Raw genomic sequence first — 44,962 nt, forward strand, 5'->3', positions numbered from 1 at the left:
ATCGGCGCAAATAGGAATGTTTCTCAATTAGACGCAATCAGCGTGTCTGAGCGTTCGATCTGAAGGCAAAATTCCCGGAAAATCGTCATCAAAGCAACGGCGAAATTATAAAAAATTGAGTTTTCTTTCAGACACTAAATACCGGGCCGCGATGGCGCGGCGTTCCCAGAACGGATCCTGGGTGTATTGCGGGGCAATACCGGGATGAGCCTTGAAAAAACGGTCGATCTGCCGGCCACTGTTGGCGGCCACGCAGCGGTCGCCGGGCTCGCAATGGCCGACTACCAACAAACTGTCGTGGAATTGGCAGTCGCTGCAGTCGGCCAGCGGGGTCAGGTCGGGTTCGTGATTGGCGGATAGCATGATCAAGCCGCCTGCGCCAAATTCGGCAACAGTTGCGGCTTGATTTGCTCCAGCCAGATGCTAAGCCGTTCATCGGTCAAATGCGGCTGACCGCGCTGATCCAAAACCAAGCCGACGAACTGGTTGTCGATGATGGAGGCCGAATGTTCGAATTGGTAGCCTTCGGTGCTCCAGCGGCCGACCATTTGGGCGCCATTGCCGTAAAACACCTGATACAGTTTGATCAATGAACTGGCGAAGCGCGAGGCGTAACGCTCCTGATGGCCCAAGCCGAACAGGGCCACCCGTTTACCGCTCAGATCGGTATCGTCGAGGTGGGGTACGAACTCGGCCCAATTGGCTTCCTGGCAATCCGCCGCCAGGCCCGGCAAGTCGCCGACGCCGTAACTGGGCGTGCCCAAGATCAGGGCGTCGTACCGCAGCAGTTCGGCGGGGCTGGTGCGATTGATGTTTTTGGGCTTGTCGGCTAACTCTTCGCCCAACAGGCCATAAATCTTTTTGGCCACCAGGCGAGTGCTGCCGGTATCCGTGCCGAAAAAAATGCCGATTTTGCTCATAAGTCACCTGTCATCGAGTTTGCTGGGTTTGGCCAAGCAGCCTTTTATTTCAAAGCAGCAAAATTCGATCCAGGTTTTAAAGAATCAGTGGGAATTTTTTTTATTAAATATCAGTTATTTGTAGCGGATGTTGGTCGGAAAAGCTGCGGGCAAATGAGGGTATGGCTACAATTGCAGCGCAAATGCAACAATTGGCATACCCAGTGTAGAAATAACCGGGTCAGTGTAAAGTTATTCTTTCAGGTTTCCCGATCGATGCGGTTCGTTCTTCACCGCATCCTACCGCGCTTAACATGTGTTTGAAATAATATGAAAATTCAAAATCGCATCGCTTGAGGTATTAATGTTTTATTGCCTAAATTATATTGGTCAGCTGCAATATCAGTGCTGATAGGCAATAGTCGATCAAATACAGTTTTAACCACTTTGTAGCACTCGCAGAGTTGATCTTCCAAGCCGGAACGGTTCGAGACGCTAAGATGGCATCGATGATAGGTTATCAAACCTTTTTTGTAATTACTCAGCGTAATTTTTTCAAAAAAATAAAAATAATGCTTGATAAGGTTTTTCGCGAAAAATTGAAATTTCAAGCACGCCTTATCAAGGCATCAAATTAGCCTTTTAAAAGGCTTACTAAAGTGGACCCAAAGGCCCAAGCGTTTATTAGAAATACAGCTGCTTGCTAGCGACTACTTTTCGTGTCATGTCGGTGATTCTCGAAGGCAAAAATCGGATTTTAAAGCAGACCTTATAATAACGCCATATTATCACGATGACGGAATTAACCGCTTGGCGACTATACGTTGATCGGTTACGAGCATCGTCAAGTGCTCGATATTGATATTCGACGCGTCGTAACCGAATATCAGGCGGAAATTCTACAAGATCAGCAGGGCCAGCGTTTTACGACGGCTTTCCCGGCGGAGGTCAGCAAAGCCGTCCAGTGTGGCAACGGCGTCAAAGTCCAGGCGGTGTATTTGTCCCAATATCAATTGATCCCTTCAATACCCAAGCTAATCTGGCTGAAATTCCGGGTGATTCAGGTGAAGAGCAGAAGGGTCGCGCTCAGCGAGCTGATGATAAGTGCAACCCGAATCCAGACGACGATTTTAGATGATTCGGCCAGCGCCAACCGCCGTTCCTGAACGTTGGCGTATGCACGTCGAGAAATAATTTTCGCCATGTGCATGAAATACCATGTTAAGCCAATGGCGATGGCTAGGCTGCTCCAGAAAATGATGATTTCCGACGTTCTTTTAGATAGGTGGAAGGCCCATTTAAAGAAATGTTCGGCTATTGTTTCAAAAAGCTCGAACAGTATATGTAAAGCATGTCCGAGCGCTATAAGACCATGTCCAAGCAACGAAAACAGGGTATCGCCAAACAGGAACAGGGTGGGGATACCTAGTACAAGGCCAACTGTGACACCACCCAAAAAGCGATACAGGGTTCTTGCGTAAGCAATCAACTCTGTTCTAAGCAGTTCAATTTTTGTCATTAAATTTTCCTCGCAATCACTCGGTAAGCGCAACACTTGCTTTTGACATTTACTTGGCTAACGATCCTGGTGTTTTGCCGGTGTGGGCTTTATTTGGGCAGGTTCCTTGCTTCGTGTGATTTGGGAAAATCCGGAACCTACGCTGAACATAAAGCTGGTGACTTCATCTGATGGCTTTCGGTGCACCCAGCTGGGACTCGGCATAAAATCAAAGCATTTTTATTAGAAATGACTTACAAACCACATCGTAGATGAGCTTAACCGATTTAAGCATGACAGGGATGCGCCGTCTGCTGACGGCGCATCCCCGGTCTATCAGATTTTTCCGTCCAAGCCCATTTGAAAGTATTTATGGGTGATTTTATCCTGATTTTCCAGCAGCCAGTCGATGTCCGGTGTGTTCGTCATGGCTTTGTGAATGGCTAGCGCCATGGCTTTGCGGTGAATGTCGAACAGTATCCGGTGATCCAGATTGTTATCGGTAATTACGCTGGGATTGAGCCATACCGAGCAGATGATGCCCAAATCATTGGCTTTTTCTTTTGGAATATCCCCGGCGCGGACAGCGTCCAGAACGCCGTTGGCAATAGCTGCTTGAACCGTACCCATCAAAATATTGGTATATCGGCTGTTTTTAACGGTGACTTTGCTGACCATCAGCGTGACCGGTCTGACTTGTATGTCGGTATTCAAAATTGCAAATACCCGGGTATGGCCTTGAACCTGATCGCCGGTCAGTGTAGCCAAGGCAGTACCTACAGGGCCGTCGAGTTCGCCGATGATTACTTCGGGTTCGGCTGCTGTGCCTGGAGGGCCGCCTGCTACCAGGGCTTCACCTGTTCGCATGATGATTCTTTCTGTCATAACATTTCTCCTCGATAAATTGCAGAATCTGGATTGAGCTATACGCTAGAATAACACTTCCTTGTTTTTTGTTTAACCCTGCGCCGATGAGTTCCAGTTTAACGACCACCGATCATGACCGGAATGCTGCCGGTCTGACCTATATCTATCCCGTCTTGTCCAGACGAGCAGGGGGTGTCTCGATTGGCATCAATTTTAATATTAATAACGCCTGTAACTGGCGATGTATCTATTGTCAGGTTCCGGACTTAACCCTGGGTGCTGCGCCGGATATGGATTTTGCGTTACTCGAAAAGGAGCTGCGGTTTTTTATCGAGGATGTTTTATCGGGTGATTTTTTTGACCGCTTTAATGTTGATTCGCCATTAAGACAGATCAAGGATATAGCGATTTCGGGGAATGGAGAACCGACGAGCTTGAGGCATTTTGATCAGGCGGTACGGTTGATAGGCAGCATTGCTAAAGAAATGGGGATTTTTCCGGGAGCCAAGTTTGTTCTGATTACCAATGGGAGTCTGATGCATCATTCATCGGTACAAAGAGGCTTAAGGATACTCAACGAATTTGGAGGCGAGGTCTGGTTCAAATTGGATAGTGCCACTGATGCCGGAAGGAAGTTGATCAATAATGCCGGATTGTCCATTGATAAAACCGCTGAGAATTTGCATATTTCAGCGCAATTGTGCTCAACAAAAATTCAGACGTGTTTGATAGATTATAGGGGCACTGGATTGAGCGAAGAGGAAAAGAACGCTTATATTGAATTTTTGTCACGGTATAAAAATATTACCGGCTTGAAGAGTATCATGCTTTACGGTTTGGCAAGGCCCTCTTTGCAGCAGGAAGCGGTTGATTTGAAGCCACTTCCGGCGCAAGTGATCAACGATTTTTCTGAATCACTCAAAGCTTTGGGATTTGATGTCAGTGTCAATGTTTAAAACGCCGTTCAGGCTTTGATATCCAGAAGACTGCCCAGCATCTTTTTGTCATGGGTGATTATTTTTGTCGCTGCTGCAGTTTCCAATTCGGTTTCTTTTAAGCTTATGATAGGTTTTATAAGGTCCGTTGACTGGTAATTTGTGCTGCCCACTTCATTCGCTTTCATCGGCATTGAAGCTATGGTTTGTGTTGCCTCTGATGCCTTGTGTTGAGCGGTATTGATTAAATTGAGGGCATGGGTGGTTGGACTAATATTCATGGTAATCCCCTTCGAGTTGGTTCCTGCTTAATAGTAGATTTAAAAGCGAAAGCCGTAAACAAATTGATTCCACTCAATGAAGATTGTGCGATTCAAGTCCGATTTCTCTTTCAGTTTAAAAATATTCCAGATAGCAAGTCAGGCTGGAATTATAAAAATACTTGTTTTTAAAATCAATTATCAAGTAGAATCTCTCGTTCATTCGGTGTGCGAATGTGGCGGAACTGGTAGACGCGCTGGATTTAGGTTCCAGTAGGTAATCCTGTGAGAGTTCGAGTCTCTCCATTCGCACCAACAAATTCTCAGTTCAATCATATAGCGTCTATCGCTGGTAGATTCACGTATCCATTGGCCGTTCTTTCGGCATCTTTGATAAATTCATCAATCCGTATTTTAAAGTTGAGGTAAAGAAATGCAAGTTTCTGTCGAAAAGACATCTGAATTAAGCAGAAAAATGACTGTTAGTGTGCCCGAGGAAGTTGTTCAGGAGAAAATGGAAGATCGGCTCAAAAAGCTGGCGCGCGAAGTTAAGCTAGATGGTTTTCGGCCCGGTAAGGTGCCTCAGCATGTCGTCAAAAAAATGTATGGAGACAGAGTTAGGGGTGAAGTGACTGGCGATCTGATTCAGTCCACTTACTACGAAGCAATCCAAGAAAATAACTTGAGACCTGCCGGTTATCCCAGTATTGATCCTTTGGATGAAGCAGCGGGTTTCAAATATACCGCCGTGTTTGAAGTGTATCCCGAGATCTCTTTAGAAGGTATCGATCAGCTTGAAATAACAAGAAAGCACGCCAAGATAGAAGCGTCTGATCTTGATGCGATGGTTGAAAAAATAAGAAAGCAAAAGAAAGGCTGGGCTCAAGTCGAAAGACCGTCACAAGTTGATGACAAAATTACCATCAGTTTTACGGGTGTCTGCGAAGGTGAAAACTTTACCGATGGTAAAGTAGAAAATTTTCAGGTGGAAATCGGTGCAAATCAAATGATTCCCGGCTTTGAAGATCATCTGAAAGGCCTTTCTACCGGTGATAACAAGACTTTTGAGATCAGCTTTCCTGAGCAATACGGAAATGCAAAATTAGCCGGCAAGCCTGCCACTTTTGAAATCGAAGTAACTAAGGTCGAAGAACCGAGCTATCCTGAACTTGATGAGGCGTTTATCAAGTCGTATGGAATAGAAAACGGTGATATGAACGCTTTTCGTGAAGACGTAAAAGCAAATATGGAGCGGGAATTAGCGATGGCTTTAAATGGTCAGCTGAAAAATGCTGTCATGGATGCGCTCTTCGATAAAATTAAAGTGACGTTACCGAGTTCATTGGTTGATGAAGAAATCAATAACTTGCAGAAGCCCTATAGGGAAAATGCAAAAAAACAAAAATTAAATGCTGAAGACCTTAATTTGCCTAGAGATATGTTTGAAGAACAAGCTAACCGCAGAGTTGCTTTAGGCTTGATTCTGGCGGAGATTATTCATAAGAACGGCATTAAAGTATCGCCTGATAAAGTACGTGAAACCATTGAAGACATGGCCAAAAGTTACGAAAGGCCTACTGATGTAGTCAACTGGTATTACTCGGATGAGCAAAGGTTGAATGAGGTCCGTCAAATGGTTCTTGAAGATCAAACCGTTGAGTGGATAGTCTCTCAGGCCAAGGTAGCCGATGAAAATGTAAGTTTTGATGCTATTATGACTACCCAACAGTCTTAACATTTTAAAGAGGCATTGATGAATTATCAGTTCGAAAAGACCAAAGAATTTTCTCCTCAAGCGGCGGGCGGGTTGGTGCCCATCGTCATAGAGCAGACCGCAAGAGGTGAGCGTTCGTTTGATATTTACTCGCGCCTGTTAAAAGAACGCGTTATTTTTTTAGTAGGACAGGTTGAGGATTACAGTGCGAATTTGATAGTTGCGCAACTGCTCTTTTTAGAGTCAGAAAATCCTGACAAAGATATTCATCTGTATATAAATTCTCCAGGCGGCTCAGTTACTGCCGGTATGGCCATTTACGATACGATGCAGTTTATTAAACCCGACGTGAGCACCATGTGCATAGGTCAGGCTGCCAGTATGGGCGCTTTGTTATTAACCGGTGGCGCCAAAGGAAAACGGTTTTGTTTGCCGCATTCCAGAATGATGATCCATCAGCCTTTGGGTGGTTATCAGGGCCAGGCTTCGGATATCGATATTCATGCGCGTGAAATTCTGTTAATCAGAGAAAAATTAAATAAAGTACTCGCAGCTCATACCGGGCAGGCCTTAGAAAAAATTCAGCAAGATACCGATCGCGATAATTTTTTGAGTGCCAGTGATGCGGTTGAGTATGGATTGATCGATAAGGTGCTGACAACGAGGGCAAATGTTACCGATAAATAATCATTGGTAATATGTGCGTTTCAATATATTCTTTTTACCTAAGGGTTAAATGTCTCAATTTAATGTGTGGGCAGCTTGGAGGTCTTCTTTATGAGTAATGACAAAAGCGGCAAGGATGACGATAAACTCCTGTATTGTTCTTTCTGCGGAAAAAGTCAGCATGAAGTAAGAAAGCTCATTGCCGGTCCTTCAGTCTATGTTTGTGATGAATGTGTAGAATTGTGCAACGACATCATTAAAGATGAGCTGCAAGAGGAAGAGGGTTATGGCTTTGGTGCTTTACCAAAACCCAAGGAAATAAAACAGGTTTTAGATGAATACGTCATCGGTCAGGAAAGCGCCAAAAAGATTTTGGCCGTGGCTGTTTATAATCACTATAAAAGATTGCGCAGTAAATCAAAAAAAGATTCTGTGGAGTTGGCAAAAAGCAATATTTTGCTGATTGGTCCTACCGGCTCAGGAAAAACATTGCTGGCTGAAACACTGGCCAGATTGTTGGATGTGCCTTTTACGATTGCCGATGCGACGACGTTGACAGAAGCGGGTTATGTTGGTGAAGACGTAGAAAATATCATCCAAAAGATTTTGCAGAAATGCGACTATGATGTCGAAAAAGCTGAATCAGGTATCGTATACATCGATGAAATCGACAAGATTTCCAGGAAATCTGATAATCCTTCTATAACCCGGGATGTCTCGGGAGAAGGGGTGCAACAGGCTTTACTCAAGCTTATTGAGGGAACAGTAGCTTCTGTTCCGCCGCAAGGAGGGCGCAAGCATCCTCAGCAAGAGTTTTTGCAGGTCAATACGGCCAATATTTTATTTATCGTTGGTGGCGCTTTTTCAGGGTTAGATCGTGTCATTAAAGAACGGTCAGAAAAAGGTGGTATAGGTTTCTCTGCTGAGGTTAAAACCAAAGACAACAAGAAAAATGTCGGTGAGATTTTTTCCCAGGTAGAATCTGAAGATCTGATCAAATACGGTCTGATTCCGGAATTTGTCGGACGTTTGCCCGTTGTAGCTACGCTGGATGAGCTTGATGAAGCGGCGCTGGTAAAAATTCTGACAGAACCTAAAAATGCATTGATTAAGCAATATCAGCATTTGTTTGAAATGGAGGGGGCCGAGCTGGAGTTTAGGGAAGATTCTTTGATGTCTATCGCCCGGAAATCGATGGAGAGAAAAACAGGCGCTCGCGGTTTGCGGACAATTGTTGAGAACGTATTGCTGGATACCATGTACGAGTTGCCCTCTGCAGAAAATATTACCAAAGTGGTCATAGATGAAAGCGTTATTCTCGGTGAATCAAAACCGATTCTGGTATACGAGAAAGAACAGAAACGGGCTTCGTCAGACACCTGAAGTTATTTCAGGTCGAGAGTGAAAAATCAAAAGGGGGCTTTGCGGCCCCTTTTTTGTGCGTGTTTCCTATCACTTTCGTTATTTATTATCATGCGAAGCTTGCTATTTGTGATCACGTCCCTATATTCTAGCTTCAAACAATGAATTGATAGGTTCCAACGATGGAAACTCAAGCTATGACAGATATTGAAAAAACGATATTGACCGTGCCGGTGCTGCCTTTAAGAGATGTTGTGGTTTACCCTCATATGGTGATTCCATTATTTGTTGGGCGGTCAAAGTCTATCGATGCACTTGATGCGGCTATGAAAGATAACAAGCAAATCTTGCTGGTCGCGCAAAAAGAAGCGGAAGTTGATGATCCGGATTTTACTGATTTGTATCAGATAGGAACACTGGCAAACATTCTTCAATTGCTCAAGTTGCCCGATGGAACCGTTAAGGTGCTAGTTGAGGGAAATCAACGTAGCACCGTTTTAAAATACCTCCTTACAGAGGATTTTATCGCCGCTGAAATTACTGAAATCAAAGATCAGATTAATTTATCCGAGCAAGCCCAAGAAGTCTTGCAAAGGACGGTTATGAGTTCCTTTGATCAATATGTGAAATTGAATAATAAAATTCCTCCGGAAGTGCTTAATTCTTTAGCCGGCATTGATGATCCCAGTCGTTTTGCAGATACCGTTGCTGCACACATGAGTCTAAAGGTTCAGGAAAAGCAGACCTTGCTTGAACTTGCCGACATTGAAAAGCGCATGGAAAATTTAATGACGCTCATGGAAGGCGAGGTGGATCTCCTGGAATTGGAGAAGAGTATTCGCGGTCGCGTTAAACAGCAAATGGAAAAAAATCAAAGGGAGTATTATCTCAATGAGCAGATGAAGGCTATTCAAAAAGAATTGGGAGAAATGGATGATGTCCCCAATGAAATTGAAGAATTGGAAAAGAAAATCAAGGCATCAGGTATGCCTAAAGAAGCCAGAGACAAGGCCAATACTGAATTAAACAAGTTAAAGCTAATGTCTCCCATGTCTGCAGAAGCGACAGTAGTCAGAAATTATATTGACTGGATGGTCAATGTTCCCTGGAAGAAAAAAACTAAAGTCTGCCATGATTTAAAGATCGCGGAAGAGGTTTTGGAAGAGGAACACTATGGCCTGGATAAGGTAAAAGAACGAATTCTGGAATATTTGGCCGTTCAACAGCGGGTTAGACAGCTAAAAGGGCCTATTCTTTGTTTGGTAGGGCCTCCGGGCGTAGGTAAAACGTCACTGGGAGAATCGATTGCCCGGGCAACGAATCGCAAATATGTCCGTATGGCACTGGGTGGGGTTAGAGATGAAGCCGAGATTCGCGGGCATCGGCGTACCTATATTGGTTCAATGCCGGGCAAGATTCTACAAAATCTGTCTAAAGCAAAAACACGAAACCCCATGTTCTTATTGGACGAGATAGACAAGATGGCGGCAGATTTTCGTGGCGATCCTGCGTCAGCGCTATTGGAGGTATTGGACCCTGAGCAGAATCACACCTTTGCAGATCATTATCTGGAAGTGGATTTTGATTTGTCGGATGTGATGTTTGTTGCAACAGCAAATACGATGAATATCCCGCCTGCATTGCTGGATAGAATGGAAGTCATCCGCTTGCCTGGGTATACCGAAGATGAGAAAACCAACATCGCCATGCGTTACCTGATTCCCAAGCAGGTTAAAAACAACGGATTAAAAGCAAATGAAATCAATATTACCGAACAGGTCATTGTCGATATCATCCGCTACTACACGAGGGAAGCCGGCGTTAGAAGTCTGGAGCGAGAAATATCCAAAATTTGCAGAAAAGTAGTTAAAAGTCTTTTGTTGAAGTCCAAAGCAACGAAAGTGACGGTAACGTCCAAGAATCTCGAGAAGTATCTGGGAGTTAGGCGCTTTAATTACGGTCTTGCCGAAGAGCAGGATCAAATTGGGCAAGTAACGGGATTGGCATGGACTGAAGTGGGCGGCGAACTCCTGACCATTGAAACAGCTGTCATTCCAGGCAAGGGAAAACAAATAGCAACCGGAAAGCTCGGTGATGTTATGAAGGAGTCCATTGAGGCCGCAATGACGGTTGTGCGTAGCCGCTCGGATATTCTGAATATTGATAACGATGTGTTTCAGAAAAATGATATTCACATTCATGTTCCTGAAGGGGCGACACCTAAGGATGGACCCAGCGCTGGTATTGGTATGTGTACTGCCATTATTTCGGCGTTGACCAAGATTCCCGTCAAGGCCAATGTTGCCATGACCGGGGAAATAACCTTGCGTGGCGAAGTGCTGCCGATTGGCGGGCTTAAAGAAAAGCTGTTGGCCGCCCATCGAGGAGGTATTACAACGGTTTTAATTCCTGCGGAAAATGAAAAGGATTTGGCGGAAATTCCAGCCAATATAAAACAAAATTTGGACATTAGGCCGGTCCATTGGATAGATGAAGTTTTAGAGGCCGCTTTGCAGTATTTGCCTGTTGCGGCTGAAAAAAAAGAAGCTGTTGAGGCGAAAAAAACAGAAAATGCTAGCCAAACCAAGAAGCAAAATCTTACGGCGCATTGATTCTTAAAAGCTTTTTAGGGTGAGAGTGCCTTAAAAAGCTTGTCTGAATTACCAACGCGCTAACGTATTTTGATAGGTCGAAACAGCTGGAGATAACCAAATAAAGTGTTAATAACTCTTCAAAAACTTAACCTAAACTTTAAAGTTTGTTAAGAAATTACTTCGTCGTTTCAGTTCAAGTCGTAGTGTTTTTTTGTTGAAATCCAGCTAAATTAAGGCCTGGCAGGTTGAATAGCTTGACACTTTGCAAGGGGTGTTGATATAAATGTCAACCTTACTATGCAGCTGACAATGTTGCTCATTAAGAATACAAACGCTTTGCGGACTAATAATTTACCTAAGTAATTTCCTAAGGGGGAATAATGAATAAATCTGAACTAATTGACGCTATTGCTGATAAATCCGGTCTGACTAAAGCAGATGCGGGTAGAGCATTAGATGGATTTTTGACCGCGGTTACAACTGCTTTAAGTGAAGGCGATTCCTTAGCATTGGTTGGTTTCGGAACTTTTTCCGTTAAAGAAAGAGCAGAGCGTAAAGGCCGTAATCCTCAAACAGGCGATGAAATCACAATCAAAGCAGCAAAAATCCCAACATTTAAAGCTGGCAAATCGTTAAAAGATGCTGTAAACTAGGCCTTCTTTAGTCGGGTGCTTAGCTCAGCTGGGAGAGCATCGCCCTTACAAGGCGAGGGTCGGGGGTTCGAACCCCTCAGCACCCACCAGACTTAGGAGCGGTAGTTCAGTTGGTTAGAATACCGGCCTGTCACGCCGGGGGTCGCGGGTTCGAGCCCCGTCCGCTCCGCCAATTTAAAAAACCCCGGACCATAAGGTTCGGGGTTTTTTTTTGCTTGATTTAAAGTGTTGTTACCATTTCATATACTGTTGACAAATGGTCAGGCGTAAAGTTTTAGACTTTATTGCCGTTGTGCTTGGGTTGAAAAATCAACACAAGTTAATTTTGTAAACCACTCGAAAACTCGTCTGATTAATAACGTGCTTTTTGTTTAAGGACCGCGCATATGCTGACAAAGATAAGAGAGAAAGCCCAGGGTGTATTTGCCTGGGTGATTCTAATTTTAATAACTGTGCCATTTGCATTATGGGGTATCCAAAACTATCTGGATGTAGGTAAAGAGGCTCCGGTTGCATCGGTTGGCAGTAAGGATTTTTTCCAGAAGGATCTCACCAGAGCTTATGAGCAATACAGCCAGAGCTTGAAAAATACCGATATCGATGAAGAGTCATTGAAAAGCCAGGCGTTACAAAAATTAATCAAGGATGAAGTGCTTTTGCAGCACGTTAATTCTTTGAATCTGGTGATTAGCGATGAGACGGCGAGAAGCTTTATTACCTCCTTAGACTATTTTCAAACTGATGGAAAGTTTGATAAAAGACAGTATCAAGCACTATTAAACTCTCAGGGTATGAGTTCTTCGGAATTTATTAGCCGCATTAAAAATGCATTGACCATGGAGCAGTTTCAGCGAGCGGTTGTAGAGAACAGTTTTGCAACTCAATATGATCTGGAAAGTTTTTTTAAAATACAAAATCAGCAAAGAGATGTTGAATACGTAACCGTTGCCCTGAAAAAAATTACCGAGCAACCCAGCGACGAAGTAATCGAGGCTTATTTTCAGCAACACATGGACGCCTATCAAAAACCCGAGCAAGTCTCCGTCGAATATTTGGAGTTGTCGCTTGACGCATTGGCAAATGAAGTTGTGGCGACGGATCAGCAGCTGAAGGCTTTTTATGAAGAACAAAAAGATTTCTACACTACAAAAGAACGTAGAAAGATCAGTCATATTTTGTTTGCAGTCAACGATAAAACCGATGATGCCGCAGCGCTGCAAAAAGCAAAAGATGCTCAACAGCAATTAGCCAATCAAGCCTTTGCTGAACTGGCTAAATCAATTTCTGACGATACTTTGACGGCTAAAAACGGTGGGGATCTGGGATTATTTGAAGCTGGCGTTATGGAAAAGGCTTTTGAAGATGCCGCTCTTTCTCTTAAATTGAACGAAGTTTCTGAACCGGTTAAATCATCATTTGGTTATCACTTGATTACGGTAACCGAGTTAGTCAAGGGCGAGAGTAAGCCTTTCGAGACCGTCAAAGATGAGCTCACGAAAACCTATCAAAAGAAAGAAGCGGAAACGCGTTTTTACGAGTTGGGTGAAAGGTTGACCGAGTTGAGTTATGAAAATGCTGATAATTTGAATGTAGCCTCCGATTCATTGGGAATAAAAACCAAAACGACTGATTTGTTTACCAAAGACAATGGGCAAGGCATTGCATCAGAGCTTAAAGTTCGTAATGCAGCTTTTTCTGAAGAAGTCCTCAAGGGTAATAACAGTGAGCCGGTCGAACTGGACGGTGAGCGTTTGGTCGTATTGCGCCTGCTAAAACATGAACCGGCAGCATCACGAAAAATTGATGAAGTCAGGCAAGACATCATTCAGGCGATATTGATTGATAAAGCCAAGCAACAAACCGTTGAACAGGCTGCTTTATTGTCGCGTCGTTTGCAAGACGGTGAGAGTGTTGACGCACTTGCTAAGGCTGAAAATTTACCGGTAAAAACTTACAAAGGACTTACCCGGCTGAACATGGAAATTCCTTTTCAGTTAAGTCAGGCGATATTCAAGGCGGCCAAGCCTGTTGCGGGAAAACCGGTGATTTTTACAGTACCATTGGAATCCGGCGATCAGGTCATCGTCAGCTTGCAACAAGTTAAGCCTGGCGAAATGTCTGATGAAGATAAAAAACAAGCGGCACTTGCCTCTAAAAACCTGGCGAATGTTTTTGGACAGGCTTACTTTAATGATTTGTTAAATAGCCTAGAGCAAAGCGCAGACATAGCTATCCTCAAAAAATAATCGAGTTGAATTTATTTTGAGGCCAATCTTCAGGCGTTATATCTGCTCACCACCTCCCGTTTTATTGGGTGTTGGCGGTTTATTGAAAAGGCTTCTGCAACAGGAATGTTGCAGAAAGCTACAGGGACGTATTTACGCGTCCTTTGAAATCAAGCGCCTACACCCTTAATTCAAAGCGGGCGAGTAGTTATACCTTTCGCACTTCATATTTCGGCAGTGCCTAAGGAGGCAACGGTGTGTTCGGCAAAGGCTTTGCCAGCATGGGATGCTGGCATAGAGCCTACATGGATGTATTTACGGCGTCCTTTGACGGGCACCCCGGTGCCGAATTTCGATCTACGATAGGTATACCAAGCGTTTTCTATATCGGCAAAAAAAGGGAGCAAATGCTCCCTTTTTTGTGAGGTGAAACCAGTAAAAGCCTAGTTTTGTCAGATCAGGATGCAGCCAGACCGGCAATGTTATAACCGGCATCTACATAGGTAATTTCACCGGTAATGCCTGATGCCAGATCAGAGCATAAAAACGCAGCTGCGTTACCCACTTCTTCTATTGTGACATTTTTCTTTAAAGGGGAAGTATCTGCGGCTTTACTGAGCATCGCTTTAAAATTATTGATACCCGAAGCCGCCAGCGTGCGAATAGGGCCGGCTGATATTGCGTTAACCCGGATGCCTTCAGCCCCAAGCGCCACGGCCATGTAACGCACATTGGCTTCAAGGCTTGCTTTGGCAACGCCCATGACATTGTAATTAGGAATAGCTCTTTCGGCGCCCAGATAGGTCAGCGTTAGCAATGCACCGTTACGACCGGCCATCATGCTTCTTCCTGCCTTGGCTAAAGCGGTAAAGCTGTATGAGCTGATATCGTGCGCAATTTGGAAGTTTTCCCGGGTTGTCGCATTGACATAATCCCCATCCAGCGCATCGCGAGGCGCATACGCGACTGAATGCACGATGCCGTCCAAGCCATCCCAGTGTTTGGCAAGTTCTGTAAAAACGCCATTAATGTGATCGTCATTGCTGACATCGCATTCTATCGTGATCTTTGAGCCACATTCTTCGGCCATTTTGACAACTCTTTCCTGAAGCTTGTCGTTTTGGAATGTGAACGCGAGTTCTGCGCCTTGTCTATGCATCGCTTGTGCGATACCCCATGCGATTGACCGGTTACTGGCTAATCCGACAATCAAAACGCGTTTGCCCTGCATAAAACCCATGTTATCTCCTGTTGGTTTGTTGTTACAATAGCGAAAGTATCTATGAGCCTCAATTTGATGTCCAGTAATTTGTCAATGAAAGCAGTTGAGCAGCGTGTTCTTTTTTTAGTGTTATTGACGCTGTTTTTAAATTTGGCTGGATGCGATTTATCTCAGCTCAACAATCCCTACAGCAAGGCTGAAGATAATCAGGCGGTCTTGTATTCGTCTTTTACTGAACGACCCAAGCACCTTGATCCTGCGGTTTCTTACAGTGCCAATGAATATGTTTTCATCGGTAATATTTATGAGCCTCCGTTTCAGTATCATTATCTGAAACGGCCTTATGAATTAGAGCCTCTAACCGCAGAGCAAATGCCTTCCGTTCGTTATCTGGATAGTAACGGACGTCAGTTGCCCTCCAATGCCGAGGAGCGTTTAATCCAGTACACCGACTATGTGATACAGATCAAGCCGGGTATCTTGTATCAGCCGCATCCTGCTTTAGCCAGATCCGATTCCGGTGCCTATCTGTATCATCAACTGACTGATTTGCAGTTACACGGAATCAACACGCTTAACGATTTTGAACAAACTGGCACGCGCGAGTTGACGGCGGAAGATTATGTTTACCAGATCAAACGGATGGCTACTGCAAAAATTCAATCGCCTATCAGCGAATTGATGAAAAATTATATCAGCGGATTTGCCGGGTTTTATGAGCAATCCGCCGGAAAAACGTTAAAGGAGATACGCACATTGCCTCTTGAAGGCGTGGTTGCCGAATCTCGCTATACCTATCGAATTAGAATCAAAGGCAAGTATCCGCAGTTTATTTATTGGCTGGCCATGCCTTTCTTTGCGCCAATGCCATGGGAAGCGGATATTTTTTACGACAATCCCCTCCTGACCCAAAGAAATATTACATTGGATTGGTATCCCATCGGCACAGGGCCTTTTCAACTGCAAGAAAATAATCCGAATCGTCGAATGGTGATGGTCAAAAATCCTAATTTCCACGATGATCGCTATCCTGATCAGGGTGAGGAAGAAGATGGTCCAAACGGATTGTTGGCGGATGCCGGCAAGAAACTGCCTTTTATCGAAAAAGTGGTGTTTACGCTGGAAAAGGAAACGATTCCGACGTGGAGTAAGTTTTTACAAGGTTATTATGATGTATCCGGTATATCTTCGGACAGTTTTGATCAGGTTGTGCAGTTTTCCGGTACGGGAGACCCGAATCTGACGGCAGACATGCAAAATAAAGGCATTCAGCTTCAAAAAGCGGTATCCAGTTCCATCTTTTATATCGGTTTCAATATGCTGGATGCTACCCTGGGAAGGAATGGAGAAAAATCCCGTAAACTGCGTCAAGCAATCTCTATCGCAATTGATTACGAGGAGTTCATATCCATTTTTATGAATGGCAGAGGGATCCCTGCGCATGGTGCTTTGCCGCCAGGCATCTTCGGGTATGCAGAAGGGAAGGAGGGCGTGAATCCTTATGTCTACGATTGGGTGAATGGTCAAGCCAAGCGAAAAGATATTCAATATGCCCAAAAACTGATGAAAGAAGCCGGTTGTCCAGGCGGTGTCGATAGTAAAACCGGTCAGTCGTTGATTTTGTATCTTGATACACCGGCGACCAGTATTGAAGAAAGGCCCAGGATGAATTGGTTTCGCAAACAATTAAAAAAACTGGGCATTAAACTTGTTATTCGCGGAACAGACTACAACCGTTTCCAGCAAAAAATGCGGGCCGGCAATGCCCAGATTTTTATGTGGGGATGGAACGCGGATTATCCTGATCCCGAAAACTTCTTTTTCCTGTTATATGGTCCTAACGCTAAAGTTGCATTCGGTGGCGAAAATGCCGGTAACTACCAAAATCCGAAATTTGATCGTCTGTTCAGGCAAATGCGTAACCTCGGCAATAATGAGCAACGCTATCAGTTGATTCAACAGTTGCAGAATTTAATACGACACGATGCGCCCTGGCTTTTCGGACTTTATCCTGAAGATTATGTTTTGCATCACGGCTGGTACACGAATGTTAAGCCGAATCTGATGGCCAACAATCGCCTTAAATATCATAAGATCGATCCAGTAATGCGCAAGGAAAGCCGGCAACAATGGAACGCGCCGGTCTTTTGGCCGCTTGGTTTATTTTTGTTGTTGCTGGTCGGTTTAATCATTCCTGCTGTTATCGCTTATCGCAGAAAAATAAGACTGGCTTTAAATGACTAGAGTATTCAGACTTTATGCCCCGGATCGCCGGATTTGCGTGGCCGACATCAATAGCGGGCATTCAGTTACTGCCACTGAGGTGCAACTTTGATTCATTATATTATCAGGCGATTGTTATACGCTTTGCCTTTGCTGATTGGCGTTAATATCCTGACCTTTGTGTTGTTTTTTGTTGTCAACAGTCCTGATGACATGGCGAGAATGCAATTAGGTCAAAAACATGTGACACAGCAAGCGGTCGATAACTGGAAAAAACAAAGAGGTTACGATTTGCCATTGTTATGGAACGAGGCCGGGCAGGGGCTTGAAACAGTGACCCAAACTGTTTTTTATCAGAAATCGGTAGGACTTTTCTGGTTCGATTTCGGTATTTCTGATAGTGATAAGCGCAATATCGGCGCGGATATCAAACAGCGCATGTGGCCCAGTCTGGCTGTTGCTTTACCTTCTTTGGTTTTAGGATTGATAGTCAATATCACGGTTGCGCTGATGATGGTGCTGTTCAGAAACTCATATCTGGAATTCAGTGGTGTCGTATTGTGTGTGATATTGATGTCGATTTCTTCGCTTTTTTATATTATCGGCGGGCAATTCTTATTCGGTAAACTACTCAGGTTGGTGCCTATTTCCGGCTATGACGGGGGCTTCAACGCGATTAAATTCGTTGTGCTGCCGGTACTGATTGGTGTTGTATCGGGAATAGGCTCGGGTGCTCGGTGGTACAGGACCCTGTTTTTAGAAGAAGTCGAAAAAGACTATGTTCGAACGGCCAGAGCCAAAGGCCTCAGCGAAACGCAAACCTTGTTCAGACATGTCGTCAAAAATGCGATGATTCCGATCTTAACCGGTGTAGTGGTGGTGTTGCCCTTGTTGTTTATGGGCAGTTTGATCATGGAATCGTTTTTCAGTATTCCCGGGCTTGGCAGTTATACCATTGATGCGATCAGCAGTCAGGATTTTGCCATTGTAAGATCAATGGTCTTTCTGGGTTCGGTGCTTTATATTTTCGGTCTGCTGTTGACCGATATTTCCTATACCTTAGTTGATCCTCGCGTCAGGTTGTCATAATGGTGGTGTTGTGGACTGATGCTTTAATCTATTTGCTGCTGATTTGCGGTGCAGGGTTTTGGTTTTGTGTACGAGGAAGGGCGACCATGCAGCGACCTATCCGAAAAGTGGGTCGAAGCAAAACCGGCATGGTGTCGTTAACTGTATTGCTGCTGTTTGTCTGCATAGGTTTATTGGATTCAATACACTTTAGAACCGATGAGGAGCGTTCCAATGAGATCATCAGTTTATTAGATTATTGGGCGTCACCGATTCGTCAAAACTCAGAAAAAACCTATTCGGCGCCTTTTTCCGCGTATTTGTTCGGTAAGGAATTAATGGTCGTAGATGAGGGTGCGCAGGTATGGGGGTATCCGCGTCTCAAGCATGGAGCTGCGCATCTGGCTGATCCTGACAGTGACTTAGCGAGCGATGTACTGCTTAAAACCGTAACAGGCTTGGCAGAAGGGTTTGTATTTTCTTTGCTGCCTCTGAGTTTGTTGTGGTTGTCCGTGCGTAAGCAAGAAGATGCCTGGCTAAAACAATCAACAGGAAAGACGGTGATTATTGTTGTGGTGGTTTTGATCTCGCTGGTTTTTACGGCCATTGAGTTATCAGCTCATTATCATATTTTAGGCACCGATAAAGTCGGGGAAGATGTGTTTTATCAGGCGGTCAAAAGTATCCGGACCGGACTTGTGATAGGAACACTGACTACCCTGGTCATGCTGCCTTTGGCGATAGTTTTCGGTATATTGGCCGGGTTTTTTCATGGTTGGCTGGATGATGTCATCCAGTATATCTATACGACCCTCAATTCAATTCCTGGGGTTTTGCTGATAGCCGCGTCCATCCTGATGGTGCAAGTCTATATGGCCAATCATCCCGATGATTTCACCAGTTTGATTGTCAGAGCGGATATGCGCTTACTGTTTTTGTGTCTGATTTTAGGCGTGACCAGTTGGACGGGCTTATGCCGAATGCTGCGCGCCGAAACTTTAAAGCTGCGAGAAATGGAATATGTGCAAGCTGCCAGAGCTTTGGGTGTTAAGCAGGGGATGATTTTATACAAGCATATCCTGCCTAATGTCATGCACATTATCATCATTTCCGTAGTGCTTGATTTCAGTTCTTTGGTGCTGGCTGAAGCGGTTTTGTCCTATATCAATATCGGTGTCGATCCTACGACGTACAGTTGGGGCAATATGATTAACGGTGCCCGGCTTGAGATGGCCCGCGAGCCCGCCGTGTGGTGGTCTCTAGCGGCCGCTTTCCTGTTTATGTTTACCTTGGTACTGGCTGCAAATTTATTTGCCGATACGGTCAGGGATGCTTTTGATCCTAGGCGGGCTGAACATGAGTAAACCGGTTTTGCAGGTCAATAATCTGAGTGTTGTGTTTGGCCGTGATCAAAAAGTCGTTGACGGTGTCAGCTTCGAGATTGCGCAGGGAGAAACATTCGCTTTGGTGGGTGAGTCGGGATCCGGAAAGTCACTTACCGCTTTGTCTGTGTTGCGCTTGCTGCCGCGCAATGCAAAACTGACGGCAAGATCCATTAAACTCGGCGACCTTGATCTGATGGCTATGGCTGAGTTTGATTTATGCCGCGTCAGAGGGCGGCGTATTGCTCTGATCTTTCAGGACCCCATGTCATCCTTGAATCCGGTTCTGACTATCGGCCGGCAAATAGAAGAGGTGCTGGAAATACATCAGTCTTTATCTGCCAATGCCATCAAGTCCAGGGTGGTTGAATTGCTGAAAATGGTTGAGCTCCCCAATCCCGATGCGCGTATGGGGGATTTTCCGCATCAGCTATCGGGTGGACAGCGTCAGCGGGTCATGATCGCCATCGCTTTGGCAGGAAATCCTGAGCTATTGATTGCCGATGAGCCCACTACGGCTTTGGACGTCACCATTCAAGCGCAGATTCTTGATCTGTTGAAATCGATACAAAAACAAACCGGCATGGCTTTATTATTAATCAGCCATGATTTGGCGTTGGTGTCGAACCGGGCAGACCGGATTGCGGTGATGCAGCAAGGCAAGATCGTCGAGACCGGTAAAAGTAGTTCGCTTTTTAAGCGGCCGACGCATCTTTATACGCAAAAATTGATGGCCGCATTGCCATTATTGGAACACAGCATCAGGACGGATAAGCCTGGCAGTGAGGTGGTGTGCAGGATAGAAAACTTTAAGGTCTATTATCCGATACGAAAAGGTGTTTTTAAGCGCGTGGTTGATCATGTCAAAGCGGTCGATGATGTCAGTTTTGATATTCAACGCGGCAAAACGCTGGCCTTGGTCGGGGAGTCGGGATGCGGTAAAACGACATTGGGCAAAGCCTTGCTCAATTTGATTCCGGTAACCGCAGGCAGGGTTTTACTGGATGGCATTGAAATTAACCGCTTAAGCGGAGAAGTCTTGAGAAAAAAGCGGGCCGAGGTCCAGATTGTCTTTCAAGATCCTTTTTCATCGATGAATCCACGAATGCTGGTCGGAGAGATCATTGAAGAAGGGATAAAGGCTTTACGTCCCGAAATCGATAACATTGAAAGACAGCGTCGCGTGTTTGAACTGCTCAGACAAGTCGATTTACCGGAAGAATCGGCGTATCGCTATCCGCATGAATTTTCAGGGGGGCAGAGGCAGCGGATTTGTATAGCCAGGGCCTTGGCTGTGGAGCCCAAGCTGATTGTGTGTGATGAGCCGACCAGTGCGCTGGATGTGTCGGTGCAGGCTCAAATCATTGCATTACTCAAATTGCTGCAACAGCAAAAAGGGATCAGCTATCTGTTTATCACCCATGATCTTGCATTAGTGGCGGAAATTGCCGACGATGTTGCCGTCATGTTGGGTGGAAAGATTGTGGAATACGGGCGTGTAGAAAAGGTGTTGATGCATCCTGACCATGTTTACACAAAGACGCTGCTTAACGCGGTTCCTCAATTACAGATTTAAGGTGTGATCTGCTTTTCGAAGGGCAGATAGATAACTGATTAGGGCTTATGGGCCGGGTTTGTTGACCCGGCCTTTTTCACTTAAGCTTTGTCAAGATCAAGTATTGCCCAAGACGACTTTTAATTCATTTCCTGCTTTAAGGTTTTTAGCATTGCTGGGATTCCATTTAACCAAGTCAGAGACAGGGACATTAAATTTCTTGGAAATCTGGCTCAGCGAATCACCCGGTTTGATTTTATATTGGACTTGTTTGTTTACCGGTTTTAAGACCGATTTTGCATTGGCCAATGTTTTCACTTTTGATGAGGATGGTTTGGCAGCGCTTTGTTTTGTTACAAGCTGAGTAGGCGCTGTAGTCTTATTAGCTTCTGATTTGCCTGGATTTTTTATAACCAGTTTTTGACCGGCTTTGATAGGTGAGCCTGGTTTTAGGTTATTCCACTTGGCTAAATCATCGGCACTGACAGAGTACTCCTGAGTGATGCGCCAGAAGGTTTGGCCTTTTGTTACGGTATGAGCGACTTGCTTAGCCGTTTGTGCAGTAATTGGCTTTTGGCTGGATGCTTCTTTATGGATGATATTAGCTGAGCCTGGTAACGAAAGCGTTTTGCCTGTCTGTATATGAGAGGCATTGGTTAAGCCGTTAGCCTTCAGCAAAGCACTGACGGTGATACCGTGTTTATTAGCAATCACGCTTAAGGTTTCACCCCGTTTGACAACATGCTTCTCGGCTTTTTTGGTGCTGGCCGGGATTTGAGTCTTTATGGTTTTAGCGGCTACCGGCTCATCTTGCTCCCGTTCATCGTAGCTGGAAACTCTGTCGTTAACGGAGAGTTGGGCGAGGTTCTGCCTGAACAATTCTGCCTGATTGACAGGAATTAACAAGCGGTTAGGGCCGTTAGAGGTGGTTCTGTTCTTTTTAAACGCTGGATTGAGTTTGACTATTTCTTCCATGGAAGTGTTAGCCAGTTCGGCGGCCTTTCTAAGATCCAGCGGCGAATCGACATTGACGACTTCAAAATAAGGTTCGTCAGGAATATTCTGTAAAGGAATATTATAAAGCTCAGGATTAGCAAATATTTTAGCGACTGCAATTAATCTTGGCACGTAATTAAAGGTTTCATTGGGCATTCTTAATGACCAATAGTCAGTTGGCAGGTCATTAGCCATGTTTCTGTCAATGGACTTTTGAACATTGCCCTTGCCCCAGTTGTAGGATGCAAGTGCCAGCAGCCAATCACCATCAAAGTTTTCGCCCAGGTCTTTTAAAAACTGGGTGGCCGCTTGAGTGGATGCATACACATCGCGTCTGCCGTCATACCAACTGTTTTGTTTTAAACCGTAAAGGCGTCCTGTTTCGGGGATAAATTGCCATAAACCGGATGCCTGAGCCGATGAGTTGGCGTTCGGACGAAATGCACTTTCCACGATGGGTAGAAGCGCCAGTTCCCCAGGTATATTTTTTGACTCGATTTCTTCAAGTATCAAATGAAGATAAGGTTCAGCTCGTTGTTGAACTCTGACTAAATATTCAGGGTTTTTTATAAACCAGTTGATTTCTTTTTCTATGCGTTCGTTCTCAACTTCAGGCAATGCATAGAGCGAAACCAGTCTATCCCAAATGCTACCCCCTTTTCCTTTAACGTAACCCGCAGAAGATTTTTTAAAATTTAATTTAGCAAGTTTACGATTAGGGTATTTGGGTCTGACTGTTGGCTTAGCGTAGTAGTCATCATGAGAGATTACAGGTGGTTTTACACTTTGACTCAAACTGTCATTTGCCGTGTGCGAAGTACATCCCGCAGTGGTCATAATCAAAAGCGATAAAATCGGCAATGACCTGTTAGAATTAATCTTAATCATATCATTTATACTTTTTTACCAAGGAAACCGATAGTATAGCCGTTTTTGTTTGAAATTCATCGTATTTCGCATTTTGAGACTCCTGTATGAAGCGTAATTTTTTATTCGGCTGGTATCAAACGCCAAGAGGAAAGCTCTTGCTAGATGTCGAAGCTTCTTTTATAAAGCGTTCAATAACAGTGAGTTGCAAGCAAAAAATATTGCAAATAGGTGGGTTGGGCTGGGAAGAAGAGTTTATCGACTGCGACTTATATGATGTTGCAATTCTCGATGTAAACGGCTTGGGATGCCCAAAAGCGAAGAAATTAAGAGCAAAATCCTATGCTTTGCCTATTCAAAGCGAAAGTATCGATCTGATTTTGTTGCCGCACCTGCTGGAATTTGATACTCATCGCTTTGAAACCATGCGCGAAATTGAACGGGTATTAAAACCGGAAGGTCACTTGGTCATAATCAATTTTAATCCCTGGAGCTTTTGGGTGCGTTATCAGTATTTATGGGAAATCAGATTGGCGGATTCAATTTTGGGGCACTTCATCAGTAAAAAAAGAGTATTGGACTGGTTGCGCTTGCTTAATTTTGAGGCGAAAGCGATTTCCGATCTGACCATCGATAAAGATAAGCCCAGACCCATCGATGCCGAAGGTGGATTTGTTTCTTTGTTTGCCACATCGTATGCAATTAGAGCGATTAAGCGGCGCTACAATATCATTCCTTTTAATCCTGTTACCGTTAAAAAATCAGGTTTTGCGATTGCCGGTAATATGGAATCCTCGCAAAGATCTCAAGATAATGTCTGAATCAGTCATTATTTATACCGACGGAGCCTGCAAGGGCAATCCTGGGCCGGGAGGTTGGGGCGTTATCCTGGCCTATAAGGGAAAAGAAAAAGAGTTGCATGGCGGTGAGGCTTTGACAACCAATAACCGTATGGAACTCATGGCGGCCATTAAGGCGCTGGAGGAGCTTAGTCGCCCTTGCCAGGTAGTATTAAATACCGATTCCAAATATGTTCTTCAAGGCATTACCGAATGGCTACCCAACTGGAAAAAAAGAGGGTGGAAAACCGCGGCTAAAAAACCGGTCAAAAATGAAGATTTATGGCGCAGGCTTGATCAGGCGCTTATTCAGCATAAGGTGGAATGGCGGTGGATAAAGGGCCATTCCGGTGATCCCGGCAATGATAGAGCCGATCAACTCGCTAATCTGGGTATTGAATCACTCAAGCAAACATTTACTGGATAGGGCTCTTTAGGCGGGTTAAATTTAAACGACAGTACTCATTACTGTTTTGACTAAAACACTCAATTTTTAAGCAACAATGACAAGCACTTTAGACTATGTAGAACAATTGCCCGAATCGGTTCATCGTTACTCCATTATATGGATTCATGGATTGGGCGCCGATGGTCATGACTTTGCGGGCATAACACCTGCGCTGGATCTCCATGAGGCTGGCGTGCATTTTATTTTCCCTCATGCTCCGTTGCAACCGGTTACGATCAATGGCGGAATGGTCATGCGTGCCTGGTATGACATCCTGGAAATGACGTTGACCCGGAAAGTCGATGAACAAGGCATTTACGCTTCATCTGAAGCCATCCATGAGCTGATCCAAATGGAAATCAATAAAGGGATTCCTTCTGAAAATATAGTGCTCGCCGGATTTTCACAAGGCGGCGTCATTGCCTTGCATGCAGGTCTGCGTTTCCCGCAAAAACTGGGCGGCATTGTGGCGCTGTCGACGTATTTACCGACCATTACCCAGCTTGAAACCGAAGCCTGTGAAACAAACAAAACCACGCCGATATTGATGGTGCATGGTACCGCAGATCCTGTGGTCGAGATTCAAGCGGGCAAAATGGCGCGTGACGGTTTAGTCGCGTTGGGTTATCCGGTTCAATGGCTGGAATTTGGGATGCAGCACGAAGTGATTTATCAGGAAATTGAGGCGATCAAAAAATTCATAAAACAGTGTTTCAATCAGTGAGGCGGTTTCGATGAGCAGACAAGTCGTACTCGATACCGAAACGACCGGATTAAATCCTCAGGAAGGCCATCGGATCATTGAAATCGGTTGTGTTGAATTGGTCAACCGGCGCTTAACCGGGCGGCATTTTCATGTCTATATCAATCCGCAACGCGTGATTGATAGCGGCGCAATTGAAGTGCATGGTATTACCAATGAATTTTTGAACGATAAACCGTTGTTTACCGACATTGCTGATGATTTCATCCAGTTCATCAAGGAATCAGAACTAATCATCCATAATGCACCTTTCGATGTAGGGTTTATCAATCACGAATTCGCCTTGCTGGATAAGACGCTCGGCACCGTTAGCCAATACAGCGAAGTATTTGACACCTTGAGTTTTGCCCGCAAAAAGCATCCCGGACAACGTAATAGCCTGGACGCTCTGTGTAAGCGTTATGGCATTGATAACAGTCATAGAGAGCTGCACGGCGCGTTGCTGGATGCCGAAATTCTTGCCGAAGTCTATTTATTGATGACCGGGGGGCAATCTTCGCTATTAGAAGAAGCCACGGACAGCCGGCAAGAGCAAACAGATCTGCAAGTCAAACGGGTTTTAGCTGATCGCAAACCTTTAGCCATTATCTACTGCAATGAAGACGAGCTTCAACAACATCAAGCCCGGTTGGCCGCCATAGAAAAAGCAAGCGGCAATTGTTTGTGGAAATAGCGGTCTGGCATTCGTAACAGAGAGAGTATCTTCACAGGGCAAGGTAGGTTGGGTTTGCTCGGAGAGCCTAACCCAACAATCGAAGCATTCAATTACGAAATGTTTATCTGTTGGGTTATGGCTATTGCCTCAACCAACCAGCATTGATTACGAATTACGTAAGTCCGCTTCATGATCTAAAGTTTCCCAGTTTTTTCTAGAGTGATCCAGGTGTCCATGGGGATTAATTAAGGCTATGTTCGCTTTAGTAGTTGAAACTACGTCAACGCCGTCATTCCGGCATGGATTGCCGGAAACCAAGTCACAAGGAGGTGAAAGTCCAACGCCATCCATGGCTTCTGGACCCCGGCAATCCGTGCCGGGGCGACACCAACTATTAACACAAACATAGCCTTAATTAAGGTTATTTTTTACGTTAATAGTTGCCGTCATTCATGCATGGATTGCCGAAATCCAGGTCACAAGGATGTGAAAAATATTTTTTATTACTATGATGTCCTTGCCGTTACGCCAAATAATTTTTAATCGAGTCTTATTCTAGGGTTGCCGGGAATTAACCAAACAATCTCCATGAATCCACGTTTCCAACAATCTCTGCATCTACAAATCAATCCTTCTCAATGGAAAAAGCGCTTTATCCGCATACTTCATTTACTGGCCCTATCTGCCGTATTTTTGGCTTCATTATCAATATGGATTAAGGCTCTGCTGATCCTTTGTTTGGTAGTCAGCAACTTTATCTATTCACACCGGGCAACTGGTCACAAGAACAAATCGGCCGTTAGATATAGCGATGCAAACAGCTGGCAAATTGATGTCGGTAGTGGGTTTGAGCCCATTCAAATTTGCCCTTCGACGGTAATAACGCCCTGGCTAATCGTGCTTCATTACAGCTTGGCCAACCGCAAACATTACTTGCCAATTTTTTGTGATGCACTGGAAACCGCCGATTTTAGAAAATTACTTGTGTTACTTAAAGTCAACGGACTTGCTTAGACAGGTCAGTGCTTTACGAGATTAAGTGCACGCTGAACTTTTTTATCAAGAAACTGATTAAGAACTGTATAATTGCCCGTTTTTACGGGAAGCCTGCCCCCGTACCGAATAACCAGAAACTGAGAGCACTATGGCCCTATATTGTGGAATCGTCGGCTTGCCGAATGTCGGCAAATCGACTTTGTTTAACGCGCTGACCAAGGCAAAAATTGCCGCTGAAAATTACCCATTTTGCACCATCGATCCTAATGTCGGCGTTGTTCCGGTACCAGACAGTCGTATGGACAAGTTGGCCGAAATTGTCAAGCCGCAGCGCATCCTGCCCACCACAATTGAATTTGTCGACATTGCAGGTTTAGTGGCTGGTGCATCCAAAGGGGAAGGGCTGGGTAACCAGTTTTTAGGCAATATCCGCGAAACAGATGCCATTGCCCATGTCGTCCGCTGTTTTGTCGATGACAATGTCATCCATGTCAGCGGCAAGATCGATCCGGTCGCCGATATAGAAGTTATCAACACAGAACTGGCGCTTGCCGATATGGCGACGGTCGAAAAAGCTTTGCTGCGCGTAATGAAAGCTTCAAAGTCAGGCAATAAAGACGAATTGGCTAAAAAGGATGTTTTAGAACGAGTTAATCAACAACTGGACAAAGGCGAGCCGGTCAGGGCGTTAAAATTAAGTGATGATGAAATAGCACTGATCAAAGAGCTGTGTCTGTTGACCATCAAGCCGACGATGTACATCGCCAATGTTCAGGATGACGGATTTGAAAACAATCCGATGCTCGATAAAGTCCGCGCTCATGCAGAAAAAGAAGGCGCCATCGTCGTTCCTGTCTGCGCGGCCATAGAGTCAGAAATTGCACAATTGGAAGAAGATGAAAAGCAGGAATTTCTTCAGGATCTGGGTCTGGATGAGCCTGGCTTGAATCGGGTAGTTAGGGCAGGGTATCAATTGCTTAACTTATCCACTTACTTTACCGCCGGCGTTAAAGAAGTCAGAGCCTGGACCATACCCGTCGGAGCAACAGCGCCGCAAGCCGCCGGCGTGATTCACAGTGATTTTGAAAAAGGCTTTATTCGCGCGGAAGTGATCGCCTATGACGATTACGTTGCGCATAAAGGCGAGCAAGGCGCTAAAGATGCCGGCAAATGGCGATTGGAAGGTAAAGACTACATTGTCAAAGATGGCGATGTCGTGCACTTTAGATTCAACGTTTGACAAATAAAAAGCGGGTCCCTATAATGCCCGCTCTTTTACAGACCTCCTTTAGGCGATGTAGCTCAGCTGGTTAGAGCACGGGATTCATAACCCCGGGGTCGGTGGTTCAAGTCCACCCATCGCCACCATAAAAAATTATTGTATTGGGTGCCAAACTACTCAATAGTTCTTAATCGGTGTATTCACCCTGCTAAAATTTGTGGAACTAGTGTCTATGGTGTTTTTTGAACTCATTGATACCCGCCATTAAATAAATCGAAGGAATGACGGTTTCGACTGGGTAACAAATTATGACGTCAATTTTAACAATAATTCCATAGGGTCAACCTAGGTATGCTCGAAGTTCTGTATGAATATAAGATTCCAAAGTTGGCTGCGTTGCTCAGTACTCTCGGGTTGACGAAAGTCCGGTTAGTAGACTGATGCGTCAGTTTTCTGCAAGTCCGGTTGAAATGTTTGGCAGCTTTTGGCGCAACAGGCAATTGATTTATCAAATGAGTAAGCGCGAAGCCATTGGCCGTTACAAGGGGTCGGTGATGGGCTTGGCTTGGTCATTCTTAAATCCACTACTCATGCTCGTCATTTACACTTTTGTGTTCTCAGTCGTCTTTAAAGCACGATGGGGAATAGGTGCGGACGAGAGTAAAACCGATTTCGCCATCATCTTGTTCGTTGGGCTCATCGTCCATGGGCTGTTTGCCGAATGCATCAATCGTGCGCCCAGTTTAATCATCTCAAACGTTAATTACGTCAAGAAAGTGGTATTTCCGCTGGAAATTCTGCCTTGGATTGTCTTTGGCTCGGCACTGTTTCATACGATTATCAGTCTTGTCGTTCTTTTGTTGGCGCAACTTGTTCTTAACCAGCACGTGCCGATGACAGCAGGACTCTTTCCACTAGTGCTTTTGCCTCTTATTCTAGGCAGCATGGGGCTGGCTTGGTTTTTGGCGGCGCTCGGCGTATATTTGCGTGATGTGAGTCAAATCACCGGCATGTTTACCACGGTCATGCTCTTCATCTCTGCCGTGTTTTTTCCAATGAGTGCATTGCCAGAGCGCTACCAATTTTGGTTGCACTTTAATCCGCTCGCAGTCATTATTGAGCAAAGCCGGGGCGTGTTGGTGTTTGGGCAACTGCCCAATCCCCTAATGTGGTCTGTCCTGATGGGATTAGGCCTATCGATGGCTTGGGCTGGCTTTGCCTGGTTTCAAAAGACAAGAAAGGGTTTTGCCGATGTCCTCTAATGATTTTTCCTATTCGATTAATTGCTAACACGTTTCAAGTGGACACAAGAGATGAGGCTAACTAATGGCCAGCCTGCCGATTTGTTGTGTTTAAACGCCAGGTTGAATAAAAAATGAGACTGACGAAACAACAAACAGAAATAATTATGCAAACAGTTATACGTTCGGCTGGTATGGGAGCGGAAGTCTATCTATTTGGCTCCAGACTCAACGACCAAGCAAAAGGTGGGGATATAGATCTACTCATCGAATCCGATACAAATCTATCGCTAATACAGCGAGCACACATTAAAATGCAGTTGGAATCTCAACTTGGTTTACCCGTTGACATCGTGTCGAAATCCCGTGGTGCTGTGGCAACACCTTTTCAAATCATTGCCCAATCTCAGTCGATTCAATTGGATATATAAGTGAAACTATCCATTCTCGACTCAGAAAAACAGCACCTTGCAGAGCTTTTAGAGGCAATACAACGTTGCGTTTACTTCCTTGATGCTTCTAGCAGAAAACTAGCATGGCCATTGACGGCAGATCTGTTAGAAACGCAAAAAAAGAATGTCGTGCTATTCGAAGCAATGGCGGCAATCAACGAGCGATTTGCCAAACTGCAGGATACACTCGGTGCGGCCATGCGACATGCCTGCATTCTTGCTGGTGAACCCACAGATAGCTTTCTTAAAGTACTCAGCTTTTACCAAAAAACAGGCGTACTCGAATCAGTTGAGTCATGGCAATTATGTCGTACAGCGCGTAATCTTGCCGCACATGACTACGATATTAACTATGCAGAAATCGCAGATCATTTTAATTCGCTAAAGACCTTAACTCCCTTGCTATACATGAGCGCTGTCCGCTTCCTCAACTATTGCCAGGAAGAACTGCGTATTGCACCCAAGCAAGCAGAGTTCAGTTGATTGTAAAAACAAAACAAGCTGATGAAAGTGGGATGCCCCAATGAGCACAAACGACATCTCCATCAAAGTAGAAAATCTCAGCAAGTACTACCACATCGACGATAACCCGCGTGACAGGCTTAAGCAATATGTCACAATTTTAAGAGAATGAGAGTTATGCGCCTGCCGCCTAATTATCAAACAACGATTACAGGCATCGCCGCAAAAGTATTTGGGGATAGCGCTTCGGTGTGGCTGTTTGGCTCCAGATTGAATGACGCTGCCAAGGGGGGAGACGTGGACTTGCTCATAAAGCTAGAATCGCCTACTGCTGATAAAGCAGTGCTTGCCGCTCGATATAACGCCCTGCTGCAAATGAAACTTGGTTTGCAGAAATTTGATATTTTAGTCATTGATCCGTCAACCCCACTTAAACAGATACATCAACAAGCACTTTCCGACGGTGTACGGTTATGACGGATAAATATTCCAATACGGGTCTTGCCGCAAGACTGGATCACCTTCGGCGCGTTGTAATTAAAGAGTGCAATTATCTCATCTACACTGCTGAAGGATTGAAGCAGACTGATCCACAGTTTCGCTGGCTGGATGCGGTTGAGCAAAACGCCGACCTGACCGAAAGGCTTGATGCCTTCGTTAGTCGCTTCTGTCGTCTGCAAAACACACTGGGTGACAAACTTCTTCCCGCCTATCTTAGTATGCAGCTAGAACCTATCGGAACCGTGCTGGACAATCTCAACCGTGCTGAAAAGCTGGGATTGATAGCGAGCGTTACCGACTGGATTGAAGCTCGCAGCCTTCGCAATAACTTGGTGCATGAATACACTGAAGATGTGGAACTATTGCGGCAAAGCATATTACGTGCATTAGAACTTGTTCCAATGCTTGAGACTGTAACCCAAAAACTCTGCCAAGAAAGCAAAAATTAGTCATGACCAACATCGCCATCAAAGTTGAAAACCTCAGTAAATGTTACCAAATTTATGACACCCCGCGTGACCGGCTTAAGCAGTTTGTAGCGCCCCGCCTCCAGCGCTTGACTTGGCAGCCCCCAAAACAATACTTCCGCGAGTTCTGGGCGCTCAAAGATATTTCATTCGAAATTAAAAAAGGCGAAACTGTTGGTATTATCGGGCGCAATGGCAGCGGCAAATCTACACTACTGCAAATGATCTGCGGCACACTAAACCCCACTAGCGGCAGCATCCAAACCAGTGGGCGCATTGCGGCATTGCTAGAACTTGGTTCCGGCTTCAATCCCGACTTCACCGGACGCGAAAACGTGTATATGAATGCTGCCGTGCTTGGACTTACACAGGATGAGATCGACAAACGCTACGATGATATAGTCGCTTTTGCAGATATTGGTGAATTTATCAATCAGCCGGTCAAAACTTATTCAAGCGGAATGGTAGTTCGGTTAGCATTTGCAGTTCAATCTCAGATTGATCCAGATATTTTGATCGTCGACGAGGCACTATCTGTTGGTGATGCCAAATTTCAAGCAAAATGTTTTGATCGCCTACGTCAGCTTAAAGAAAATGGAACAAGCATATTGCTTGTAACTCACTCAAGCGAACAAATAGTTACTCATTGTTCAACCGCCATCTTGCTAAATAACGGTACTCAGCTTGAAACAGGCGAACCAAGAAGTGTCATTAACCGTTATATGGACTTACTTTTTGGCAAAGAGAAAAAAACACCTGCAAGTCTTGCAACCCAATCGGCCAAGGCCTCTTCCCCAGCAGGTATCAAATCCACATATGCTTTAAGTAATTCAGAAGATTTATTTTTTACCCGCGTCGGCTACAACCCACATGAATATCGCTGGGGTGATGGCACTGCAACCATTTTAGATTTCTATTTAGCAGCAGATGATGACACCTATCCGTCAGCAGTCAGCACTGGACAAAAAATTACAATGGCTATTTCAATAAGATTTCACAACGACTTTTACCGTCCGATACTGGGAATTACCATTAAAACAAAGGAAGGCGTCACAGTATATGGTGTTAACTCAGAAACGCTCGATTGTGATGATTTCATAAAGTTAGGCCGAAGCGAATCAGTGATCCAAATTCAGGCTGCGTTCAATTGCCTCCTTGCCCCCGGCGATTATTTCATTTCTTTGGGTCTTGCCTCTAAGCATGGCGAAGAGGTGATACCCCATGATCGACGATACGACTCAATCCATCTGCATGTTCGCCCCAATACTAGATTTTTTGGCCTTACTGATCTGGAGCTTATAATGAATGCGAAAGAGGTTGTCGCATGAGAGAGCTCGCTCAAAAGTTAGGTTACAAACTTGATCTTGTAGATAACATCTGGATAAACCCAAACTACAAAGGCATCGCCTATAGCGATGGTGATGAAGTAGAAAAGCGAATCGCCTCAATCATTAAACAGGCTTTGGATGTTTCAGTTCTCTCCACTGAACTTCGCCAGTATTGTACGGACTGGCCATCTCTTTACCATTTAAGCAGCACTCGCGCCAATATCATGCGCCCTTTCAAGCATATTCTTAATACAAGCGATGTCCTTGAGATTGGGGCTGGCTGCGGCGCCATTACTCGGTACATAGGCGAATGTGGCGCAAATGTTCTAGCGCTTGAGGGTAGTCCTCGACGCGCTACCATAGCAAGATCCCGAACCCGTGACCTTGAAAATGTTGCTGTATTGACCGAAAAGTTTGATCAGTTTCAATGTGATCATCAGTTCGATGTGATTACACTGATTGGCGTACTTGAATACGCCAACTTATTCACATCCGGAGAAAATCCTCCTCTTGAGATGTTGAAGCGAGTGCGTTCACTGCTCAAGCCCGAAGGTAAACTCATTATTGCCATTGAAAATCAATTGGGCTTAAAGTATTTTGCAGGCGCCCCAGAAGATCATCTTGGTCAGCCTATGGTTGGTATTGAGGGGCGCTACCGCAAAGATCAGCCGCAAACATTTGGGCGCAAAGTGTTGACAGACATGTTGGAACAGGCTGGTTTTGGCACATCCGAGTTCCTAGCGCCATTTCCAGATTACAAGCTACCTGTCTCTATCGTCACGGAAAGCGGATTTGCTTGTGAAGAATTTGACGCTGGCGCGCTGGCTTGGCAAAGCGTCAGACGTGACCCTCAGCTACCTTCATATCTGGCGTTTTCTCCTGAGTTGGTTTGGCCAATTGTGGCTAGGAACGGAATTGCTCTCGACTTGGCGAATTCTTTTCTTGTAGTGACAAACAACTCTCAGCAAGAACAGATTCTTGCTTATCATTTTAGTACTGAGCGATCCAGTGAATATTGCAAAGAAACACGTTTTCTGGTGACGAACACGGGACTTATAGAACTGCAATATCACATGCTTTCGCCTGATTCCCATCGGGTTCAGGAGAATCGGCTGATAAAGTTTAGCGTCCCAGAAAAGGCTGAATATGTATCCGGTAAACTATTATCGCTTGAATTAATAGAGATCGTAACCCGTGACGGGTGGCGCTTCGAAGAAGTAGGAGCCTTCTTGCGACGTTCTCTCCACATTTCCAGTTCGCTTGCTTCATCAAGCAACTTACCTGTACCCGTAGCTTCTATTGACACAAACCTTCCCGGGGCGTGTTTCGATCTAGTTCCGCAGAACATCATCATTCTGCATGACGGGACATACCGGGCTATCGATAGCGAGTGGCAGCTATCTGATGACATACCTGCCGGTTGGTTGGTGTTTCGTATTTTACTTTTGCTAGTACAATCTGTATCACGTTTCGGCAAAACTGTCGAAGCCTTCCCGGCCAACCGAATGATGTTTTTTAGAGAGGCCTTCAAGAGTGCTGGATTGGAAATAAGTGAAAACGAAATCAGAGGCTTTGGAAATATGGAGGCTGCTATTCAGGCAGAAATTAGCCAGCAACCGGTCGAAACCTTTCTTAACTGGTGGTCTGATTCGCCATTACCTTCTCATGGTTTAAACCAGGCGATTGTAGAGCGCAACGAAGCACTGTCGCTCAATCATCGGCTATTTGAAGAAAACAAATTACTGGTCGCACAGCGTGATGAAGCTTTAAATGCAAGCCTATTTGAAATTGCAAAAAGAATTTTACTAAGAAGCAAGCGATGAATAATAAAGTCAGCGTTATTATTAGAACAGGTGCGTCAAGAGTTGGTTGCTTAGAACAGGCAATTGATAGTATTTCATCACAGCTTTATAAAAATATTGAAGTTGTGATAGTTGAAAATGGCTCAAAGGGATTGCAGGAATGGTTGGCAAATAAAAAATTTGAGAACTGCGAGCTACGCTACTATCAGCAAACTGAAGCTAACAGATGTTCAGCAGGAAATTTAGGTCTTGAAGTAGCAAGAGGCAATTATGTTTGTTTTCTGGATGATGATGATATTTTTTATCCTAATCATATAAATCTTCTTGTTGCTGCACTGGAAGAAAATAATGCTGCTGTTGCTGCATACTCATTGTCTCATGAGGTTAAATCGCAAATTGACAGTTACACCCCTTTTCAATGTAAAGATAAGACAGCTCGTATAGTGTTTAGGCAGCAATTTAGCAGGGGAGCATTGTTTGTAAATAATTATCTTCCTATTCAATCAGTGTTATTTAGAAAAACTCTGTTTGAACAATATGGTGGCTTTGACGTAAGTTTACAAAGACTAGAGGATTGGGACTTATGGGTAAGATATGCAAGCCAATCGGAGTTTGTTTTTGTAGACGTTGCAACCAGTATGTATAGGATGCCTATTAACCGCAAAATTTCAGGTATCAGAAATCGAGAGCATGATGAATACTATCCATTTGTACGTGCTAAACAGTCGCAAATTACAACTATTTTTGATCAGAATTTATTTGATGAAATGATTGAAGAGATATTTCGCTGTACAAAAATATCTATGATTATCCTTCGTCTAATTTACGATGGAAAACTGAGTAAACAACCGTTGTTTAAAAAAATTTGCACACAATGGGGACTGAGTTTTAATGATAGAAAGAGTGAAATAACGGTTCTGGACGCAATTAAGCTCACTAGTGAGGTAATAACACAATACAAGCTGCTATGGAATATCCATCGCACCGAGTTTTTTATTCGACAAAAAATAAAACAAATAGTATTTCGATAAATTGAGTAATAACTTAGAAAAATGATAGATATATTTACAAGCATAAATTTGAACTACCTTGCTAAAGCAAGAGTTTTGGCAAACTCCGTTAAGAAGTTTCACCCAGAAGCCAGAATGCATTTGATGTTATCAGACGCAATACCCTCTTGGTTTAATTTAAATAATGAACCTTTTGATACCGTCATTACTCCAGTTGATTTAAGTCTTAGCAATGCCTGGATATTTAAACATTCTGTAGTTGAATTATGCACGGCAGTAAAGCCGTTTTGTTTCCAATATATACTGAAGAAATATTCCAGTAAGACAGTTTTTTACTTTGACCCTGATACTGTTTTATTTTCTAAAATTGATAACCTCATCGATATGCTGGCTGATAACAGCAGTCTATTAACGCCCCATGTTTGCAAACCTGAATTGCATTTGGATGCGATTGTTGATAATGAAATATCAAGCCTGAAGCATGGTGTTTATAATCTCGGTTTTCTTGGCGTTAAAAATGACCAAGAAGGCAATGCTCTAATCGACTGGTGGGCAAGTCGGCTCACAAATTTTTGTCAAGATAACATCCCAATGGGAATATTTACTGATCAAAGATGGATGGATTTTGCCCCGGTATTTTTCCCAAAACTAAAGATAGTTAGAGAGCCAATTTACAACGTCGCCACATGGAATTACACGACAAGGAATGTAACTGGAACCATACAAAAGGGAATAAAAGTAGATGGCATGCCAATGTGTTTTCATCACTTCTCGGGCGTTGATAATGGTGCAAGCGTAATGATGTTAAACAAATATTCAAAAGACAATCCCACTGCGTGGGAATTAGATCGCTGGTATAAAGACGAGTGTAAAAAGTATGGTCAAGACGAAGCCAGTCAAATACCTTGGTTCTATGGATATTATGATAATGGGGAAAAGGTTACGCAAACTGAAAGAATTTTCTACCGTAATGCAGCTGATTTGCAAGATGAGTTTCATGACCCTTTGGCTACCGAAGTTCCCGGCAAGAAGTATGGAGTAAGCTTCTATCAATGGTTAAAGGCAAATCAGCCGGAGCTTCCACCAACGCTTCGCCCCTTTCCTGAGTTTTTACATGAAACCAAAACAGCCTTGCTGGCCTATGCCAACAGATCGCGAAGGTTGCCAAAATATTTAAAAAAAGTAATTTCGTTTATGATCCGAAAATTTTTTTCTCTTGCTTACATTTTGAGCAAAACAAAGTGAACTCTTCAACCAAACTTACCCACCTGGAGTTTTCTGCTAGTTCTTGGCTAAAAGGTCTCACGCCCATTCTGTTTCTGTTGTTGGCGTTTAGCTTGGTTAGCGTTGGAGTATTTAGTGATTTTTTATTTGGTAAATAACTTCTGCTTCGCCGAAGTCATGACTTCAATTTTGAATTGGATTTAATGTGTCAACATGTTACCTGAGCGCTGAAAAATGAAAAATGTGTGTTTAATTTCTTTTTTAGGGTTGTTTTTGTCTAGTTGTAATGATTACCCAGGTCATAAGCCTAATGATTATGTAAAGATGTCTCCCAAAGCTAGATGGGATGATGCGAACAGCCAAGTTATCCCTCTTGGCGGAGACTGTCATATTGACAGTATCAATGATGTGTCGGGTGAGGTATTTATGAGTCACTCTGTCAGCCAAAGTAAACCACCACTTAATGTCGTTGGATGGAGTGCAATTTCAGGGAAAGAAGGCATTGTCGCATCTGATGTAGCAATAGCGCTGAAAAACAAATTGCCACCGAATCTGCGTCTTTTTGCTAAAACTACTCGGGAAAAAAGAGCCGACGTTGCTGAATATTTCAAGAATCCAGCATCTGTTGATACTGGTTTTAAAGCTGCAATTGATATATCTGATGTATCACCGGGCGAGTATGTGCTGGAATTGATACAGCATAAAGATGGAAATACTTACAAGTGCCAGTTTACTTCAAATATCACTATAAAAAATTGACCGATTGTTAATGGAAAAAACGCTTTTGCAAAAATATCCTGAAAATTTTTAAACCGCACCAATTTTAATCTAAGGCTATTACATTGATGATCAATAAATCAGCAGTATTTTTTCTTCCTATAGTTTTAAGTTTGTGTATTTTGCACATTTGTTATCCGGGATTCATGTCATACGACAGTATTCAGATGCTTGAAGAGGCTAGATCAAGTGTAAGAGGAGGTATATTTCCAACTGCACCAGTATACGTCCTGAGATTCTTCGACATTACAGGACACGGTCCCACTCTGATGATACAAGTGCAAAATTTTATTTTGCTATTCAGTGTAACTTTAGTTCTTCGTATATTAAAGGTAGGTTTAATTACATCAACAATATCATTGTTTGCTCTTGTTGCAATGCCTACTGTTATTGGTTGTATGCTAGTACTTTGGAAAGATGTAACCTTAACTGCTTTAATCATGCTTTCATTGACAATAATTTTTTGGGCTAGTCAAGCAATTAAAAATGATATTTTTTACAAAATAGCAAAATGGCTCGCACTGTTATCTTTAATGGTTGGCACATTAGTGAAATTTAATGCTATTACTTCGACTGTAATTATTTCTATTTATTGGCTTAGTGTTTTTTACAAAAATAAAAATTTTCAATATAGGTTTGCTGCATTTTTTATAATTGTTATTAGCATGATAGCCAGTAATAAGATAATAAATGGATATAGTTTTCCTAATTTTCAAAAACTCGAAACTAATAATATATTGTATGGGGTTATGGCTAATGACCTAATTGGCATATCCGGGTGGTCTCGGGTGTCATTAATACCATTTGATTTAATTAACTCTGCTCATACACCTAAGGTACCAATATCTGATATTGACAAAATTTATAGCTCACTAGGTAGTGCAGTAATGTATGAGAATAATGTAAAATTGGGAAATATTGTTACAATTTTTCCTGAGAAGTATAGAACTGAGGATATTATTAATGCTTGGCTTACTGGGGTATTTACCCATCCAATGGCTTATATAAGTTACAGATTTGATTTGTTTTCTGAAATTATTGGGGCTAAAACTTACGGGACTTACGAACCCACACATTTCAATCGCATTGATGAAAATAAATTTGGCATAAAATTTCAAGAACGGCATATTACTGATTTTACTCTTAAGTATATAGAATGGGCATCAAATGTTTTTTTTGGAAAGCCATGGTTTATTTTCTTAATATCTTTCATTGCTGTACTTTTTATTATAAAAAACCCTAGCATACCAACTCAAGTCAAGATGTTTTCCTTCTACTCTTTCGCAGCAGCTTTCCTATACATTATTCCTTTTTTATTGGTCACTTTATCTGGTGAAGTTCGTTATAGTTTTACTGCAATTGTATTAAGCAGTAACTCGATATTTGCATGGATATTTGGTAAAAACCCATCCTTATCTTTAAAATAAAAGAATATAGATATGAATATAGATATGTACCGAATATTTTATGTGATCCAGAAAAAGCACTGGTGGTTTGTCACTAAGAAAAACATTGTATTGGATGTTATTGATAGGCATCTATGTGTGATCGGCGACATCAAAGTGCTGGATATCGGGTGCGGAAGTGGTTTGATGCTGAATGCCCTTGAAGATTTGGGACAAACCTACGGCATGGACATGTCGGATGATGCCATTAATTTTAGCAAAGAGATATTTAGTGGGAAGGTAGAGAAGGGGGTTTTGCCCGATCAAATTCCATATCAAAAAGATTTCTTTAACCTCATTACAGCCTTAGATGTCATTGAACATATAGATGAAGATGTTGCCTCATTAAAGGCAATACATGCCCTTCTAGTTTCAGATGGTAAAGCAGTAATCACTGTACCAGCATACATGTTTTTGTGGTCAAAATTTGATGAGCTGAACGAACATAAGCGCAGATACACACTCACTGAACTTAACACAAAGCTGGTGCAGGCCGGATTTACAGTGGAGAAAATATCCTATTTCAACACCTTGCTTTTCCCTGTTGTTTTTGTTGTGCGGATGTTAAATAATGTTTTGGAGCGTGATGGAGCTTCAGACATGGATATGCCAAGCCGCCCATTGAATTTTGTTCTTGAGAAAATTTTTGGCATTGAAAGATATCTTCTTAAATTTGCAAATCTGCCATTCGGGGTCTCTGTGTTGGCCGTAGTAAGGAAATGATCTCGAATTGCAAACAAGCCTGTCACAATGGAACGAACAGCTATGAACGATTCTGAACCTCATCGCGTTTCTCTCGTTATCCCTGTTTATTGCGGGGAGAAAACGCTCCCGATACTAATTAAAGAGATTGCACCTCTAACACTAAGGCAGTCTACTCCAGACGGAATAGATTATGTTATCTGTGAAGTGATACTTGTGCATGATTGTGGTTCGGATCGTTCAGACAGAGTTTTAGAAGCGCTTGGTGCCCAATATTCATTTGTCAGGCCGGTATGGTTGTCTCGTAATTATGGACAGCACGCTGCGACAATGGCAGGAATGGCAAGTGCAACAGGCGATTGGGTTGCAACTATTGACGAAGATGGACAGCAAGATCCTGAAGATATTGGACATATGCTGGATAGAGCTATAAGTGCTTCATTGCAGCTTGTTTATGCTGAGCCAATAAATCCACCGCCTCATGGCTGGTTGAGAAACACATTGAGTAAAACTGCCAAAGCCATCACAGCTAAATTACTGGGTAACAGCCAAATGGGCAAATTCAACAGTTTCAGACTTGTTGATGGTGAGATTGCTCGTACTTTGGCAGCTTATTGTGGCAATGGTGTCTACCTTGATGTAGGGCTTTTCTGGATCGCCGGCCGCATTGGTCACTGCCCTGTAAGGCTTAGAAACGAATTAGACCGACCATCTGGCTACTCGTATTTAAAGTTGTTTCGCCACTTTTGGACGTTGGTTCTTACCACTGGTACACGTCCGCTTAGATTGATTACCTTGATGGGTTTTGGTTCTCTTTTCCTAGCCATGGCTATTTCTGGTTATGCGATTTATGGTAAATTTTTCTTAGATAATCCTGTTCAGGGATGGGCATCACTTTTGATTGTGGTCTCCTTTTTTTCTGGTGCAACACTAACCTCTCTTGGAGTTATTGCTGAATATCTTGCCATAACTATGGGCATCGCTATGGGAAAGCCTTTATATGTGATCAGTAGCAAGCCTACTCGCCCAGGAATCCATAAATGACCATTGCTTGGGTTATAGGAGGCAACGGTCTACTCGGATCGGCATTGCAAAGATCCTTACAGCGTTCAGGAACAAATTTGTTTACACCTGTTGAACAGTTTAGATGGAAAAGCGAGTCTGAACTTATTGTTCAGTTAGAGACAGCTGTTAAGGATTTTACTGCTTTAGTAAGTTCTGAGAATGGCTGGCAGATTTACTGGGCTGCTGGTGTGGGTACAATGGGCAGCGAAGGTACAGCACTTACGATTGAAACACAAATTCTGTCTACATTACTCAGTTTTATCGAATCCGAGCAAGGATTGATTGCGGCGGAAGGATGCTTTGTTTTTGCTAGCTCCGCAGGTGCGATTTATGCAGGTGTCACCAAAGATATTATCACCGAAAAAACGCCTGCTGCCCCGACAACCGCCTATGCGCGCGAAAAACTCAAGCAAGAGAGCCTGATAAGCGCGTTTGCAAATAATAATTGCAAAGTATCTGCGTTACTCGCACGAATATCTACCCTTTATGGCCCTGGCCAGGCTAATGGGAAACAGCAGGGAATTTTTTCGGAAATTGCACGCCGTATATTGCGTAATCAACCTATACAAATTTATGTCCCATTTGACACGATACGCGATTATATTACCGCTGACGATGCAGCCAATACCATAATTGCCTGTACGCGCGCAATTAGAGAAAAGCAAGGTGTTTTTACAAAAATAATTGCTTCTGAATTACCAACAACTATTGCCGAAATAATCTCAATATATAAGCGAATTGCTCGTCGCACCCCTAGAATCGTTATTAGTACAAGCAATCTATCTAGCCTTTATAACCGCCGTATACAGTTTCATTCTATCAACGCACCAGCTATTGAAAAGAGATACAGAACAAGCCTTTTTGTTGGTATTGCTCAAGTAATGGCCGCAGAGAGGTCTGCGCTAACACGTTCTCGGTGATGATAAGTTTTTATTTTTTGGTAACGATATGAATAATGAAAGTTTTGACTGCCAATATTCGTTGGGCACATATTTGCCAGAAATCATATTGATTATATTGGCAATACAATTGCTTTTTACCGTGGTTCTTGGAATCTATACCAGAAAAATATATGGTGAGGTTAAAGGTCGACCTTTCCATTTAATCGAAGATACAGAAAATTTAGAACGATATTTGGATAAAAAAGATTATCTATTTCCTGATGATTTCTGGAAGGAAGCTAGCTATATAAAACGTTACGCGGGAAGCGGCTTAGTTAATACGATTGCTGGGTTTGTTGTTATCTTCTTAACAATGTCCATGGGGGTTTCGCCATTGATCTCAAACTTAGCTGGTTATACCGCTGGATTTATTCTGGGTTTTGTACTCACTAAGAAATTCGTTTTTCGAAGTAATGGTCACTTTGTTGCCGAAAGTATTCGTTATCTAGTCGCTTTTTTTATTTCTTTCTTGTTCAACTTGCTTGTGCTGCAATTTGCAATAGTTCATTTAAATTTTAATGCATTGGTATCTCAAGTTGCAGCAGCAGTGGCTTATACACTTCTTATGTACGTCTTGACTCGTTTTTTTGTATTCAGTTCAACAAGAGCAAGCGATTAGGATGAGTGGTCAGATAATAACACGAACTATTTATTGGTCGAAAAATGGTATATCCACTTGAACTTCCTTGTACCATTGAAGCTTTCTAAGGTTAGGAAGAAATGACTGGGGTTGATAAGGTCTCGGTCATCATTGTTAACTGGAATGGCAAACAATTTCTTGAGCGATGCTTGGCTGCATTGATGAGTCAGACGGTCCAGGCGCACGAGATCATTCTAGTGGATAACGCCAGTACCGATGAATCAGTTGAAATCGTTCGGCAATTCCCTTTCGTGCGTTTGATAGAGCAGAATTCCAATACCGGTTTTGCGCACGCCAACAATTTGGCGATCAATGGGGCGTCGACTGAGTCTAAATGGATTGCACTACTAAATCCCGATGCATTCGTGGAACCGCGCTGGCTGGAAGCGCTTCTGCTTGCTGCTGAAAATAATCCAGAATTCGATGTGTTTGGCAGTAATTTGGTCAGTGCTGGCAATCCAGAGGTGATGGATGGAGCTGGTGATGTGTATCATGTGAGTGGTCGTGTGTGGCGTACGGCATATGGCTCACCTGTGCCGACTTTTACCGAAAGGGCGAACGAAGTGTTTTCACCTTGTGCTGCGGCCGCACTTTACCGACATAGTGCTTGGTGCGAAATAGGCGGTTTCGATGAAGACTATTTCTGTTATGTGGAAGACGTAGATCTGGGATTTCGATTAAGGTTAGCGGGGTATCGTTGCCTTTATGTGCCGCAATCCGTGGCCCATCATGTCGGCTCAGGGACTACTGGTGGGCAGCATAGTGATTTTGCGCTGTATCATGGACATCGCAATTTGGTGTGGACATTCGTTAAGGACATGCCAGGTATTTTATTTTGGTTGCTGTTGCCTTTGCATTTGTCGCTGAATTTGGTGAGCATCATCTGGTTTGCGTTACGCGGGCGGGGCGATGTGATTTGGCGAGCCAAGTGCGATGCGATATTGGGCCTCCCAAAAATGTGGAGAAAACGCCAAATCATTCAAAATAAACGTGGGGCTTCTATCTATGAAATTTGGCAAGTATTGGATAAACGTCTAATTCCATCAGCAAGGGTGAGAAAATCTGAATGACAGAGACTATTTCGGCTGTCGTGGTCAATTACAATGCCGGTGAGTTGTTACTTGCTTGTATTGATTCCCTAATTGCTTGTCCAATTGTGGGAGAGATCATTGTCGTTGATAATGCTTCTCATGATGGCAGTTTGGAGGCTATTCAAGATTTTGAGAGGGTCATTATCATTCGAAACTCGCAAAACCTGGGATTTGCGACTGCCTGTAATAAAGGGATTGAGTTGGCTAAGTATGACTTTATTCTATTCCTGAATCCGGATTGCACCTTCGAAAAAGGGACGTTTATTCAAATTATGCAGTGCATGCAAAGTGATGAACGGATCGGAATGGCCGGAGGTTTATTGGTCAACCCGGATGGTTCTGAGCAGGCGGGTTGCAGACGCTCTGTGCCGACGCCCTGGCGATCGTTTGTTAGAGCATTTGGATTATATCGATTTGAAGCCCGTTGGCCGCGGCTTTTTTGTGATTTTAATCAGCTTAATCAACCTATGCCGAGTGTACCGATTGAAGTGGAAGCGCTTTCCGGAGCTTGTATGTTGGTTAAACGAGAGGCGATTGAGGATGTCGGATTATGGGATGAAGACTATTTTCTGCATTGTGAAGATTTAGATTGGTGTATGCGCTTTCGCCTGAAAGAATGGAAAGTCGTATTTGTTCCGAATGCTAAAGTTGTTCATGCGATCGGTGCTTGCAGTCACTCGCGTCCGATCTTTGTAGAATGGCACAAGCATAAGGGTATGATTCGGTTTTACCGTAAGTTTTTTAGTCACCAGTATCCTGGAGTGTTGATGTGGTTGGTGGTCATTGGGGTTTGGTTCCGATTTTTTATGGTCGCGATTCACCATTCTCTGAGAAGTGTCCGTTCTAAAGGGCTGAAATGATATGAAGGATAGTGATGTGTTGCCGTTAAGTGAAATAGGAATTATCGGTGCGACCAGTTTGGTCGGGGATTGTTTGTTGAAACAGCTGATTCAATCCGGTATTCGCGTTGCCGCTTATTCGCGGCGAGAGAAAGTTTCTAGCGTGGATGGGGTTGACTGGCATCGGCTGGACGCTGCGGCAGCAGATGATAAGTCGATTAAACATTGGGTTTCATTGGCACCGATCACCGCTTTATCGGGTTGCTTTTCATTGCTGGAAGCGCAAGGAGCGCGTCGTGTTGTCGTATTGTCTTCCACCAGTCGCTTTACTAAAGTTGACTCGTCAAATCCTGAAGAAAAAGCATATGCGCTGCGTTTCGCCGAAGCGGAGGCACAATTTCAATCATGGGCTGAAAATTTGGGTATTGAGTGGGTGATTTTACGTCCGACCTTGATCTATGGCCTTAAGCGCGATACCAACGTAGGTGAAATTGCCCGTTTTATTCGACGCTTCGGCTTCTTTCCTATTTTAGGCCAAGCCAAAGGTCTGCGGCAGCCTATTCATGCGCAAGATGTCGCGAATGCCTGCCTGGCAGCATTGCAATCACCTTTAGCGGCCAACCGGTCGTATAATATTTCTGGGGGTGAAACGCTGACTTATAGAGCGATGGTTTCACAAATATTTCTAGCTATTCATCGGGAACCTCGCGTGTTTTCCATACCTTTATGGCTATTTCGGGTGGCTGTTGCCGTTTTGAGGCAGTTGCCTCGATACCGGCTTTGGACTGCTGCTATGGCTGAACGGATGAACCAGGATTTGGTATTTGATCACAGCGATGCAACCCGTGATTTTGGCTTTCAGCCGCGGGAATTTAAGTTGAGCAGTGACGATATTTAATTGTTTTGGAATAACTGGGGTCAGGTACGAATGGCACTTACTTAAGCTTCTTCGGATGCCCATATTTTTTCACGTGTTCCCTCGCCTGACCTCTTGGCACAACAAGTAACGGATAGGGTTTCGGTCTTCGTTTTACAGCTCTTGGTTCGATCCGACCGGAACGATTTC

General features: G+C 43.7%; 44 protein-coding genes, 4 tRNA genes and 1 pseudogene. 41 read left to right on the forward strand and 8 right to left on the reverse strand.

Features of this window, described 5'->3' with window-relative positions; genetic code table 11:
- Positions 1-105: 105 nt before the first annotated feature.
- Both Q7V32_RS02615 and Q7V32_RS02620 read right to left on the reverse strand, forming a co-directional pair.
- Positions 106-363, reverse strand: coding sequence for a 4Fe4S-binding leucine-rich repeat protein (locus Q7V32_RS02615; RefSeq protein WP_370691406.1), 258 nt, complete (start codon positions 361-363; stop codon positions 106-108).
- Positions 364-365: 2 nt separating this feature from the next.
- Positions 366-920, reverse strand: a complete 555-nt coding sequence (locus Q7V32_RS02620) for a flavodoxin (protein WP_304895437.1) — start codon at positions 918-920, stop codon at positions 366-368.
- A gap of 791 nt (positions 921-1,711) precedes the next feature.
- Here Q7V32_RS02620 and Q7V32_RS02630 point away from each other — a divergent pair.
- Positions 1,712-1,921, forward strand: a pseudogene (locus Q7V32_RS02630) (IS66 family transposase); the annotation flags it as partial.
- A 38-nt stretch (positions 1,922-1,959) separates the two neighbouring features.
- On the opposite strand, the gene Q7V32_RS02635 reads toward Q7V32_RS02630, so the two are convergent.
- Together Q7V32_RS02635 and fae are read right to left on the reverse strand one after the other, a co-directional pair.
- Positions 1,960-2,418: a hypothetical protein gene (locus Q7V32_RS02635; protein ID WP_304895477.1), complete on the reverse strand. Its 459-nt coding sequence runs from the start codon at positions 2,416-2,418 to the stop codon at positions 1,960-1,962.
- Positions 2,419-2,733: 315 nt separating this feature from the next.
- A complete protein-coding gene (fae, locus tag Q7V32_RS02640) occupies positions 2,734-3,282 on the reverse strand; it encodes a formaldehyde-activating enzyme (RefSeq protein ID WP_159657094.1) in 549 nt (182 codons plus the stop codon).
- An 86-nt stretch (positions 3,283-3,368) separates the two neighbouring features.
- Here fae and Q7V32_RS02645 point away from each other — a divergent pair, with 86 nt between their 5' ends.
- Positions 3,369-4,220 carry a radical SAM protein gene (locus Q7V32_RS02645; RefSeq protein ID WP_304895438.1) on the forward strand — a complete coding sequence of 284 codons (852 nt, stop codon included), beginning with the start codon at positions 3,369-3,371 and terminating at the stop codon, positions 4,218-4,220.
- Between the two features lie 8 nt (positions 4,221-4,228).
- Here the strand turns inward: Q7V32_RS02645 and Q7V32_RS02650 are convergent, their stop codons facing one another.
- A complete protein-coding gene (locus Q7V32_RS02650) occupies positions 4,229-4,480 on the reverse strand; it encodes a hypothetical protein (protein ID WP_304895439.1) in 252 nt (83 codons plus the stop codon).
- 209 nt (positions 4,481-4,689) lie between these two features.
- Here Q7V32_RS02650 and Q7V32_RS02655 point away from each other — a divergent pair.
- The 10 genes from Q7V32_RS02655 to Q7V32_RS02700 all read left to right on the forward strand — a co-directional run bounded on the left by Q7V32_RS02655 (position 4,690) and on the right by Q7V32_RS02700 (position 14,098).
- Positions 4,690-4,774, forward strand: a tRNA-Leu gene (locus tag Q7V32_RS02655).
- 118 nt (positions 4,775-4,892) lie between these two features.
- Positions 4,893-6,194: a trigger factor gene (gene tig, locus Q7V32_RS02660; protein ID WP_304895440.1), complete on the forward strand. Its 1,302-nt coding sequence runs from the start codon at positions 4,893-4,895 to the stop codon at positions 6,192-6,194.
- 18 nt (positions 6,195-6,212) lie between these two features.
- Entirely contained in the window at positions 6,213-6,860 is a 648-nt protein-coding gene (gene clpP / locus Q7V32_RS02665) for an ATP-dependent Clp endopeptidase proteolytic subunit ClpP (protein WP_304895441.1), read from the forward strand.
- A gap of 90 nt (positions 6,861-6,950) precedes the next feature.
- Positions 6,951-8,222, forward strand: coding sequence for an ATP-dependent Clp protease ATP-binding subunit ClpX (gene clpX / locus Q7V32_RS02670; protein WP_159657104.1), 1,272 nt, complete (start codon positions 6,951-6,953; stop codon positions 8,220-8,222).
- A gap of 161 nt (positions 8,223-8,383) precedes the next feature.
- On the forward strand, positions 8,384-10,813 hold the full coding sequence (lon, locus tag Q7V32_RS02675) for an endopeptidase La (protein ID WP_370690825.1): 2,430 nt from the start codon (positions 8,384-8,386) through the stop codon (positions 10,811-10,813).
- A gap of 362 nt (positions 10,814-11,175) precedes the next feature.
- Positions 11,176-11,448 (forward strand): HU family DNA-binding protein, encoded by a 273-nt coding sequence (locus Q7V32_RS02680; protein ID WP_304895443.1) that lies wholly within the window; start codon positions 11,176-11,178, stop codon positions 11,446-11,448.
- Positions 11,449-11,461: 13 nt separating this feature from the next.
- Positions 11,462-11,537, forward strand: a tRNA-Val gene (locus Q7V32_RS02685).
- Between the two features lie 6 nt (positions 11,538-11,543).
- Positions 11,544-11,620: transfer RNA gene (locus Q7V32_RS02690), tRNA-Asp, on the forward strand.
- A gap of 214 nt (positions 11,621-11,834) precedes the next feature.
- Entirely contained in the window at positions 11,835-13,694 is a 1,860-nt protein-coding gene (locus Q7V32_RS02695) for a SurA N-terminal domain-containing protein (protein WP_304895444.1), read from the forward strand.
- A 236-nt stretch (positions 13,695-13,930) separates the two neighbouring features.
- Positions 13,931-14,098 (forward strand): hypothetical protein, encoded by a 168-nt coding sequence (locus Q7V32_RS02700; RefSeq protein ID WP_304895445.1) that lies wholly within the window; start codon positions 13,931-13,933, stop codon positions 14,096-14,098.
- 32 nt (positions 14,099-14,130) lie between these two features.
- Here Q7V32_RS02700 and Q7V32_RS02705 read toward each other — a convergent pair whose 3' ends face one another.
- Complete coding sequence (locus Q7V32_RS02705; protein WP_304895446.1) at positions 14,131-14,913, reverse strand: enoyl-ACP reductase; 783 nt, start codon at positions 14,911-14,913, stop codon at positions 14,131-14,133.
- A 57-nt stretch (positions 14,914-14,970) separates the two neighbouring features.
- Between Q7V32_RS02705 and Q7V32_RS02710 the strand changes: the two genes are divergently transcribed.
- The 4 genes from Q7V32_RS02710 to Q7V32_RS02725 all read left to right on the forward strand — a co-directional run bounded on the left by Q7V32_RS02710 (position 14,971) and on the right by Q7V32_RS02725 (position 21,144).
- Entirely contained in the window at positions 14,971-17,139 is a 2,169-nt protein-coding gene (locus Q7V32_RS02710) for an ABC transporter substrate-binding protein (protein WP_304895447.1), read from the forward strand.
- Between the two features lie 87 nt (positions 17,140-17,226).
- Entirely contained in the window at positions 17,227-18,207 is a 981-nt protein-coding gene (locus Q7V32_RS02715; protein WP_304895448.1) for an ABC transporter permease, read from the forward strand.
- Positions 18,207-19,550 (forward strand): ABC transporter permease, encoded by a 1,344-nt coding sequence (locus Q7V32_RS02720; protein ID WP_304895449.1) that lies wholly within the window; start codon positions 18,207-18,209, stop codon positions 19,548-19,550. Before Q7V32_RS02715 ends, Q7V32_RS02720 begins: the two co-directional genes overlap by 1 nt.
- On the forward strand, positions 19,543-21,144 hold the full coding sequence (locus tag Q7V32_RS02725; RefSeq protein WP_304895450.1) for an ABC transporter ATP-binding protein: 1,602 nt from the start codon (positions 19,543-19,545) through the stop codon (positions 21,142-21,144). Before Q7V32_RS02720 ends, Q7V32_RS02725 begins: the two co-directional genes overlap by 8 nt.
- 96 nt (positions 21,145-21,240) lie before the next feature.
- On the opposite strand, the gene Q7V32_RS02730 is transcribed toward Q7V32_RS02725, so the two are convergent.
- Positions 21,241-23,007, reverse strand: coding sequence for a LysM peptidoglycan-binding domain-containing protein (locus tag Q7V32_RS02730; protein ID WP_304895451.1), 1,767 nt, complete (start codon positions 23,005-23,007; stop codon positions 21,241-21,243).
- 86 nt (positions 23,008-23,093) lie between these two features.
- On the opposite strand from Q7V32_RS02730, the gene Q7V32_RS02735 reads away from it, so the two are divergent.
- From Q7V32_RS02735 to dnaQ, 4 genes are all read left to right on the forward strand, one after another.
- Positions 23,094-23,807 carry a class I SAM-dependent methyltransferase gene (locus tag Q7V32_RS02735; protein WP_304895452.1) on the forward strand — a complete coding sequence of 238 codons (714 nt, stop codon included), beginning with the start codon at positions 23,094-23,096 and terminating at the stop codon, positions 23,805-23,807.
- Positions 23,800-24,252, forward strand: coding sequence for a ribonuclease HI (rnhA, locus tag Q7V32_RS02740; RefSeq protein WP_304895453.1), 453 nt, complete (start codon positions 23,800-23,802; stop codon positions 24,250-24,252). The genes Q7V32_RS02735 and rnhA overlap by 8 nt, the downstream gene beginning before the upstream one ends.
- A 76-nt stretch (positions 24,253-24,328) precedes the next feature.
- Positions 24,329-24,997: an alpha/beta hydrolase gene (locus Q7V32_RS02745; RefSeq protein WP_304895454.1), complete on the forward strand. Its 669-nt coding sequence runs from the start codon at positions 24,329-24,331 to the stop codon at positions 24,995-24,997.
- Positions 24,998-25,007: 10 nt separating this feature from the next.
- A complete protein-coding gene (gene dnaQ / locus Q7V32_RS02750) occupies positions 25,008-25,709 on the forward strand; it encodes a DNA polymerase III subunit epsilon (RefSeq protein WP_304895455.1) in 702 nt (233 codons plus the stop codon).
- Positions 25,710-25,966: 257 nt separating this feature from the next.
- Here dnaQ and Q7V32_RS02755 read toward each other — a convergent pair whose 3' ends face one another.
- A complete protein-coding gene (locus Q7V32_RS02755; protein WP_304895456.1) occupies positions 25,967-26,098 on the reverse strand; it encodes a hypothetical protein in 132 nt (43 codons plus the stop codon).
- Between the two features lie 181 nt (positions 26,099-26,279).
- Here Q7V32_RS02755 and Q7V32_RS02760 point away from each other — a divergent pair, with 181 nt between their 5' ends.
- From Q7V32_RS02760 to Q7V32_RS02860, 21 genes are all read left to right on the forward strand, one after another.
- Positions 26,280-26,705, forward strand: coding sequence for a protein YgfX (locus Q7V32_RS02760; RefSeq protein WP_304895457.1), 426 nt, complete (start codon positions 26,280-26,282; stop codon positions 26,703-26,705).
- 130 nt (positions 26,706-26,835) lie between these two features.
- On the forward strand, positions 26,836-27,927 hold the full coding sequence (gene ychF / locus Q7V32_RS02765) for a redox-regulated ATPase YchF (RefSeq protein WP_304895458.1): 1,092 nt from the start codon (positions 26,836-26,838) through the stop codon (positions 27,925-27,927).
- A gap of 51 nt (positions 27,928-27,978) precedes the next feature.
- Positions 27,979-28,055: transfer RNA gene (locus tag Q7V32_RS02770), tRNA-Met, on the forward strand.
- Positions 28,056-28,379: 324 nt separating this feature from the next.
- Positions 28,380-29,171 (forward strand): ABC transporter permease, encoded by a 792-nt coding sequence (locus Q7V32_RS02775; RefSeq protein ID WP_304895459.1) that lies wholly within the window; start codon positions 28,380-28,382, stop codon positions 29,169-29,171.
- 146 nt (positions 29,172-29,317) lie between these two features.
- Entirely contained in the window at positions 29,318-29,581 is a 264-nt protein-coding gene (locus Q7V32_RS02780; protein WP_304895460.1) for a nucleotidyltransferase family protein, read from the forward strand.
- Positions 29,582-30,085 carry a hypothetical protein gene (locus tag Q7V32_RS02785; protein WP_304895461.1) on the forward strand — a complete coding sequence of 168 codons (504 nt, stop codon included), beginning with the start codon at positions 29,582-29,584 and terminating at the stop codon, positions 30,083-30,085. It abuts the gene before it with no gap.
- Between the two features lie 156 nt (positions 30,086-30,241).
- The gene (locus Q7V32_RS02790) at positions 30,242-30,541 is read left to right on the forward strand and encodes a nucleotidyltransferase domain-containing protein (RefSeq protein WP_304895462.1); all 300 of its coding nucleotides are present in this window, start codon (positions 30,242-30,244) and stop codon (positions 30,539-30,541) included.
- The gene (locus Q7V32_RS02795; RefSeq protein ID WP_304895463.1) at positions 30,538-31,014 is read left to right on the forward strand and encodes a hypothetical protein; all 477 of its coding nucleotides are present in this window, start codon (positions 30,538-30,540) and stop codon (positions 31,012-31,014) included. Before Q7V32_RS02790 ends, Q7V32_RS02795 begins: the two co-directional genes overlap by 4 nt.
- Positions 31,015-31,016: 2 nt before the next feature.
- Positions 31,017-32,360, forward strand: a complete 1,344-nt coding sequence (locus Q7V32_RS02800; RefSeq protein WP_304895464.1) for an ABC transporter ATP-binding protein — start codon at positions 31,017-31,019, stop codon at positions 32,358-32,360.
- On the forward strand, positions 32,357-34,183 hold the full coding sequence (locus Q7V32_RS02805) for a bifunctional 2-polyprenyl-6-hydroxyphenol methylase/3-demethylubiquinol 3-O-methyltransferase UbiG (RefSeq protein WP_304895465.1): 1,827 nt from the start codon (positions 32,357-32,359) through the stop codon (positions 34,181-34,183). Before Q7V32_RS02800 ends, Q7V32_RS02805 begins: the two co-directional genes overlap by 4 nt.
- Complete coding sequence (locus Q7V32_RS02810; RefSeq protein WP_304895466.1) at positions 34,180-35,193, forward strand: glycosyltransferase; 1,014 nt, start codon at positions 34,180-34,182, stop codon at positions 35,191-35,193. Before Q7V32_RS02805 ends, Q7V32_RS02810 begins: the two co-directional genes overlap by 4 nt.
- A 21-nt stretch (positions 35,194-35,214) precedes the next feature.
- Positions 35,215-36,417, forward strand: a complete 1,203-nt coding sequence (locus Q7V32_RS02815) for a hypothetical protein (protein WP_304895467.1) — start codon at positions 35,215-35,217, stop codon at positions 36,415-36,417.
- Between the two features lie 213 nt (positions 36,418-36,630).
- Positions 36,631-37,155 (forward strand): hypothetical protein, encoded by a 525-nt coding sequence (locus Q7V32_RS02820; RefSeq protein WP_304895468.1) that lies wholly within the window; start codon positions 36,631-36,633, stop codon positions 37,153-37,155.
- An 83-nt stretch (positions 37,156-37,238) separates the two neighbouring features.
- The gene (locus Q7V32_RS02825) at positions 37,239-38,600 is read left to right on the forward strand and encodes a hypothetical protein (RefSeq protein WP_304895469.1); all 1,362 of its coding nucleotides are present in this window, start codon (positions 37,239-37,241) and stop codon (positions 38,598-38,600) included.
- A gap of 12 nt (positions 38,601-38,612) precedes the next feature.
- The gene (locus Q7V32_RS02830; protein WP_304895470.1) at positions 38,613-39,341 is read left to right on the forward strand and encodes a class I SAM-dependent methyltransferase; all 729 of its coding nucleotides are present in this window, start codon (positions 38,613-38,615) and stop codon (positions 39,339-39,341) included.
- A gap of 42 nt (positions 39,342-39,383) precedes the next feature.
- Positions 39,384-40,364 (forward strand): glycosyltransferase, encoded by a 981-nt coding sequence (locus Q7V32_RS02835; protein ID WP_304895471.1) that lies wholly within the window; start codon positions 39,384-39,386, stop codon positions 40,362-40,364.
- Complete coding sequence (locus Q7V32_RS02840; protein WP_304895472.1) at positions 40,361-41,305, forward strand: NAD(P)-dependent oxidoreductase; 945 nt, start codon at positions 40,361-40,363, stop codon at positions 41,303-41,305. Before Q7V32_RS02835 ends, Q7V32_RS02840 begins: the two co-directional genes overlap by 4 nt.
- A gap of 28 nt (positions 41,306-41,333) precedes the next feature.
- The gene (locus Q7V32_RS02845; protein WP_304895473.1) at positions 41,334-41,945 is read left to right on the forward strand and encodes a GtrA family protein; all 612 of its coding nucleotides are present in this window, start codon (positions 41,334-41,336) and stop codon (positions 41,943-41,945) included.
- 101 nt (positions 41,946-42,046) lie between these two features.
- Entirely contained in the window at positions 42,047-43,036 is a 990-nt protein-coding gene (locus tag Q7V32_RS02850; RefSeq protein WP_304895474.1) for a glycosyltransferase family 2 protein, read from the forward strand.
- The gene (locus Q7V32_RS02855) at positions 43,033-43,917 is read left to right on the forward strand and encodes a glycosyltransferase family 2 protein (protein ID WP_304895475.1); all 885 of its coding nucleotides are present in this window, start codon (positions 43,033-43,035) and stop codon (positions 43,915-43,917) included. Before Q7V32_RS02850 ends, Q7V32_RS02855 begins: the two co-directional genes overlap by 4 nt.
- Before the next feature lies 1 nt (position 43,918).
- Positions 43,919-44,794, forward strand: coding sequence for an NAD(P)-dependent oxidoreductase (locus tag Q7V32_RS02860; protein WP_304895476.1), 876 nt, complete (start codon positions 43,919-43,921; stop codon positions 44,792-44,794).
- The last annotated feature ends 168 nt before the right edge of the window (positions 44,795-44,962 follow it).

Source organism: Methylicorpusculum sp., assembly GCF_030651835.1.
Classification (GTDB): Bacteria; Pseudomonadota; Gammaproteobacteria; order Methylococcales; family Methylomonadaceae; genus Methylicorpusculum.

Excerpts from the sequence above, each read along its gene's own strand:
- Q7V32_RS02615 (WP_370691406.1), bottom strand. The coding sequence starts at position 363 with ATGCTATCCGCCAATCACGAACCCGACCTGACCCCGCTGGCCGACTGC.
- Q7V32_RS02620 (WP_304895437.1), bottom strand. The coding sequence starts at position 920 with ATGAGCAAAATCGGCATTTTTTTCGGCACGGATACCGGCAGCACTCGC.
- Q7V32_RS02635 (WP_304895477.1), bottom strand. The coding sequence starts at position 2,418 with ATGACAAAAATTGAACTGCTTAGAACAGAGTTGATTGCTTACGCAAGA.
- fae (WP_159657094.1), bottom strand. The coding sequence starts at position 3,282 with ATGACAGAAAGAATCATCATGCGAACAGGTGAAGCCCTGGTAGCAGGC.
- Q7V32_RS02645 (WP_304895438.1), top strand. The coding sequence starts at position 3,369 with ATGAGTTCCAGTTTAACGACCACCGATCATGACCGGAATGCTGCCGGT.
- Q7V32_RS02650 (WP_304895439.1), bottom strand. The coding sequence starts at position 4,480 with ATGAATATTAGTCCAACCACCCATGCCCTCAATTTAATCAATACCGCT.
- tig (WP_304895440.1), top strand. The coding sequence starts at position 4,893 with ATGCAAGTTTCTGTCGAAAAGACATCTGAATTAAGCAGAAAAATGACT.
- clpP (WP_304895441.1), top strand. The coding sequence starts at position 6,213 with ATGAATTATCAGTTCGAAAAGACCAAAGAATTTTCTCCTCAAGCGGCG.
- clpX (WP_159657104.1), top strand. The coding sequence starts at position 6,951 with ATGAGTAATGACAAAAGCGGCAAGGATGACGATAAACTCCTGTATTGT.
- lon (WP_370690825.1), top strand. The coding sequence starts at position 8,384 with ATGGAAACTCAAGCTATGACAGATATTGAAAAAACGATATTGACCGTG.
- Q7V32_RS02680 (WP_304895443.1), top strand. The coding sequence starts at position 11,176 with ATGAATAAATCTGAACTAATTGACGCTATTGCTGATAAATCCGGTCTG.
- Q7V32_RS02695 (WP_304895444.1), top strand. The coding sequence starts at position 11,835 with ATGCTGACAAAGATAAGAGAGAAAGCCCAGGGTGTATTTGCCTGGGTG.
- Q7V32_RS02705 (WP_304895446.1), bottom strand. The coding sequence starts at position 14,913 with ATGGGTTTTATGCAGGGCAAACGCGTTTTGATTGTCGGATTAGCCAGT.
- Q7V32_RS02710 (WP_304895447.1), top strand. The coding sequence starts at position 14,971 with ATGTCCAGTAATTTGTCAATGAAAGCAGTTGAGCAGCGTGTTCTTTTT.
- Q7V32_RS02720 (WP_304895449.1), top strand. The coding sequence starts at position 18,207 with ATGGTGGTGTTGTGGACTGATGCTTTAATCTATTTGCTGCTGATTTGC.
- Q7V32_RS02725 (WP_304895450.1), top strand. The coding sequence starts at position 19,543 with ATGAGTAAACCGGTTTTGCAGGTCAATAATCTGAGTGTTGTGTTTGGC.
- Q7V32_RS02730 (WP_304895451.1), bottom strand. The coding sequence starts at position 23,007 with ATGATTAAGATTAATTCTAACAGGTCATTGCCGATTTTATCGCTTTTG.
- Q7V32_RS02735 (WP_304895452.1), top strand. The coding sequence starts at position 23,094 with ATGAAGCGTAATTTTTTATTCGGCTGGTATCAAACGCCAAGAGGAAAG.
- rnhA (WP_304895453.1), top strand. The coding sequence starts at position 23,800 with ATGTCTGAATCAGTCATTATTTATACCGACGGAGCCTGCAAGGGCAAT.
- Q7V32_RS02745 (WP_304895454.1), top strand. The coding sequence starts at position 24,329 with ATGACAAGCACTTTAGACTATGTAGAACAATTGCCCGAATCGGTTCAT.
- dnaQ (WP_304895455.1), top strand. The coding sequence starts at position 25,008 with ATGAGCAGACAAGTCGTACTCGATACCGAAACGACCGGATTAAATCCT.
- Q7V32_RS02755 (WP_304895456.1), bottom strand. The coding sequence starts at position 26,098 with ATGTTTGTGTTAATAGTTGGTGTCGCCCCGGCACGGATTGCCGGGGTC.
- Q7V32_RS02760 (WP_304895457.1), top strand. The coding sequence starts at position 26,280 with ATGAATCCACGTTTCCAACAATCTCTGCATCTACAAATCAATCCTTCT.
- ychF (WP_304895458.1), top strand. The coding sequence starts at position 26,836 with ATGGCCCTATATTGTGGAATCGTCGGCTTGCCGAATGTCGGCAAATCG.
- Q7V32_RS02775 (WP_304895459.1), top strand. The coding sequence starts at position 28,380 with ATGTTTGGCAGCTTTTGGCGCAACAGGCAATTGATTTATCAAATGAGT.
- Q7V32_RS02780 (WP_304895460.1), top strand. The coding sequence starts at position 29,318 with ATGCAAACAGTTATACGTTCGGCTGGTATGGGAGCGGAAGTCTATCTA.
- Q7V32_RS02790 (WP_304895462.1), top strand. The coding sequence starts at position 30,242 with ATGCGCCTGCCGCCTAATTATCAAACAACGATTACAGGCATCGCCGCA.
- Q7V32_RS02795 (WP_304895463.1), top strand. The coding sequence starts at position 30,538 with ATGACGGATAAATATTCCAATACGGGTCTTGCCGCAAGACTGGATCAC.
- Q7V32_RS02800 (WP_304895464.1), top strand. The coding sequence starts at position 31,017 with ATGACCAACATCGCCATCAAAGTTGAAAACCTCAGTAAATGTTACCAA.
- Q7V32_RS02805 (WP_304895465.1), top strand. The coding sequence starts at position 32,357 with ATGAGAGAGCTCGCTCAAAAGTTAGGTTACAAACTTGATCTTGTAGAT.
- Q7V32_RS02810 (WP_304895466.1), top strand. The coding sequence starts at position 34,180 with ATGAATAATAAAGTCAGCGTTATTATTAGAACAGGTGCGTCAAGAGTT.
- Q7V32_RS02815 (WP_304895467.1), top strand. The coding sequence starts at position 35,215 with ATGATAGATATATTTACAAGCATAAATTTGAACTACCTTGCTAAAGCA.
- Q7V32_RS02820 (WP_304895468.1), top strand. The coding sequence starts at position 36,631 with ATGAAAAATGTGTGTTTAATTTCTTTTTTAGGGTTGTTTTTGTCTAGT.
- Q7V32_RS02830 (WP_304895470.1), top strand. The coding sequence starts at position 38,613 with ATGAATATAGATATGTACCGAATATTTTATGTGATCCAGAAAAAGCAC.
- Q7V32_RS02835 (WP_304895471.1), top strand. The coding sequence starts at position 39,384 with ATGAACGATTCTGAACCTCATCGCGTTTCTCTCGTTATCCCTGTTTAT.
- Q7V32_RS02840 (WP_304895472.1), top strand. The coding sequence starts at position 40,361 with ATGACCATTGCTTGGGTTATAGGAGGCAACGGTCTACTCGGATCGGCA.
- Q7V32_RS02845 (WP_304895473.1), top strand. The coding sequence starts at position 41,334 with ATGAATAATGAAAGTTTTGACTGCCAATATTCGTTGGGCACATATTTG.
- Q7V32_RS02850 (WP_304895474.1), top strand. The coding sequence starts at position 42,047 with ATGACTGGGGTTGATAAGGTCTCGGTCATCATTGTTAACTGGAATGGC.
- Q7V32_RS02855 (WP_304895475.1), top strand. The coding sequence starts at position 43,033 with ATGACAGAGACTATTTCGGCTGTCGTGGTCAATTACAATGCCGGTGAG.
- Q7V32_RS02860 (WP_304895476.1), top strand. The coding sequence starts at position 43,919 with ATGAAGGATAGTGATGTGTTGCCGTTAAGTGAAATAGGAATTATCGGT.